General features: G+C 43.9%; 56 protein-coding genes (1 of these 56 running past the window's edge). 34 read left to right on the forward strand and 22 right to left on the reverse strand.

The window, feature by feature from the left end; genetic code table 11:
* Positions 1-183: 183 nt before the first annotated feature.
* The 7 genes from VGB26_13085 to VGB26_13115 all read right to left on the reverse strand — a co-directional run bounded on the left by VGB26_13085 (position 184) and on the right by VGB26_13115 (position 9586).
* A complete protein-coding gene (locus VGB26_13085; GenBank protein ID HEX9758710.1) occupies positions 184-1755 on the reverse strand; it encodes a hypothetical protein in 1572 nt (523 codons plus the stop codon).
* Between the two features lie 115 nt (positions 1756-1870).
* Positions 1871-2419 (reverse strand): class I SAM-dependent methyltransferase, encoded by a 549-nt coding sequence (locus tag VGB26_13090; GenBank protein ID HEX9758711.1) that lies wholly within the window; start codon positions 2417-2419, stop codon positions 1871-1873.
* A 50-nt stretch (positions 2420-2469) separates the two neighbouring features.
* A complete protein-coding gene (locus VGB26_13095; GenBank protein HEX9758712.1) occupies positions 2470-3672 on the reverse strand; it encodes a glycosyltransferase in 1203 nt (400 codons plus the stop codon).
* A 99-nt stretch (positions 3673-3771) separates the two neighbouring features.
* On the reverse strand, positions 3772-5364 hold the full coding sequence (locus VGB26_13100; protein ID HEX9758713.1) for a phospholipid carrier-dependent glycosyltransferase: 1593 nt from the start codon (positions 5362-5364) through the stop codon (positions 3772-3774).
* Between the two features lie 395 nt (positions 5365-5759).
* A complete protein-coding gene (locus VGB26_13105; GenBank protein ID HEX9758714.1) occupies positions 5760-5930 on the reverse strand; it encodes a hypothetical protein in 171 nt (56 codons plus the stop codon).
* Positions 5931-6224: 294 nt separating this feature from the next.
* Positions 6225-7586, reverse strand: a complete 1362-nt coding sequence (locus tag VGB26_13110) for a sigma-54 dependent transcriptional regulator (GenBank protein HEX9758715.1) — start codon at positions 7584-7586, stop codon at positions 6225-6227.
* Complete coding sequence (locus VGB26_13115) at positions 7583-9586, reverse strand: ATP-binding protein (GenBank protein HEX9758716.1); 2004 nt, start codon at positions 9584-9586, stop codon at positions 7583-7585. The genes VGB26_13110 and VGB26_13115 overlap by 4 nt, the downstream gene beginning before the upstream one ends.
* A 334-nt stretch (positions 9587-9920) precedes the next feature.
* Between VGB26_13115 and VGB26_13120 the strand changes: the two genes are divergently transcribed.
* The 3 genes from VGB26_13120 to VGB26_13130 are packed head-to-tail and all read left to right on the forward strand — an operon-like array spanning position 9921 to position 12933.
* On the forward strand, positions 9921-11090 hold the full coding sequence (locus VGB26_13120; GenBank protein ID HEX9758717.1) for a VCBS repeat-containing protein: 1170 nt from the start codon (positions 9921-9923) through the stop codon (positions 11088-11090).
* 35 nt (positions 11091-11125) lie between these two features.
* Positions 11126-12316 carry a tRNA-dihydrouridine synthase gene (locus VGB26_13125; GenBank protein ID HEX9758718.1) on the forward strand — a complete coding sequence of 397 codons (1191 nt, stop codon included), beginning with the start codon at positions 11126-11128 and terminating at the stop codon, positions 12314-12316.
* The gene (locus VGB26_13130; GenBank protein ID HEX9758719.1) at positions 12307-12933 is read left to right on the forward strand and encodes a Maf family protein; all 627 of its coding nucleotides are present in this window, start codon (positions 12307-12309) and stop codon (positions 12931-12933) included. Before VGB26_13125 ends, VGB26_13130 begins: the two co-directional genes overlap by 10 nt.
* A 634-nt stretch (positions 12934-13567) precedes the next feature.
* Here the strand turns inward: VGB26_13130 and VGB26_13135 are convergent.
* From VGB26_13135 to trxB, 3 genes are all read right to left on the reverse strand, one after another.
* Positions 13568-13993 carry a GNAT family N-acetyltransferase gene (locus tag VGB26_13135; protein ID HEX9758720.1) on the reverse strand — a complete coding sequence of 142 codons (426 nt, stop codon included), beginning with the start codon at positions 13991-13993 and terminating at the stop codon, positions 13568-13570.
* Between the two features lie 81 nt (positions 13994-14074).
* Positions 14075-14488 carry an HIT family protein gene (locus tag VGB26_13140; protein HEX9758721.1) on the reverse strand — a complete coding sequence of 138 codons (414 nt, stop codon included), beginning with the start codon at positions 14486-14488 and terminating at the stop codon, positions 14075-14077.
* A gap of 26 nt (positions 14489-14514) precedes the next feature.
* The gene (gene trxB, locus VGB26_13145) at positions 14515-15435 is read right to left on the reverse strand and encodes a thioredoxin-disulfide reductase (protein ID HEX9758722.1); all 921 of its coding nucleotides are present in this window, start codon (positions 15433-15435) and stop codon (positions 14515-14517) included.
* 539 nt (positions 15436-15974) lie between these two features.
* Between trxB and rimO the strand changes: the two genes are divergently transcribed.
* From rimO to VGB26_13190, 9 genes are all read left to right on the forward strand, one after another.
* Entirely contained in the window at positions 15975-17366 is a 1392-nt protein-coding gene (gene rimO, locus VGB26_13150) for a 30S ribosomal protein S12 methylthiotransferase RimO (GenBank protein ID HEX9758723.1), read from the forward strand.
* Positions 17367-17604: 238 nt separating this feature from the next.
* On the forward strand, positions 17605-18567 hold the full coding sequence (locus VGB26_13155; GenBank protein ID HEX9758724.1) for a glycosyltransferase family 2 protein: 963 nt from the start codon (positions 17605-17607) through the stop codon (positions 18565-18567).
* Between the two features lie 492 nt (positions 18568-19059).
* Positions 19060-20424 (forward strand): oligosaccharide flippase family protein, encoded by a 1365-nt coding sequence (locus VGB26_13160; GenBank protein HEX9758725.1) that lies wholly within the window; start codon positions 19060-19062, stop codon positions 20422-20424.
* A 392-nt stretch (positions 20425-20816) separates the two neighbouring features.
* Positions 20817-21989 (forward strand): radical SAM protein, encoded by a 1173-nt coding sequence (locus VGB26_13165; protein HEX9758726.1) that lies wholly within the window; start codon positions 20817-20819, stop codon positions 21987-21989.
* Positions 21986-23149 (forward strand): polysaccharide pyruvyl transferase family protein, encoded by a 1164-nt coding sequence (locus VGB26_13170; GenBank protein HEX9758727.1) that lies wholly within the window; start codon positions 21986-21988, stop codon positions 23147-23149. The genes VGB26_13165 and VGB26_13170 overlap by 4 nt, the downstream gene beginning before the upstream one ends.
* A 105-nt stretch (positions 23150-23254) precedes the next feature.
* A complete protein-coding gene (locus VGB26_13175; GenBank protein ID HEX9758728.1) occupies positions 23255-24502 on the forward strand; it encodes a glycosyltransferase family 4 protein in 1248 nt (415 codons plus the stop codon).
* Positions 24503-24520: 18 nt separating this feature from the next.
* Positions 24521-25405 (forward strand): sulfotransferase family 2 domain-containing protein, encoded by an 885-nt coding sequence (locus VGB26_13180; protein ID HEX9758729.1) that lies wholly within the window; start codon positions 24521-24523, stop codon positions 25403-25405.
* 30 nt (positions 25406-25435) lie between these two features.
* Positions 25436-26230 (forward strand): glycosyltransferase family 2 protein, encoded by a 795-nt coding sequence (locus VGB26_13185; protein ID HEX9758730.1) that lies wholly within the window; start codon positions 25436-25438, stop codon positions 26228-26230.
* Positions 26231-26306: 76 nt separating this feature from the next.
* On the forward strand, positions 26307-27491 hold the full coding sequence (locus VGB26_13190; GenBank protein HEX9758731.1) for a glycosyltransferase family 4 protein: 1185 nt from the start codon (positions 26307-26309) through the stop codon (positions 27489-27491).
* Positions 27492-27521: 30 nt separating this feature from the next.
* Here VGB26_13190 and cysC read toward each other — a convergent pair whose 3' ends face one another.
* Positions 27522-28139: an adenylyl-sulfate kinase gene (gene cysC / locus VGB26_13195; GenBank protein HEX9758732.1), complete on the reverse strand. Its 618-nt coding sequence runs from the start codon at positions 28137-28139 to the stop codon at positions 27522-27524.
* Between the two features lie 425 nt (positions 28140-28564).
* Here cysC and VGB26_13200 point away from each other — a divergent pair, with 425 nt between their 5' ends.
* Together VGB26_13200 and VGB26_13205 are read left to right on the forward strand one after the other, a co-directional pair.
* On the forward strand, positions 28565-30703 hold the full coding sequence (locus tag VGB26_13200; GenBank protein HEX9758733.1) for a hypothetical protein: 2139 nt from the start codon (positions 28565-28567) through the stop codon (positions 30701-30703).
* Between the two features lie 3 nt (positions 30704-30706).
* On the forward strand, positions 30707-31234 hold the full coding sequence (locus tag VGB26_13205; GenBank protein ID HEX9758734.1) for a hypothetical protein: 528 nt from the start codon (positions 30707-30709) through the stop codon (positions 31232-31234).
* Here VGB26_13205 and VGB26_13210 read toward each other — a convergent pair.
* From VGB26_13210 to speD, 3 genes are read right to left on the reverse strand one after another with little or no spacing between them, the layout of a single operon-like run.
* Positions 31221-32699: an aminotransferase class I/II-fold pyridoxal phosphate-dependent enzyme gene (locus VGB26_13210; protein ID HEX9758735.1), complete on the reverse strand. Its 1479-nt coding sequence runs from the start codon at positions 32697-32699 to the stop codon at positions 31221-31223. The genes VGB26_13205 and VGB26_13210 overlap by 14 nt on opposite strands.
* Positions 32700-32745: 46 nt before the next feature.
* On the reverse strand, positions 32746-33666 hold the full coding sequence (speE, locus tag VGB26_13215; GenBank protein HEX9758736.1) for a polyamine aminopropyltransferase: 921 nt from the start codon (positions 33664-33666) through the stop codon (positions 32746-32748).
* On the reverse strand, positions 33632-34066 hold the full coding sequence (gene speD / locus VGB26_13220; protein ID HEX9758737.1) for an adenosylmethionine decarboxylase: 435 nt from the start codon (positions 34064-34066) through the stop codon (positions 33632-33634). The genes speE and speD overlap by 35 nt, the downstream gene beginning before the upstream one ends.
* A 536-nt stretch (positions 34067-34602) precedes the next feature.
* Here speD and cysK point away from each other — a divergent pair.
* The 9 genes from cysK to VGB26_13265 all read left to right on the forward strand — a co-directional run bounded on the left by cysK (position 34603) and on the right by VGB26_13265 (position 40712).
* Positions 34603-35724: a cysteine synthase A gene (cysK, locus tag VGB26_13225; protein ID HEX9758738.1), complete on the forward strand. Its 1122-nt coding sequence runs from the start codon at positions 34603-34605 to the stop codon at positions 35722-35724.
* A 23-nt stretch (positions 35725-35747) separates the two neighbouring features.
* The gene (gene moeB, locus VGB26_13230) at positions 35748-36548 is read left to right on the forward strand and encodes a molybdopterin-synthase adenylyltransferase MoeB (protein ID HEX9758739.1); all 801 of its coding nucleotides are present in this window, start codon (positions 35748-35750) and stop codon (positions 36546-36548) included.
* Positions 36549-36613: 65 nt separating this feature from the next.
* On the forward strand, positions 36614-37861 hold the full coding sequence (thrC, locus tag VGB26_13235) for a threonine synthase (GenBank protein ID HEX9758740.1): 1248 nt from the start codon (positions 36614-36616) through the stop codon (positions 37859-37861).
* The gene (locus VGB26_13240) at positions 37862-38137 is read left to right on the forward strand and encodes a ubiquitin-like small modifier protein 1 (protein ID HEX9758741.1); all 276 of its coding nucleotides are present in this window, start codon (positions 37862-37864) and stop codon (positions 38135-38137) included.
* Positions 38138-38159: 22 nt separating this feature from the next.
* Positions 38160-38399 (forward strand): NIL domain-containing protein, encoded by a 240-nt coding sequence (locus VGB26_13245; GenBank protein ID HEX9758742.1) that lies wholly within the window; start codon positions 38160-38162, stop codon positions 38397-38399.
* Between the two features lie 11 nt (positions 38400-38410).
* A complete protein-coding gene (gene moeB / locus VGB26_13250; protein HEX9758743.1) occupies positions 38411-39220 on the forward strand; it encodes a molybdopterin-synthase adenylyltransferase MoeB in 810 nt (269 codons plus the stop codon).
* A 70-nt stretch (positions 39221-39290) separates the two neighbouring features.
* Positions 39291-39737: a M67 family metallopeptidase gene (locus tag VGB26_13255; protein ID HEX9758744.1), complete on the forward strand. Its 447-nt coding sequence runs from the start codon at positions 39291-39293 to the stop codon at positions 39735-39737.
* A gap of 308 nt (positions 39738-40045) precedes the next feature.
* Positions 40046-40480, forward strand: coding sequence for a 3D domain-containing protein (locus VGB26_13260; GenBank protein HEX9758745.1), 435 nt, complete (start codon positions 40046-40048; stop codon positions 40478-40480).
* 34 nt (positions 40481-40514) lie between these two features.
* Positions 40515-40712: a hypothetical protein gene (locus tag VGB26_13265; GenBank protein HEX9758746.1), complete on the forward strand. Its 198-nt coding sequence runs from the start codon at positions 40515-40517 to the stop codon at positions 40710-40712.
* Between the two features lie 299 nt (positions 40713-41011).
* Here VGB26_13265 and tatC read toward each other — a convergent pair whose 3' ends face one another.
* Genes tatC through radA form a run of 7 tightly spaced genes read right to left on the reverse strand, consistent with a single transcriptional unit; the run spans position 41012 to position 45686 of the window.
* Positions 41012-41740, reverse strand: coding sequence for a twin-arginine translocase subunit TatC (gene tatC, locus VGB26_13270; protein HEX9758747.1), 729 nt, complete (start codon positions 41738-41740; stop codon positions 41012-41014).
* On the reverse strand, positions 41733-42008 hold the full coding sequence (locus VGB26_13275) for a twin-arginine translocase TatA/TatE family subunit (protein HEX9758748.1): 276 nt from the start codon (positions 42006-42008) through the stop codon (positions 41733-41735). Before VGB26_13275 ends, tatC begins: the two co-directional genes overlap by 8 nt.
* Before the next feature lie 6 nt (positions 42009-42014).
* Entirely contained in the window at positions 42015-42281 is a 267-nt protein-coding gene (locus VGB26_13280) for a hypothetical protein (GenBank protein ID HEX9758749.1), read from the reverse strand.
* Between the two features lie 19 nt (positions 42282-42300).
* Complete coding sequence (gene rimI, locus VGB26_13285; protein HEX9758750.1) at positions 42301-42789, reverse strand: ribosomal protein S18-alanine N-acetyltransferase; 489 nt, start codon at positions 42787-42789, stop codon at positions 42301-42303.
* The gene (gene tsaB, locus VGB26_13290; protein ID HEX9758751.1) at positions 42786-43508 is read right to left on the reverse strand and encodes a tRNA (adenosine(37)-N6)-threonylcarbamoyltransferase complex dimerization subunit type 1 TsaB; all 723 of its coding nucleotides are present in this window, start codon (positions 43506-43508) and stop codon (positions 42786-42788) included. Before tsaB ends, rimI begins: the two co-directional genes overlap by 4 nt.
* Complete coding sequence (locus tag VGB26_13295; GenBank protein ID HEX9758752.1) at positions 43505-44347, reverse strand: DUF4292 domain-containing protein; 843 nt, start codon at positions 44345-44347, stop codon at positions 43505-43507. The genes tsaB and VGB26_13295 overlap by 4 nt, the downstream gene beginning before the upstream one ends.
* The gene (gene radA / locus VGB26_13300; protein ID HEX9758753.1) at positions 44328-45686 is read right to left on the reverse strand and encodes a DNA repair protein RadA; all 1359 of its coding nucleotides are present in this window, start codon (positions 45684-45686) and stop codon (positions 44328-44330) included. Before radA ends, VGB26_13295 begins: the two co-directional genes overlap by 20 nt.
* 241 nt (positions 45687-45927) lie before the next feature.
* Between radA and VGB26_13305 the strand changes: the two genes are divergently transcribed.
* From VGB26_13305 to VGB26_13355, 11 genes are all read left to right on the forward strand, one after another.
* Entirely contained in the window at positions 45928-47103 is a 1176-nt protein-coding gene (locus VGB26_13305) for an NAD(P)/FAD-dependent oxidoreductase (GenBank protein ID HEX9758754.1), read from the forward strand.
* A gap of 190 nt (positions 47104-47293) precedes the next feature.
* Positions 47294-47611 (forward strand): ATP-dependent Clp protease adaptor ClpS, encoded by a 318-nt coding sequence (locus tag VGB26_13310; GenBank protein ID HEX9758755.1) that lies wholly within the window; start codon positions 47294-47296, stop codon positions 47609-47611.
* A gap of 53 nt (positions 47612-47664) precedes the next feature.
* Positions 47665-48072, forward strand: a complete 408-nt coding sequence (locus tag VGB26_13315) for a hypothetical protein (protein ID HEX9758756.1) — start codon at positions 47665-47667, stop codon at positions 48070-48072.
* A 356-nt stretch (positions 48073-48428) separates the two neighbouring features.
* Complete coding sequence (rpsB, locus tag VGB26_13320; protein ID HEX9758757.1) at positions 48429-49223, forward strand: 30S ribosomal protein S2; 795 nt, start codon at positions 48429-48431, stop codon at positions 49221-49223.
* 31 nt (positions 49224-49254) lie between these two features.
* Positions 49255-49857, forward strand: a complete 603-nt coding sequence (tsf, locus tag VGB26_13325; GenBank protein HEX9758758.1) for a translation elongation factor Ts — start codon at positions 49255-49257, stop codon at positions 49855-49857.
* A 55-nt stretch (positions 49858-49912) separates the two neighbouring features.
* Entirely contained in the window at positions 49913-50632 is a 720-nt protein-coding gene (pyrH, locus tag VGB26_13330) for a UMP kinase (GenBank protein HEX9758759.1), read from the forward strand.
* A gap of 103 nt (positions 50633-50735) precedes the next feature.
* Complete coding sequence (frr, locus tag VGB26_13335; protein ID HEX9758760.1) at positions 50736-51305, forward strand: ribosome recycling factor; 570 nt, start codon at positions 50736-50738, stop codon at positions 51303-51305.
* A 301-nt stretch (positions 51306-51606) separates the two neighbouring features.
* A complete protein-coding gene (gene alr, locus VGB26_13340) occupies positions 51607-52740 on the forward strand; it encodes an alanine racemase (GenBank protein HEX9758761.1) in 1134 nt (377 codons plus the stop codon).
* A gap of 36 nt (positions 52741-52776) precedes the next feature.
* Positions 52777-55605, forward strand: a complete 2829-nt coding sequence (locus VGB26_13345) for an AMP-binding protein (GenBank protein ID HEX9758762.1) — start codon at positions 52777-52779, stop codon at positions 55603-55605.
* A gap of 66 nt (positions 55606-55671) precedes the next feature.
* Positions 55672-56157 (forward strand): adenosine-specific kinase, encoded by a 486-nt coding sequence (locus VGB26_13350; GenBank protein HEX9758763.1) that lies wholly within the window; start codon positions 55672-55674, stop codon positions 56155-56157.
* Between the two features lie 102 nt (positions 56158-56259).
* Positions 56260-56685: a CBS domain-containing protein gene (locus tag VGB26_13355; protein HEX9758764.1), complete on the forward strand. Its 426-nt coding sequence runs from the start codon at positions 56260-56262 to the stop codon at positions 56683-56685.
* Positions 56686-56734: 49 nt separating this feature from the next.
* Here the strand turns inward: VGB26_13355 and VGB26_13360 are convergent, their stop codons facing one another.
* A protein-coding gene (locus tag VGB26_13360) for a hypothetical protein (GenBank protein HEX9758765.1) crosses the window boundary here: on the reverse strand, positions 56735-57671 show its 3' portion. 74 nt of this gene lie beyond the right edge of the window; only the last 937 of its 1011 coding nucleotides appear in the window; its start codon lies beyond the right edge, outside the window; its stop codon occupies positions 56735-56737.

Raw genomic sequence — 57671 nt, forward strand, 5'->3', positions numbered from 1 at the left:
GAATGACGAACTGGATTTTGCAGGAACCTCTAATACTTCAAAGGCTTCAACCACAGAATGACTTTGACTTGACCCTTGCCCTGTATGGACCTTAAACACTTTTTAACAATTTTTACCCACTCGATTACACGAAGACCCTTAATTCCTAATTGCAAGACCTGATTACCACTTCGATCTCTCCTATTACTCGCTTTTTGAGGATGAAAGAAAGGATTTAAAATTTATATTTGAAAGAACCAATGCGGTGAAGATGAGGACCAATGGGTATGCCGGGGCAAGGTAAAGTGTGTTGAGGGCGGGGAATGAGGTTACTTCGATGACAGAGAGAATGCCAAGCCTTGTTGCAACCGCAATCAGAAAAGCTGTTTTAATGATCCACGGGATTAGCACCCCACCTCCTTGTAAGATATGAAAGGTGGTAGTGGTAAAAGTAACAAGTGCTAAAATAAATAAAATAGGGGTACCCCATTGATAGACAAGGCCGATTAGGGTTAGGAAAAATAACCCTAAATCATCCGTTTTGGTTTTAGATGAAGGGTCGGTTTTAGGGGAAAGCTTTTCTTTTGTGTAGAGGTGAATGATTTTTAATGTTTTTTCTGTTCCAATACTTGGTTTCGAATAGGGTTTGGCATTTTCAAACGAGACCAAAAAGGTAAGTCCATGAAAAAATGTTTTAATCACTGCCCAGTTGTAGGCACTATGCCAGACTGGCATCATGGTTGCCCGTTCTTTTTCGCAAATTAGTTGGCCTTTTGCACAGGCCGAATTAATTTCCCTTGCGAGACGTTTATAGTAATCGGCCGCTGCTTTCCCCGATGCATGATTTCCAGCAATTGTGGCAGCATCGCGAAATGCCCACATAAACCAACCCCCACCAATGTCGTTGCACACAGAAATTGATTGGCAACTAATGGCTGCCCATCCTTTTCCGAACCCCCCTTCCAATAAAGGCTTAAGTTGAGCAAACGCTGGGCTTATCATGTAGAGTTGAACCCGTACTTCCCTGGGAACTGGTATTCGGGGATGCCAATTGGAGTGTTTCACGCGTGAAAGGGAGCCATAAGCGGCTAAAAATTCTTTTGATTTAAATTCTGAAATTTTTGAGATTCCATAATATAATTGATTAACTCCACTGATCGTGGCAATAGTGATCATCCAAATTCCAAAAGGTAAAATAAAGAGGGCAAGCCGTTGAATTCGGTCAGGGGATTCTTCTTTCCAAATTTTAAAGAAAGCAAAACCGAGTATAAACAGAAGAGATGGAATGATCCATACCCCCTCCTCCCGAGTGAGCCAGAAGACCGATAAGCTTACACCAAGTCCCATGAACCAAATGGAGAGAATTTTCAAGGAACGATCGTGCCTTAACAGGACCCCAATGCAGAAAGCAAACACCATTAACGTGAGGGCAGGATAAATCCCTTCTCGAATCACTCGAGTCATGACTTCATCTGTGTAACTGATTGGGTTAAATATTAAAAGGAAAAAAATGAGACATAAAGCCTTGGGGTTTGGAACCACAGGCCTTATTGCCAGGATGAAAAGGGCACATGCCCCAATATAGAGGAGATGCTGGCCTAAGAGAAGGGGAATACCCAGGAGGTGTGTTGCAGCAATCCAGGCTGGGTAGAAGGGGCCTTTTGCCAATGTGTAGGTGGTGTAGGGGCCTAACCAGTCCCCTTCAGACAAGGAATTTGCCAGATATATAAACAACAGGTCATCGATCCGCGCATAACCGTTTGCGGATAAAGTCAAACCGCTGACAAGTGGTAGCTTGATTAGGGAAATAGCAATGAACGAAATCCATATCCACAAAGGAAATGGGTGGAGAGGGGTTTCTTTTAAGGGGTAAGATGGTGGTTTTTGTGCTTCAGCCATTTTTTAATATAGCGATAAAGTGGAGGCATCGATCGAAAAAAAGATTGGCTGGAAAGGGATATAGGGCAATTTTTGAATCCCAAGAAACCACTTGCAGGTTTAATTTTGAAAAAACCTTTTGCCATTGAGATTCTGTCCAATAATTATAGGGTAAAGAAACACCATGGTGAGCATTTCCCATCCAGTCCATAAACCGCAGAGTTGACGCAGCGAGTATTCCCTTTTTAGTATGATCCTTCAGCACAATAATTCCTTTTGATACCCTCTTGGTTTCTGCCAGCAGTTGTTCGGGATGGTCCGTGTGGTGGAGAACATCAATCAATACAACGGCATCAAAGGTTTTATCATCATGGGGAATTTGGATTCCGTTGAATGGCTTGACGGGGATAAAGGTTTCCTTTCGAGGGAGAACCTCAATTCCCGAAATTGAAACATCTGGTCGTTGTTTCATAAACAGCGCACCAATGAGTCCATCCCCACAACCCACATCAAGAACACGGGCATTCTTTGGGAGTAACTCAGAGATCCTCGAGGCGAGCACCTTGACCCTCCTGCTGTGAACAAGACCATCATGTAATTTTTCAATCACCTTCATTTTCGGATTAATCCGAGCACGCTTAAAAAGAAGCTAAAAAGGATGATTTGAATCCCTGCCACCAAAGCGGTTAAAGCAGGGATGGTAATCCGCATCATTGAAAAGGGAACCAATGGACCAAAAGAGGTTTTGCCCCATACAATGACTGCGTAGATAGACCCCGCAATTCCAGTGAGCGTGAGAATTCCACCAAGGACAATGCCCCGTTCCAGGGTAATCCTATTCAAAAGGGAGGTTATTCGGTCGTCTTCTGGGATAAGGCGTGTTCCCCATGCAAAAACCTTTGAGAAAAGAGCAAAGGCCACGGCTTGTAAACCCAAAATAATAAAAGCTGAAGCAAACAGCATCGTATGAATGTCGAAGGTCACTCCTCCAATGGTTCTGGGTTCGGGCCAAAGCCAAAGCATGACCGAAGTTCCCAATAAGATCATAAAAATTCCAGGGTAGAAAAAAAGCCAACGGGGACTGTATATCAATAAAAAACGGAGGGTCCGCCACCCGTCCCTCCAGGTTCGAAGATGAGAGGGCCGGCTCCGGCCATCTCTAGATAAAATGATGGGAATTTCGGTAATTTTTAGGTGATGAAGGGTGGATTTGACCACCATTTCATGTGCATATTCCATCCCCTTCACTTGCAAATCCAGTTTTTGAACCGCTTCTTTTTTAAATCCCCGAAGACCACAATAAAAATCCCCGGCTGGACTTTTAAAAAACAGCCGTCCTAAACTGGAGAGCACCGGGTTCCCCAAATATTTGTGGAGAAATGGCATGGCCCCGGGTTGAATGCCCCCCTTGAATCGGTTCCCCATGACCAGTTCGTATCCTTCTCGAAGTTTTTGAACGAAGGGAAACAGCGCGGAAAAGTCATAACTGTCGTCCGCATCTCCCATGATGACATACTTTCCTTGTGCCGCATTGATGCCTTCCTTTAAAGCGGCTCCATAACCCCGGGCTTGAACATGAATCAACTTGGCACCTTCTTCTTGGGCGATGGTTTGGGACCCATCCGTACTGCCGTTATCCGCAACAATGATTTCCCCCTTGATCTGGTTTTTCTCTAAAAACTCCCGGGCTTTTTTGACACAGGTGCCTACGGTTTCCGCCTCGTTTAAACAGGGCATTACAACAGACAGTTCGAGGTGGTTTTCGGAACCTATTTTAAAGGGGGTTTCCGGTCCTTGTTGAATTGGGTTGACCATTTTGAACACCGTTTCTTTTTTATTATACACAAATTGATGTGCCCTTCGCGAATTGCAAACCCATTGTCATTAAATAAGCGGCAAAAAACTTCTTTTTTTTTAATTTTTTCCCTCTAAAAAAGGAAAGCCCAAATCTCGAGCCTGTCCCATTGGCATGAACAGAATCCGATTGCTCCCCTTCCAGGTGGGGTAGTAGTTAAAATTGACCTCGTAAGGTCCAAACCATGTGGTGGTTAAATGACGTCGATTGGCCGGAATATTGGGTTCTCCCAGGTGTCGAAACATTTCCGATGCAAGAAAAATGGCGACATCAGCTTTTTCAGATGGATGGTTGTTAATATTCTTCGGGGTCTTTTTTTTCAATACGGCTAAGGCTTGACTCACTTGTGGTGAAACCGAAAAATGGGTGTCAGGGCGTTTTGAGATATACGCATCTAGGTTTTGAATGAGTGTCAACGGCTCATTTTTTCGTATACTTTCCCCTGCATAGATGAGCCAAATTCCATTGATCGTCAATAAAAATAAAATAAAGGTGATCACTAGGGGTTTGATGATTTTAAATTTGAACCGCTCATAAATAAAACAGGTTCCCCGGGCTGACAGGATCGCCAAAAAAGGACCCAGGACCAGGAGATTCCTGACCACCATCATGCCGTGAAAACTGAAATAAAGGAGGTAAAGAAGGGGGAAACTTAAAAATATTAAAGCAAGGGGAGGAGATTCTTTCACCAATGCGTAAAGACCGAGGATTGATAAAATAAAAAACGCCACTGCGATTGGAGAAAAATGGGAACCGAAGGAGAGGGCGAAATATTCCAGGTTTTTTAAAAAGTGTTCGGATCCGGGAGAAACCGCGTATCCCTGGAGTCCGCTGCTGTAGACCTGTTGCTGCATTTTGATGTACTTAAAAACCTGAGAGGAGTCCAGAAGGGTTGCGGGGGTGGTAATGAGATAGACCAGAAAGAAAACGAGACAAAGTTTAAATAAAAGAACCCATTGCCGGAAACCTTTCAATTTATTATGAGGGTTTAAATAAGCGACGATGAGAACGGGAACCAACAAAAGTCCTGCGGTCCATTTTGAACCAAACGCAAGTCCCGCTCCAATGGCCGAAAACCAAAGCCAGTTTTTCCTTTCAGGTTGAAAAAAACCTCCTATTACCCCCAAAAGAGTCATTGCCCCAAATTGCATCATGATACCATCGGGGGCAATCCATCGGATATGGTATGCCACCTCCCAAGAAAAGCCTAGAATTGAGGCTGCGAGGAAGGCTTCTAAAATTGACCCCCGCCATACCAAAACCGTTAGATATACAAAAACGACCGCGAGGGAACTGATCAGAAGAAAAAGAACCCTGGACCGTAACCGATAGGCTTTTCCTTCGATGGCGGAGAGTAGAGGTTCCAAGGTTTTTTCATCGGATACCCAGTGGTTAAGAATGTCCGGAACCGCACTGGTCAGACTTAACCAGTAGGAAACCCCCGGATATAAATAAATTCCTGGGAGGGGTATTCCACTGGAGATGGTATTTTTAACCCCAAGGGCATGGGTCCGCTCGTCCCAATGAAATCCAAAATCAATTCCACGCAGGCCAGTGAAAATGAGAAGGAGAAGCGGAATGAGAACGGGAACCAGCTGTTTGGTCCACCCAACCCCAAGAAATTTTTCGGTGGAAGAGGTTTTCTTATTCATTCTGTTGAAGTTTTTCCTTGGAATCTTTGGGGGGGTAGATTGTCAAAATACCCAAAGGGTAACTGCTCTAATGGGCGCTGTCAAGAATTGAGGTTAAAAAGGTCAAAGGGATAAAACCCAAGTGGAGGGTCGTATTTGAAAAATCCCAGGTCTGTTTGTTTTTTTTGAACACGAACGCTTCAGGCGGGTTGGAGGGTTCCCAAAAGGTAATAGTTAGGTTTTCCTCTGAAAAGGCCAATCAGTCCTTGGGGTAAATTAGGGGATTAACCAGGGAGGGCAGGGTGCTGGTTAATTCCAATTTACCCCAAAGCTGAAGGTGGTGTCATTGTCGATTGATTCCACACCACTGGTTTGCCCTGGGAAAAAACCAAGGGCAAAAAAAGAGTTGAAATTTTTTAGGCCGCCTTTTTTAAAGGAATTGGCATTGCCTCTTCGGGCACTTCCTGTTCCATTTCTTGGGCCGGTGGGTTTGTCGAAAACAGAGAATACCCAAAAATAAAAGCCCAGGCAAGCATACCAAGCCCCGCGGCAACGGCGTATAAAATATCCCCAGGTAAACTAAACATGGTGTCTCCTCTCTTTTGGTTTAATCCTTCTTTCTTTATTTCTTCAAATTTGGCCCCCAAAATCTGGGGACGTCTCATCGTTTATACAGTTATAAGAGCAAGAGATGTGCCAGTCAAATAAAGTCAATAAAAATCTTAAGTTTTTCAATAGGTTAAAGCTATTTTGAAAAAAATCTAAGGAGAAGGTGATTGGTGGTTTTAAACCGCCTTTTTGGGCTAATTTGAGTGAAATAGCTTAAAAATTAAAGGGTTATGGTATGGCTGAAAACAGCCAAGGATGGTTGAAAACAACCGTTACTCTTGAATTTGGAACTTTTGAATTCGGTAACGAAGGGTGCTTCGTGTGATACCCAACAATTTTGAGGCATCCGATATGTTTCCCAGGGTTTTCGAAAGAGCCTCTTGAATAACCCTTTTTTCAATATCATCCAAGGAAAGGCCCAAGGAAAGGAGGGGTGGGACCTCCTTTTGAAGAGGTAAATTTTCTTCCAGCCGAATGGGGAAATCCTCTGGTTCCACTGTTTCTTTTTTGCAGGTAATCAGGACCCGTTCCACAATGTTCTGAAGCTCTCGGACATTACCCCGCCAGGAATAGCCTTCTAATTTTTTTAAAGAGCCTTCAGAGAATCCTTTAAAGCGTTTTCCCATGGCTCGATTAAAACCCTCAACGAAATAGGCCGTCAGTAAACGGATGTCTCCTTTTCTATCTCGGAGAGATGCCAGGGAGATAGGAAAAACATTGAGGCGGTAAAAAAGGTCTTCCCGGAAAGTGCCTTGTTGAATCATCTGAAGCAGATCTTTGTTGGTTGCCGCAACAACCCTGATATCAAGGGAGGTGGTTTGTGTGCTCCCCAGAGGTTCGATTTCTTTTTCTTGTAAGACCCTCAAAAGTTTTACTTGGGTCCCCAGGCTCATTTCCGAGATTTCATCTAAAAAAATGGTTCCCCGATTTGCCATGAGGAATTTGCCCGGTTTGGAGGTTTTTGCATCTGTAAAAGCCCCCTTTTGATAGCCGAAAAGCTCGCTTTCCAGAAGTGTCTCCGGAATGGCGGCACAATTAATGGTGACCAACGGGGCCCGGGACCTTTTGCTTGCGTAATGGATGGCCCGGGCAAAGAGCTCTTTGCCCGTTCCGCTTTCCCCTGTGATGAGAACGGTGGAATCGGTTTGGGCAACTTCCTGGGCCAGTTTTTTAACCTGGATAATCGGTTCGGAGTCTCCAATGATCCGGTCAAAGCCAAATTTTTGTTTGAGCCCTTGGGAAAGGGTTTTGTTTTCCAGAGTGATTTTTTGTAAATCCAATGCCCTTCGAATGACCAGCTTCAGTTCCTCATTATCAATGGGTTTAGTGATATAATCCCATGCTCCCCTGTGCATAGCTTCCACCGCGGTTTTGACGGTCCCGTAGGCGGTGATAATCAGAACCGGAATATGAGGGTGTCTTTTTTTAACCTGTTCCAGTACCTGTATCCCATCGATTTTCTGCATTTGAAGATCGGTAAGAACCAGGTCACAATTTTTTTCTTCCAGAATTTGAAGTCCTTCTTCTCCTCCAGCCGCGGCATAAATCCGGTAGCCATCCTGGGATAAAATAATCTCCAAAACCCTTCTCATTTTAGCATCGTCCTCGATGACTAAAAGTGTTTGCGACGTCATTCCTGATCCTGTGATGAGCTTTGAACCACTGGAAAGTGAAGTGAGAATGTGGAACCCTGGCCCGTTTTGCTGTGGACCAGGACCTGGCCCCCGTTGTCTTCCGTCAGCCGCTTGACATTGGTTAGTCCCAAACCTATTCCGTATTGTTTTTGGGTAAAAAATGGATCAAAAATTTTATCCAGGTCTTCCGGGGAAATTCCCTCACCTGTGTCCTGAATGGAGGTTACCACCTTATCATTTCCGTTTCTTTCGGCTCGAAGGGTAATTGTCCCTCCCTGGGGCATGGCCTCACGGGCATTATTTAATAGATTGAACAAAATCTCATTAAGCTGTTCAGGATCGACGAACACCGAGGGAAGGGAGGGATCAATTTTTTTATGAACCGTGATTTTATTTAATATGCCCCCTTGCGACCCCCATTGTTTAAGGGTTTCTTCCACCACCTTTTGAATTTGGATTTCTCTTTGCTCGGGTAATCGGTGTCGGGCAAAGCGTAAAAAATCATTGATACGAAAAGTCAGGCGGTCCACCTCCTCAATAATGTAACGTCCCATTTCCTTTTTCACTTGTTCGGATTCTTCATTTCCCATCAAAATTTGGGCCGAGCTGCGGATGACCCCAAGGGGGTTTTTCAGGTCATGGGTCAGCCCCGCCAAAAGCTGTCCGACAGACGCCAGTTTTTCTTTCTGCGCCAGCTCCTTTTGCTGTTTTTTGATGGTTTGTAAGTTTTCTTCCAAAGCCAAGGACATTTGGTTGAAGGCTTGGGAAAGCTCTTCAATTTCATCCCCGGTTTGAATATTAATCCGTTCTTTGAGTTTAAGATTGCTATGGGTGGGGTTTTCCTGAGTGGCCAGTTCATAGCTGGCTTGTCCAATGGACTGGGCCCGTTTTTTCAGAAGCAGAATCGGTTTAACAATCCGTTGACCGGCCAGAAAACCTAGAAAGGAAATCACAAATACCAGGCCAAAGCCTTGAACTCCGACTTTAAAAAGAAGATTGTAAACGGGGGAATAGGTTTCGTCGGGGTGCTGACGGATGAAGGTGTACCATTGGGTCTGATTCAAACTACTGGATGTGAGAGGACGGGCGAATTGGATGGGCGCAAAACCCACAATGGACTGTTTACCGCCATGGGCATCATCTTTGGCAACAGCCCATGCCGCGTGGGGTTGTGAAATTTGCGCCATCAGGGGTTTATTGATGATATGGTCCCCAGGGGGAAGAATCGGGCAGATCATGGGATTGCCCAGGGAGCTGACCAGCATGGCATGGCCGGTTTTTCCGATTTTGACTTCGATGATGGCCTTTAGCAGTTTATCTCTCCGGATTCCTAACTTTAAAACCCCCAAAACCTCTTGAAATTTTGGTTCACGAATCGGAACAGCAACGTCATAGTAGTAATCTTTTTTTTCTTCATTAAAATAAATATTACTCAGATAATATCCCCCTTTTCCATTTTGGAAGCTGCTTTTAAACCACTGACGATCTGCCAAGGAAGGGGAATTTATGTCATAACTGGAAGCAATCAAAAACCCCCATTGATCGGTGATGACCACATCGCTGTATTCAACTCTTGGGCGGCGTTGGTCTTCCCAATCACGAAAGTACTGAGAAATGGAATGGGTTGAAAAATCCAGAGGCCCCGTAGTGGTTTTTGAATTTTCCCCCAGAGCCTGGGGTTTTTCCACCCCATGTTTTAAAGCTTCCGGTGTTGTGCGGGCGGAATGAGACTCCTTGGCCATTTGGACTGCTCTTCGAATTTCAGGAGAAAGGGCTAAAGCTTCTGCATCTTCGAAGTCATGAAGGATGATGATTTCTACTTCTTTTGCCACTGCGAAGGCGATTTCTTGAAAATTTGTTCCGATGGAGTGGGTTAAGACTTTTTTACTGGAAAGGTAGGTGGCAAAGAGGGCCACAATTCCGGGAAGAAAGCCTGCAATTAATAAGGCCATGACAAACTTTTTTTGAAGGCCTTTTTTCTTGTATGAAGGCTGTTCCATGGGCTTGGTCTGCCTGGTATAACGATTAACAGGTCTGGGTGATCAAATGGATACGAGGCTCCGGAAAAAAAGATTGGCCTTTACTAAAGCAAATACAAGGTAGGGGACCGCCGCATCTGTTCCGTTTGGGGATGAGCCGAAAGTCATTTTATATTCAAGATTTGTGTCCTAAGGCTTCAGGGTTGATGAACCATTAAGGGCTCCATGCTCCTTAAAATCTAGCAAGGCAGAGCCATTTGTCAAGGAACCCCTGTTTTAAGGATGTTGACACCTTTCAAGAGACTTGGTTATAGTACTCCGCTATAATGAAGGTTTGGCGAAAAGCGAGGGTGATGTGTTTAAAAAGGATAATCCAAGGTGGTTGGTTTTTCTAATTCTGTGCTCGTTGGGAGTAATACTGGGTTTCTCTTGGGGTTGCACCCGGGGTGGTCAGGAAAAAGAAAAAATTCCTGAGCTTTTTTCTTCCTTTGCGAGCTTTCCGGTTGGTTCGAATCCTACTTTTGTGGCTGTGGGAGATTTTAACGAGGACCAAATTCCGGATCTTTCCATTGCAAATATCAACAGCAATGATGTGTCCATCTTAATCGGGAAAGGGGATGGAGGCTTTAACGCGCAGACCCGTTATCTGGTAGGCCTTCAACCCAGGACGATAACTCTGGCTGACTTCAACAATGATGGGCATTTGGATATAGCCGTCAATAATAACTTGGGAGACAGTATTTCCGTTCTGTTAGGAAAAGGAGAAGGGCATTTTCAAGACCCAACGACTTTCCCAGCCACGGCCCGTTCTCCTTTAAGTATTACCAGTGCTGACTTTAACCAGGATGGAATAATAGATTTGGCGGTTTGTTTCCGCTTTGATCACGTGACCATTTTTTTAGGGCGGGGAGACGGTGGTTTCCAAACTGGGCCTACGTTTGATCCAGGGGACACGCCCGCTTCTCTAGTGGCAGCTGATTTTAATGGGGATGGGATGCCCGATTTGGCGGTTGCCAATAGTGGTCCCATGGGAGGAAATGTTTCGGTTTTCCTGGGGGATGGGACCGCCCGCTTTAAAGAGTCCGGTCGGTATGGAAAGGGCATTCGACCTATTTTTCTCACCCATGGAGATTTTGATGGGGATGGGACCCAAGACCTGGTAGCGGCGGATGGGCCTAAGAATAATCTGGTGATTTTTCTGGGGGTTGGCAATGGAACATTTGGCAAACCCTATTCCTTTAGTGCCGAAAACGGACCGTCTTTTCTCCTACCCGGGGATTTTAACCGGGATCACCGAATGGATATAGCCGTGACCAATAATCAAAGCAGTAATCTTTCAATTGTGATTGGAAATGGAGACGGAACCTTCCGATATCCTCCCTGGAATTTTAGAACTCAAAGTGGTCCCATCTCTGTGGCAGAGGGCGATTTCAACAGGGACGGTTTTTTGGATTTGGTGGTGGTGAATTTCCGAAGTAACACCGCCAGCGTTCTATTGACGAAACCACCGGATGAGGTATCATAGGTGGCTGCTACAACCGCTTTCAAACCGAGAAAACCATGAGTTTTTGGAAAACCTTAGATACACCGATTATCGCGCTTTCCCCCATGGATGGGGTCACCGATGCTGCTTTTCGATTCATTACCGCGAAGGTGGGACACCCTGATCTCCTCATGACGGAATTTACCAATGTGGAGGGAATCTGCCGGTCTCCCAAGGGCCTCCTTGAAGATTTTATCTATGATGAAATGGAACGTCCTATAGTTGCCCAGGTCTATGGATATTCCCCCGAGACGTTCTATAAAGTGGCGCACATCGTTTGTGAGTTGGGGTTTGATGGTTTAGATATTAATATGGGATGTCCCGCAAAAAATGTTGCCTCAAAGGGGTGCGGGGCGGGGTTGATTCGAGATCCATCCAGGGCCAGAGGGATCCTTCAAGCCACACAACAGGGTATTGCGGATTGGGTTTCAGGTCAGTCCGTGGCGTCTCTCAACCTTCCGTCTTTTTTAATCCAACGGGTGGCCGATATGAATGTCCAGCGTCAGGGGTTCGAACATCCTTTATCCCGGAGGAGTATTCCCGTTTCGGTAAAAACCAGAATCGGCTATGATGAGGTGGTGGTCAACCAATGGATTAGCCATTTATTAGAGGAGAAACCCGTCGCCATTTCCATTCATGGCCGAACGTTAAAGCAAATGTATCGGGGTATGGCGGATTGGGGGGCGATTTCTTCTGCGGTTAAACTGGCCCGGGGAACGGGTACCCTTATTTTAGGAAACGGTGACCTGGGATCCATGGAGGACGTTTATAAGCGTGTAAAGGAAACGGGAGTGGATGGGGTTTTAATCGGACGGAGCGCTCTGGGCAATCCATGGATTTTTAGGAATAAGAAAGAGGTCAAACAGGCCATCCGGTTGGATTGTCCCAACCTGATTCAACCGGTTTCCATCGAACTTCATGAACGGTTTCGAATATTAAAAGAACATGTCCACCTTTACGAAAAGTTAAAGCGGCCTTGGCGTTTTGTTGGGATGAGAAAACACATGGGATGGTACAGCAAAGGGTTTTATAAGGCTTCCGATTTACGAGTCCAATTACTTCAAACACACCATGCCCAGGAAGTCGAAGAGGTGTTGGAACGTTTTATAACAGATGTCTTGGGTAAAAATTATATCAAGGGTTCCCCTCCTGTCCCCAGTGAGACCTCTGGGGGTATTAAGCAAAGTCTTTCCTTTCAATGCGGCTGATTTTAGCCTCTACCTCAGAACGCCGAAGAAATATTATCTCCCTATTGGGTTTGCCCTTTGAGGTCTTTCCTCCGTTTTTGGATGAACAACCCCAGGCTTTCCGGCCCTTAGAGGAGGATGTTCGGGCTTTTGCCTTTGGAAAAGCAAAATCCATTGCACATCTTTTTCCGGACAGCATCATCATTGGCAGTGATACGATGATTCTCCTGGGGAGTGTAAAAATTGGAAAGCCCTCTGACCTTTCCCATGCCAAACAGATTTTGCAACACCTATCCGGAAAAACCCATCATATTTTGACGGGCCTAGCCATGCTGAATACCAAAACGGGAGAAGATGATCAGCACTTGGAAAAGGTTGACGTTACGATGAAACCCTTTTCCGAGGAGGAAATCATCCGGTATCTTTCGATTGGGGAATCGCTGGATAAAGCGGGGGCTTATTCTTTACAAGGAGAGGGGCGCTCCCTGATCCGTTCTCTTACCGGTGATTATCTTGCCGCGGTGGGTTTACCTTTAAAGCCGATTGCCCAAACGCTCAGGAAGGCGGGCTGGGTGTTTCCCCTGAATGTGGATCGCCTATACTCTGAAAAGGCCTTTATGAATTGGTCTTCCTTTTAAGGAAAGAGGCTCATCACGGAATTGGGTGGGTAAAATTCGTCATTCCCGTGGAAACGGGAATCCAGGAGCCCACCTTGAACCCTTCGGGAACATCCTATCCAAATTATTCCCTCCCACAAATTTCTCCAGCCCGGATTCTGCTTCTCGACCCGTTCCATTTTTTAATTTGTTTTTCCCTGTTTGTTTCTGATTCAATATTCTCATGCTTGCCAGGATGTAGACGGCGGGTTTTTTATACAGCCTAAACCACTGGATTCCCGCTCCCCGCTTAAACCATACGGGGACAAGCTTCGCGGGAATGACGGGGGAGCCTCACCCCCAACGAGGGCGATTCCAGCCTGAGAACATTCACTTACCATTTGTTGTTATGAGCCCAAGTATCTTCCCATCTCATATTTATAAATCATATCCCTTCCCTTAATTTCTTTAGCTTGCTATTCCTCGTAGCAAGCTACGGGGTAACCGCTTAGGTATCCCCTTTGTAAAAGGGGGTAGGGGGATTTAAGGATTCAGGTTTTCCTCTGAATACCCCGCGGCCTTGCTGCGGGGATCTTTATAATCCTTTCATTGTGCGCACTTTAAACACTTTTTGATATTTTTTACCCACTCCATTGCACGAAGACCTGGAAAAGTTTTAGCAGTAATGGGAAGGGGCAGGCCGGATGTAAAGCATGCCGGAAAGTCCATGGTTGGAGGCAGCCTGAAATCCTAACTTTTCGTAAAAATCAATTTTATCCCGTGTGAACAGTGAAAGGACTTGGATAGGGGTCAACTTGGGGTGATGAATGATTTTTTCCAACAAGAGCCGACCAAGACCTGCTCTCTGGTGATTCGGGTGAATCACCACGTCGTATATCATCGCTCGAAAGGTAAAGTCCGTTAGGACCCGTGCAAACCCGACCAGCTTTTCATCGGCCCAAACAGAAAAGACCATGTGGGTATGCTGAAGCATTTGGACAATTTCCTCGGGGGTTCGATCTTTGGCCCAAGGGGCATGTTTGAATAAAGATTGAAGTTTGACAGGATTTAAATTTTTCTCTTCCTTGATGTGGTAGGTCATCGTTCGAGGTTTTTAATCCTTTTGGGGTTCCTCCACTTTCTTTTTAAACCTTTGGCTTGAGAATATATTTTTATCATCCACCTAAAAGTTTTCTTGAATTTTGCGGATGAGTTTTTTGTATTCATCTTCAGGTAAAACCAGGGATTCATGCGGCATGGCCCAGATCGAGTCCGGCCAGGCAGGGTCATTTTTCCATCGGGGGACCAAATGCCAATGCATGTGGGGGACCTGGTTTCCAAGAAAGGCATAATTGATTTTATCGGGTTTGAAGGTTTTAAAAAGAAGCTGGGCAGCCAGGTTTATTTCTTCAATGAGGGTGCTCCTGTTTTCAAAATCCAGGTCAAACAGTTCACAGATGTGACGCTTGCTTTCGAGTACACAATAACCCGGGAAGAATTGATCTTGTTGAAGAAAAAGGGTGGAGAGCGGAAATTCCTTAATTCTTAAAGGGGATTCAGAAAATAAATGATCACAGATTGAACAGTCTTCCGACATTAGTTTTTCCTGGTTTACACGGGGGCTTAGCCCGCATGTTCCTCTAAAAATTTTTCAGCATCCATCGCTGCCATGCAGCCCGTTCCGGCGGCAGTCACCGCTTGCCGGTAACGATGGTCTTGAACATCCCCTGAGGCAAATACCCCTGGGATGCTGGTGGCCGTTCCGTCATGGGTGATAATGTATCCATTGGAATCCAATGACAATTGGCCTTGAAACAATTGAGTGTTGGGTTTGTGCCCAATGGCAATGAAAACCCCCTCCAATGTCTTTTCGGTGATCTTTCCTGTTTTTGCGTTTTTCATTCGGACTCCGTGAACCGTTTCTTCTCCTAGGATCTCTTCAATGACGGTGTCCCAAATAAATTCGATTTTAGTATTTTTCTTTGCCTTATCCTGCATGATTTTAGAGGCTCGGAGAGAGTCCCGACGATGGATAACGGATACCTTTTTTGCAAATTTTGTTAAAAAGGTGGCTTCCTCCATTGCGGTGTCTCCCCCTCCGACAACGGCAATCTCCTTCTCTTTGAAAAAAAACCCATCGCAGGTGGCGCAGGCGGAGACCCCATGGCCCATTAAGCGCTTTTCGGATTCAAGATTTAACAATTGGGCAGAGGCACCCGATGCGATAATAAGGGCCTTGGTTTGAAAAGTGGTTTCATCCTCTACCGTGATGGTAAAAGGATGTTTGGACAGGTTCACGGAAATGACATCTCCCCGTATCAATTCGGTTCCAAATCGCTCTGCCTGTTTCCTCATCTCCACCATTAATTGAGGACCCATAATGCCGTCTGGGAACCCGGGGTAATTTTCCACATCGGTGGTAATGGTGAGTTGCCCCCCCGCTTGTGTCCCTTCGATGAGAAGGGGATTGAGATTTGCCCGGGCCGCATAAATTGCCGCAGTGAGTCCCGCTGGCCCAGATCCAATAATTAAGACATTTCGCATTTAAGATCTCCCTATAAAAAAAAACATACTAACATCGTCATAGGGTGAAATCAACGCGTGAGTTGCCCATTTATACAAATGCGAGGTAGTTTAAACATGTTTCTTCGGGCTTTCCTCCTGTGATATAATGGTTTTTCCTTATGAACTTACCATTCTCGGTAACAGGCTACGGGGCAACGGTTGGATCTCCCTTAGAAAAAGGGGGATCAAGGGGGATTTGGAGATAAAAAATCTCCCCTGGCCCCTCTTTTCCAAAGAGGGGAAGTATAGCGGTTTTCCCCTCAAAAAAGTGGGGTCTCCCAATTCTTTCCCCCTTAGAAAAAGGGGGATCAAGGGGGATTTGGAGATAAAAAATCTCCCCTGGCCCCTCTTTTCCAAAGAGGGGAAGTATAGCGGTTTTCCCCTCAAAAAAGTGGGGTCTCCCAACTCTCTCCCCCTTAGAAAAAGGGGGAGAGAGGGGGATTTGGAGATAAAAAATCTCCCCTGGCCCCTCTTTTCCAAAGAGGGGAAGTAAGGCTGGAATTTTTATGTGAGGGTTATTGCCCTCAAAGGAGGATAGGTTGAAGGTTGGATTGGCCAATTTAGGGTGCTCCAAAAACCAAGTCGATGCGGAAGTCATGCTGGGGTTTTTGGCAAAAGAGGGTTTTACCTTTACCCCGGATCAACGTGAGGCGGAAGTGATCATCGTCAACACATGTGGGTTTATTGAAGCTTCACGGGAGGAGTCAATTGACACCCTTTTGGAATTGGCACAAATGAAAGAGGAGGGCCACTGCCGCCTTCTCATTGCGGCGGGCTGTTTAACCCAGCGATATGGCAAGGAAATGGTCCGGGAAATGCCAGAAATAGATGCAGTGGTGGGTACCGGAGACCTTCCCAGAATTGGGGAGATCTGCCTGGATTTAATCCAAAAAAAGGGGGTAGCGAAAAGAGAATGGCTTTCCCCGCCACAGTATCTCTATGACGAATTAACCCCCAGAATCCGGTTTGGACAAAAGCATTGGGCCTATGTCAAGGTTTCCGAGGGGTGCAACAAGCAATGTTCATTTTGCAGTATTCCCATTATGCGCGGCCGCTTAAAAAGCCGATCATTGGATTCAATTGTTCAGGAGGTCCAGCAGTTAGCGGGAGCGGGGGTTCGTGAAATCAACCTCATCGCTCAGGATATGACCAGCTATGGTGAGGATCTCCGAGAACGGGGCGCTTTAGCAAAATTATTGAGGGTTTTGGGAAAAATGGAGGGAATAGAATGGTTCCGCCTGTTTTATACATACCCCACCACTCTGACCGATGAGATTTTGGAAATTTTGGCTTCGGAGCCAAAGTTTTGTAACTACGTAGACCTTCCTTTACAGCATATCGATGACGATATTTTAAAAAAGATGAACCGGTATGGAGATGGCGCATTAATCCGAAAGTTGATCGAGCGAATCCGGTTCATTATTCCCAATGTGGTGCTGCGGAGTACCTTCGTGGTTGGATTTCCCGGTGAAACAGAAGAACAGTTTCAGCGTTTGGTTGATTTTGTGGAAGAGACCCAATTTGACCGGTTAGGGGTATTTTCCTTTTCCAAAGAGGAAGGAACCCCCTCTTTTTCCCTTCCCAATCAACTTCCGGAATCGGTAAAAAAGAGACGTCAAAGCAAGCTGCTTCGCCTTCAATCCAAAATCAGTCATCAAAAAAATAAGAGGCTCATTGGAACCCGTCACCGGGTAATGGTGGATGGCCTTTCGCCCGAAACGGATTTATTACTGCAGGCCCGCCTTGAGGGGCAAGCCCCGGAAATTGATGGGGTGGTCTATATTAATGATGGAATTGCCTCAGCCGGGGAGTTTGCAGAAGTAGAAATCACGGAAGCTCACCCCTATGATTTGGTTGGGCGAGTCGTTTCACCCTTATCTTTCCATTCCCATTTCGGCCCCCCCCAATAACGCTCCTGCATAAGTGGGGCTTACTTCTTTAGTATTGTAGGGTTTGGAAAGAACACCCAAATACCATAGCTACCTATAATTTATTTATAAACAATAAGTTATGTTAGATTCAAGGTGGATTTTATTGACACGTCCGAGAAAGAAAGCTATTCTGAAAGTACACTTATGTTTTGTTTTTTAAGGGTCATAGAAAACATGGTGCAATAGAGGATAATCCACAAAAATAAGCTGCCCTTTCATGGATGCTACCAAAGGATCAAAAACACGTCTCTCCATTATCATTCCGATCTTGAATGAGGAAACCCTCCTCCCGGAGCTTTATTCCCGTTTAAAGCAGGTTTTAAATTCCCTTTCCATTGCTCATGAGATTATTTTTGTGGATGACGGAAGTGAGGATTCATCCTATCCCTTTTTGCAGTCCCTGGCTGAAAAGGACTCAGATGTTAAGGTACTGCGTTTATCGCGGAATTTCGGACATCAGGTGGCTATAACCGCGGGAATGGATTATTCCCAAGGGGAAGCCGTTGTGATTATGGATGGCGACCTCCAAGATCCCCCTGAATTGATTCCGACACTCCTGGAAAAATGGAACGAAGGGTTTGAGGTTGTTTATGCGATTAGAAAAAAAAGAAAAGGAGAGAAGTTATTCAAACTTTTTACCGCCTATTTTTTCTATCGAATAATTCGAAAAATCACCAAAATTCAAATTCCCTCGGATACCGGGGATTTCCGGCTCATGAGCCGAAAAGCCATGAACGAACTTCTTAAAATGAGGGAGCGTCATCGGCTCATCCGAGGTATGGTGAGCTGGGTTGGGTACAAGCAGACCGGTGTGGAATATGAACGGGATGAGCGGTTTGCTGGGAAAACAAAGTTTAGCTGGTTTAAAATGGCCCAGTTTGCATTGGATGGGATTACCTCTTTCTCAAACGTTCCCTTGAAGATGGCCACCTATTTGGGTTTTTTGGTTTCATTTTTAAGCTTGATTAAGATAATCGAATTGTCTGTTAATTATTTCTATAAATCCTATGTCCCAGGGTGGGCTTCCATCATGGTGGCGGTTTTATTTTTAGGGGGAGTTCAGTTAATTACCATCGGAATCATTGGAGAATATATTGGTCGGATTCATGAGGAAGTGAAAAATAGGCCACTATATTTGGTGGATGAGGAAATAAATTTTAAAAAAAATTTGGTACCATAATTTATTACCTTATCGAAAAAAACACAAAGTGGCTTATTTACACTACCCCAATTCTTAAACCTCGAAAATCAGTCAGTCCTAACAAGGGATTTTTTCCTTTTTTTAATAATTTTAGCTATTTTAATGAGGAGATATAATTGATTTAGAAAATGCTGTTTCCATCGATTTCAAAAGAATATTTTTTTATTTGGATTTTCATAATTTTTTGAAGGCCTTGGTGGCCCTGGTGTTGCACCGTTAAACCCTAAAAATTTTTAAAATAAAGGCTTTTTTTTTAAAAAAGTAATAAGTTTTGGATATTGCGTGAAATAGACTTTTTAATTCTTAATTAAAAAAAATCTAATCTATTGGCATATTAAAATTTGTCACTGGTTACCAGAGCCCCTTAATTAGCGCAAGCTCGTGTAGAGAAAGAGTAAAAGTTTAATAGGGGAAATGTAATAAAAAAAGCACTTTTTTGTTGATACCCTTAAGGGGTATTTTGAAGAACTAATGGTTATTTCCAACCTATTCCATAGATATTTTCCTCTTCCAAAAAATGTGATCAAACGTTTTTTTTACGGAGGTTCATGGGTTCTTGGGGGACAGGTTTTAGGTTCACTTTCAGGAGTGGTTTTAAATGGTTTAATTGCGAGGCTTTTGGTCCCTGAGGAGGTTGGTGCATACTTTCTAACTTTTAGCTTGGTTTCGGTAGCTGCTCTTTTAGTTCAGTTAGGTTTAAACCAAACTATTGTCCGTTTGATTGCCGAATCGATGGGAACTGGTGATCCTAATCGTGCTAAGTCTGTTGTGGTGAAATCATTTTTTTTGTGTGCCTTGGCCTCATTATTAATGTTCTTTGGGTTTGTAATTGGTGGTGGAGAATGGATAGCAAGAAATGTATTTAATTCCTCAATCATGGAAAGAATCATATGGTTAGGAGGGCTATGGGTAGCAGTGATAGCATTTCAGAATTTGTTTGCGGAATCTTTTCGTGGGTTTCACGATATTCGTTTGGCTTCTATTTTTGGGGGACTGCTGACCAGTATTATTTCTTCTCTTCTTTTTGCTTTAATTTGGATTTTTCAGGGTCATTCCAATTTAACCCAAATAGTAATTTTTTCAATTTCAGCAGGAATTATGAGTACAATAGTATCTGGTTTTTTATTGCAAAAAAAATTAAGCGGGTTTGAAAACGGGAAAAATCTTCGTTTTTCTGAAATTTTTAACATCGCCGGGTCTCTTCTTGTTGCAAATTTGGCCGCTTTCATTCTAACCCAGGCTGATATTTGGATTTTAGGCTCCTTTCGCTCCCAAGAAGAGGTGGCCATATATGGGGCCGCGTCTCGCCTAGTTATTTTTGTAACAATGCCTTTAATGGTTATTAATTCTGTTATTTCTCCAATAATTTCGGAAATGTTTTCCCAAGAAAAAAAAATTGAATTAGAGGTTTTGCTTCGAACAACAGCAACAATTGCGGGTATACCTGCATTGGGAGGTTTTCTAATTTGTCTTTTCTTTGGGGCTTCCGTTTTAGAGTTTGTATATGGGCCATTTTACCGAGAAGGGACTATCATTCTAATTTTGTTGGCATTGGGGCGTTTGGGAAATGTTTTGGTTGGATCATGTGGATTGACCCTTATTATGACAGGCCACCAGGCGACCTTAATGGGAATAACATTGGTCTCGGGAGCTATTGCGGTAGGGGGAGCGTTTCTATTGGTTGGGCCTTATGGAGCTGTAGGAGTTTCGGGAATTGTTTCCCTTACGATGTTATTGAGAAATATTTTTATGTTGTATTTTGCCAGGAAAAAAAGTGGTGTGTGGACCCATGTCCGATTTTCTATTTTTCGGTTTAATCAAATTTTTTCGCGGTAGAGCTTTATTAAAAACCTACCGTGGTTTTTAAAAAAAATTGTAAACCGTAAGGAATTAAAAGTTTAATAAACTAACACATTTTTATCCAGATGGCCTCAGGCGAAATTCTTTTTAATTCTTGGAGAAAGGGCAAATGTTTTTTTGAAAATATTGCAGATTACACAAGGAATTAATTACAAATAGCTATACATATTTTAATCCTTTTCTATACAAATTAATCAGGAAATAGTAAGATTAACCAGTATTTAGACGGAAGTTTAAACCGTGTGGGGAGAGCGACAATGTGAAGGGAGAAGGAGGTTTTGAGTTGGGTTTTATACCTAAAAAACCTAATAGAATTTATAAAATAAGATAAATTTAATTTTTGTAAACGGAAACCAAGAAAAGTTTATATGAAGAGAATGCTTAAAAAATTAAGAACAAAAGGGTCTTTTTCTAAAAACAAATTGTATCCTGTTTTAAGCACTTTATGGTTTCTTTCCACCCTTAAGTTAATTCCCATTAAAGGAGGTGAGAAAAAGTATCCCAAAGTGATCCAACTTCCTATAACCTATTTTTGTAACGCACGGTGTGTAATGTGTGATGTTTGGAACATGGATTATTCCGGGGAATTAACGGCTAAAGAATTGAAAGCAGTTTTGACGGACCCAGTATTTAAAAAAGTGGAGGGCGTAGGAATTAATGGGGGTGAGCCTTCACTAATTAAAAATTTAGATGAGTATGCTGAGGTTATTATTAATCAATTACCCAATTTAAGGTCGTTAAATATTATATCTCACGGTTTTCATACCTCGCGTCTTTTGGCCCTTTTAAAGTCAATTTATTTTTTATGTAATAAAAAGGGAATTTCTTTTCATGTTTCAGTGTCGCTTGATGGATATGGTGAGATTCATGACAAGGTTCGTGGAATTCCTAAGGTTTTTAAAAAAACATTCGAAACAATAAAAGAAATTAAAGCAAATAGGAGCCTCTATTGCGACTCTTTTGATGTGGGGTGTACAGTTATAAGTCAAAATGTAAATTATTTAGAACAACTTAATGCTTTTGCAAAAAAAATTGAAATACAAATTAAATTCCGGATGGGGATTGAGAATAAACGAATTGAAAGCGAAAAACTTTTTCCTTCTTTTAGTGGATTTAATGGAAAAGGGTTATTTTCATCAAAAACTTTTTTTTATTCTCAATATAAAAACAGCAAAACCATTTCTGATAAATTTAAATATTTTAGCATTTTTAACTCAATTAATAACGGTAGATCAAAAAGGTTGATGGGCTGTAATTGGAAAAATCAGGGAATAACATTAGATTCAAGAGGAAATATTTATTATTGCGCGGTTGAAAGTGAGTGCATTGGAAATTTGAAAAACACTCCTGGGGAAAAAATATTTTTTGATGAGGCCCATCTAAAATATCGGGAATCAATTGTCCAAAATAAATGTGATTCTTGTGTACATGATTACTATGGAAATCCAGAAATTAAAAATTTTTTAATTTTTGTTTTTCAGGTTCTCCACGAGAGATTTTGGGCTAAAATATATGCCTTTAAATTAAGGTTTATGATTTGAAAATAACCATTTTGGGTTGGTATGGAACGGAAACAATTGGAGACCGAGGTACATTTGCTGGAACTTTAAGTATTCTTTTTAAAAATTTAAAAATTGATCAAATTTTTTTAGGTAGTCTTTTCCCTTTCTTTACAGAAAAAACCATCTTTGAAGACCATCCTTTTTGGGCCAACTTAATAGGCTCCGAACCAAATATAAAAATTTTTAACTCTAAAAAATCAAAAGAATTGGAAAGTCATATTACCCAATCCGATATGGTTGTTATTGGAGGGGGGCCCCTCATGCATATTGAATCAATGTATATGTTGGCTTATGCTTTCAAATTTGCGAAGCGGAAAGGTATAAAGAACATTATTTTTGGATCAGGGGTCGGTCCATTTTTCACAAAAAGACATAAGGAGTTACTTACAGTACTTTTTCAATTCTCAGACAGGATTATTTTAAGGGATAGTACATCTCTTATTAATGCAAAAGATATTTTTAGAGAAATGGGAAAGGTTTTTGAAGAAGACAAAATTCTGGTTTCCTTAGATCCTGCAATTGGACCTTGTCTTCATTTTAAAAAAAAGAAGAGTGAAGAATTACCGAAACTTCATTCTAACGAGATAACGGCCTCTATTTCCCTTCGAAATTTCCCAAAGGAATATCTTAAAGAAAATTCAGATCTTGATAAAATAAAAAATCGATTAGAAGAGTTTTACAAAAAATTAAATCTTTCATTTGGTAGAGTTCGTTTTATTCCTATGCATTACTTTACAATTGGTGGAGATGATCGAAAGTATTTAAATAAACTTTATTTTGAATACCCTAGTGAAAACAGTTACGTCCAAAATGTTCCCCTTTCATTGGAAGAAACAATGGATGAATTTTATTCTGCGGATATATGTTTTGGAATGAGATACCATTCTATTATTTTTCAAACCATCCTAAATGGAAAAAATTTTGTTATCGATTATACTGAGCCTAAAAAAGGAAAAACTTCAAATTTTGTCAAAGATATTGAATTTCCAAAAGAACGGTATGTGAATATACAAGAAGAGGATATTCCTAATTCTTTTTTAAATTTAGAGCAAAAACCATTTGTCCCTGATCAACAAATGATTGAGGAAAAACTTAAAATTTATGATAAAACCATTTTTGATCTTTATAAGGGAAATTAATATCCTTGTTTTTATTTGCAGTATTTTTTATGGTCAATATGCAATTTGAGAATTTTAAGGTTTAGATTGGTTTAAAAAATTTAATTGTTTAAAAAGGTAAACTCTTTGAGAGTCCTTCTTGTAAACACATTTGATATTGAGGGAGGTGCAGCCCGGGCGATGTATCGTCTTCATGTTGGGCTTCAGGATTTGGGCCTCGATTCTAAAATCCTGGCTCAAATCAAATCCACGGGGGATGCCAATGTGGTTGGCCCCGAATCCTACATAAAGAGAGGATGGGCACTGGTTCGGTTTGTGGCCGATGGATTTCCGGTTTTGTTGTATCCCAAAAGGGAGCGGACCAATTTTTATACAGCATACCTACCGGATGGACTGAAACAGAAATGTCGGTCCATCAACCCGGATGTGATACATTTTCATTGGCTTGGGGGGGGAGGGTTGCGGATCGAAACGCTTCCCAAGTTAAAGAAACCCCTGGTCTGGACCCTCCATGATATGTGGCCCTTTACTGGGGGTTGCGCATATGATGGGGAATGTGGGCGATATCGGGGGTCTTGTGGATGCTGCCCCAAATTAAACAGTTCTAGGCAAAAGGATCTGTCTTCTTGGATTTGGAACCGTAAAAAGAAGGCCTGGAGAAATTTAAACCTTACCCTTGTCACCCCGAGCAAGTGGTTAGCAGGCTGTGCTCGTTCTAGTTCCCTTTTTAACAATTATTCAATCCGAGTCATTCCTAACGGAATTGATATAAACCGTTATAAACCGATCGAAAAAGGGGTTGCAAGGAATATCATCGGTTTACCTCAAAATAAAAAATTAATTATGATTGGGACCCTTCAAGCTTTAGATGAAAAACGGGCTGGTTTTTCATACATGCAGTCTGCACTGGTAAGGTTGGCTAAAAATGGGTTGAGTGATCAAACTGAAGTCGTTATGGTGGGATGTTCAAAACCACAACCTGCTCCTAATTTTGGTTTAAAAACCTACTTTGTAGGCCGTTTAAACGATGATATCAGTATGGCGTTGTTCTATTCTGCCGCGGATGTTTTCATAACCTCTTCTCTTCAAGAAAACCTTCCAAATATGGTTGTGGAATCAATTTCTTGTGGTACCCCATGTGTCGGGTTTGGGGTGGGGGGTGTTTCAGAGATCATTGAGCACCGCACAACGGGGTATGTGGCTCAAGCGGGGGACTGGGAAGATTTGGCCTTTGGAATTCAATGGGTATTAGAGGACCCCTTGCGTTTGAACCAATTAGGCGACAATGCCCGAAAAAAAGCCAAACATACCTATTCTATTGACCATCGGGCAAGAGATTATATGTCTCTTTATGAAGAGATTCTTTTAAAGTAAAGCAGAATAGGTGAAAGATTGTCTGAGAAGGATTTTCAAACATTAATTTTTCTTCATATTCCTAAGGCGGCAGGAACCACCCTTCATCAGGTTTTAGAGCGGCAATTCCACCGAAAGGAGGTTTTTACCGTAGATGGCGCCCATGTGCCTGAATCCATTGAAGAATTTAAAAATCTGTCCGAAGAGAAGAAAGCCAAAATCAAATGCTTAAAGGGCCATCTCCCATTTGGTTTACATGAGAATTTACCGGGCAAATCAAAGTACATAACAGTTTTAAGAAATCCGGTTGATCGGGTCATTTCCCATTATTACTTTGTTTTACAAACCCCAAAACATTACTTGTACCGGCAAGTTGCCTCAAAAAACCTAACTCTTGAGCAATATGTAAAAGGTAACCTTTCTTCGGAAATTAATAATGGTCAAACCCGTTTAATTTGTGGAGACCCAAGGGTGGATACTGTTTCTGGGAACGGACCGGTGTCACAGGCCACTTTGGAAGCTGCGAAGCGAAACCTTCAGGAGCATTTTATTGGGGTTGGGATCTCTGAGCGATTTGATGAAACGGTTTTGATGTTCCGAAATTTGTTGGGTTGGGAAAATGCTTATTACGCAAAAGAAAATGTGACCCGCAACCGGTCGGCCAAACCGGATGTTGCCCATGATGTTATAAAAGCTATAGAAGAAACCAATGCCCTCGATATTGAGCTTTACGCTTTTGGCAAGGAATTATTTTTTGATCTATTAAAAAAGCACGGTGCGGACCAAGAGGAAGTTAAGGCCTTCAAAAAATGGAATCGGTACTTCGGAATGGCGTATAATTTATCCATGGTTGGAATTCCCAAAAAGGTGGTTAGACGTTTCATTAAAATTTACAAGGAAAATACCGTGTGGCGTAAAAGTTGATTGCATGACTTGAGGGGTTAATTTATTAATTTGGAAAAGGAGCGTCTGTTTTCTGTAATCACGGTTTGTAAAGATGATTTAAAGAATCTAAAACGTACCTATCATGATCTCCAGGCCCAAACTTTTCCTGATCTTGAATGGATTGTGATTGATGGGGAGTCAAAAGACGGTACTGTTGCCTTTTTGGAGGATTTAAACCTATCAAATGCTATTTGGGAAAGTTCTCCCGATCTGGGCTTGTATGATGCAATGAACAAAGGGATCTCTAAAGCCCAGGGAGAATTTTTAATTTTTTTAAATGCGGGGGATTGTTTTGCCTCGGAGGAGACGCTTATAAGATTAAAAGAAAGGGTAAGAAACGCTTCCGATTTTGATTTAATTTATGGAGATGCAATTATTGTTTTTGAGAATGGGGAGGAACTTTTTGAAAAGGCGCGGGGTCCATCCTACTTCAGGTATGGGCAGCCTATCTACCATCAGGCGATTTTATACCGGCGGGAATCCATAGGGTCGATCCGTTTTCAATTCGAAAAGTTTAAAATAGCAGCTGATTATGCTTTTGCTTTAGAACTGATTGCTCAGGGAAGAGAGGCCCTCCACATTCCGGTTCCAGTTTGCAGGTTTTTTTTAGGGGGAATTTCATCCAAAAATACGTTTCAGATATTAAAAGAAGTTTGGATCGCTCAGAGGGATATATTGCATGTTTCTTTGGGAACCCGTTTGATGAGTTATATGATTCATCTAGGTTCCATGATCAGCAAAGAGCGAGTTCCATGGTTATTTCGCGGCCTTCATCGCTTATACCAGAAATGTAACCCCGTTTAAATCAGCCCTGATATGGAAAAAAACGGCTGTTCTTTATAGGCTCCTTAAACCAATGGATTCCCACGAACCCCAAAAAATGTCATTAAAAATTGCTATGGTGGTGGCCTGCCCTTTTCCGGCCAATCACGGGACTCCGGGAGGAATTCGGGAGTTGGCTCAGGCGGTTTCCGATAAGGGTCATAAGGTTCATATTGTTACCTACCATTATGGGGAGGGATTAAATCCGCGTGGTGTTAAGTTGCACCGAATTTGGGACTGGGGGTTTAAAAAGAAAATGGTGGTGGGGCCCACAAAAGAAAAACCGGTATTGGATTTACTCATGGTGGTTAAACTGTGTGGCGTGATTTTCCGTGAAAAGATTGACCTGATTCATGGGCATAACTATGAAGGTGCTCTGATCGGTTTTTTTGCAAGCGTTTTAACCCGAAGACCCTTGGTATACCATGCCATCAATACCATGATTGATGAGTTACCCTCTTATAACTTCTTTAAACCCAAAATTCTTGCGGTCTGGATTGCCCGCTTTTTAGATTTTGTGGTCCCCCGATTGGGAGATGAAATCATTGCCATATCGGAGGATTTGGTCCGGTTTTTAAAAAGCCGGAATATAAGCCAGGGAAGGGTTCACTTAATTCCCCTTGGGGTAGACACCCAACGGTTTGAGGGTTTAGACCCATTGGCCATGAGGAAAAAATATGGGTGGGGGGATCGTCTTTTGGTTGTTTATACGGGAACGGTGGATCGGTTTCAAAGGATTGATTACCTATTAAATGCCATGCAGATCGTTTGTCAAAATATACCCAAGGCAACGCTTTTTTTGGTTTGTAATGTTCCATCCGAAAAAGACCTAAAAGAATGTCACCGTATGGTGGAAGCGTGCAACCTCACGGACCATGTAGAAATTAATCATAAAGCCTCTATGGAGGAGGTTCCTTTTTTTCTTTCGGGGGCCGATGTTGCGGTGGTGAGTCGCCCGGATTGTCCGGGGTTTCCCATTAAACTTTTAAATTATATGGCTGCGGCCAAGGCGATTGTTCTCTTTGAGGGAACCTCCAAGGGCCTTGAGCACCTAAAGAATGCTTTTATTGTGAAGGACCATGATTATCAAGCTATGGCTCAGGGAATTATTACCATTCTCTCGGATTTTCAATTGCGGGAAAAACTGGGAAGGAATGCTAAAGAGTGGGTGGATGAGAAATTTGCATGGCCTACACTGGTTCAACAGATTGAACAGGTTTATTTTAAATTAGTTAATAAATAGAAAGGTGAAGGGCTCCTTAATCAAAGTTTTCTATAGTCCCAGAGAATACAGATAGTTGAGGATTTGTCTGGCGCTTTCTTCGGGAGTTTCCTTGTTGGAATGGATAATGATTTCGGGAGTGGTGGGTTCCTCATACGGATCTGAGATCCCGGTAAAACCTGTTAATTTGCCCGACCGGGCTTTTTTGTATAACCCCTTTGGGTCTCTTTCTTCCAATACATCTAAGGGACAAGTGATAAAGACCTCGACAAATTTGGCCCCATCCCTCACCACATTCTCACGAACATCCTGCCGAATGGCCCGATAGGGGGAGATGGCAGCTACTAAAACCCAAACGCCATTTCGCGCCAGAAGGTTGGAAACAAAACCAATTCTTCGAATATTGGTATTTCGATCGTCTCTGGAAAAACCGAGCCCCTTGCTTAAATTGGTTCGTATCACATCCCCATCCAAAACCTCAATCTTACATCCCCTTTCTCTAAGAGCGGGACCGACCATTTGGCTTAAGGTGCTTTTCCCTGCCCCGGAAAGGCCTGTCAACCAGATGACACCTCCTTGAATGGGTATTTTCTTGGGTTTGCTGGTTCGGGTCCGCGTTCTCTTTGTTGGGTTAGTTTTCTTTCCTTTTGTGTTGGTGGTTTTTTTCAAAGGATCCGTTTATCCTAAAAAATGATTTTTGATTCATAAAAGCAAAAGCCCTATATACAAAAATAACGTTCTTTTCTTTCCCTGTCAATAGGAGGGCCTTTAAAAGAAGGGGTAAAAGGGTTTGGTTCAGGTGGGGTTTTCCAAAAATGGCAAGGAACCCATTGGTTTTTTTTCAAAGGATGACTTTTCCCTGTTTCTTTGACGGTATTTTTTAAAATGATTATTGTTAATTGAAATAATCAATTGTTTTTTTAATAAATTCCGGGTGAAACAGTTTATTTGAATAACCAAGGAAAAAATTGATGATAGAGGTATTTGGTTTTTTCTTTATTAATTTTTTTATTTTTTCTTCGTGGATTCTTTTTTTATGGGCATTCCAAAAAACTTCTTTCCGGGATTCATTGGTTTATGGGGGGATGATTGGAATGATCCAAATTGCCTTTGTCCCTTTATTGTACGGAATACTCAACCGGCTTACTTTTTCTTGGGTTGTAGGGTCCCATTTAACCCTATCCTTAATCCTGGTGGGTTGGGTCATGGTGGGCCGTAGGGCCCGGTTGGGTCCTGGCCTTAGAGATTTTTTTTCTACTCTTAAAATTTGGCTAAGGAAGGTGTTTGGATGGGAAAACTATCTTCTCCTTATTCTAGGGTTTTTTGTTTGGGTGTGGGTTTTAATCGCGGCAATTTTTTTACCCCCCAGGGGCATTGATGATCTGGTTTACCACCTTCCCTCTCTATATCATTTCGTTCAAAACCAGGGAATTGAACTCCTTCCCTTAGATCTTCGGCGTGGGTTTGCCATGCCTTTGAATGGAGATCTGCTTTTTTTGTGGCCTTTACTTTTTTTCGGAAATGATTATTTGATCGATATGGTGGTTTTTTGGGTCGTGCTGTACGGTGTAGGGGTCCTGTATTCCCTTGGGCGACAACTGGATATTGCTCCCAGGCATTCTTTTTTCGTGGCCCAATTATTTATTTTTTTACCCGTCGTTTTAGGGCAAATCGGAAGTAATTATAATGATGTGATCACGGCGGTTTGTTTCCTTTCTCTGCTGAATGCGGTTTTCAATTTTTACCGTACGGGAGAAAAACACCATTTAATAATCGCCGGAATTATTACCGGGTACGGTTTAGGGGTGAAATATAGCATGTTTATTTTCTCGTTGGCGGTTCAACCGATTTTATGGTTGAGATTTTGGGAAGAAAAAAGTTTTAAGAGAGCGCTGGTGCGATACAGTACTTATATCCTCCTGACCATTCCCATTAGTCTTTATTGGTATGTGAGAAATTATCTGGAAACAGGGCATCCCTTTTATCCTCGGATTTTTGGCGGGGGTGATCAAACGGGGATGGTTAGCGGAATGGTACAAGGGGTTGCCCCAAAATTAAAGACAGATTTCGCCTTGGGTGCATTTTTAGAAGATCCCATCAACTTTCTGATGTATCCATTTTTTGATTTGGGTTTGGGAAGTCTACACGGAGGGTTTGGGGTAATATTTTGGGGTCTAGGATTTCCATGCGTAGCCTATTTTCTTTTTCAAGGCGTTAGGAAGGCTTTTAGAAAAGATTGCTTCCCCTTGTTTTTTTGGGGACAAATCCTGGTAGGGTTTTACAGTGTTTTCTTAACCATCAACAAAGATTTTGAGTTTAATCAACGATACGTTTTATTTGTGGTTGGGTTTGGGTTGCTGGCTGTTGGAAATTTGTTTCAAAACCTTAGGGGAAATCTTCCTTTTACCGTTCCGATCCTTAAATTATTTTGTGTGGGGTCCTCTTTTTTGGCGGTCATGCATCTTGCAAGTTATGGCTGGCCCTCGTACCAGATTAAACCGGCGGTGGAGGATTGGTTGGCTAACCAGCAGACCTCTGAATATAAATATTATCGCCAGTCTCCCTGGGACCTTCCCAGTTTGAGTATGGCCTGGGAACCCCTGGATTATTTAACCCGGGAGGGGGATGGATGGAATGTCTACATGGCTGCCACCCATGGGGTTTTCTGGGTGACGCCCACTTACGGAAGTCACCTTCAAAATAAAATTTGGAACTTTGAGGAAAATCCCCAACAGGACCCGGATGCCTATATTTTTCATTATGACTCTCGATCTATGGAGCTGTTTTACCTTGGAAAAAAAATTACACCCGCTGAGGTTCTAAATGATAAACGTTATGAATTAGTGACACAAACCCCCTTCACCACATTTTGGGTAAAACGACAACTATTAGATCACCCGTCCATGGCCGCCCGGTTAGCCGACTATTATGAAAAAACATTTCCTCCCGCCATTCAAACGGCAACTGCCCTGAAACACCTGGTAATGGACGATGGGGTAATCGTGACTTCTTCCCCACTGGGCTATGGGTTCAAATATCTGTTTCTGACCGGAAAAATTAGGTCCCCTGTTTATTTGGTTCCCAGAAATCAGGAAGAGGAATTTGTGAAAAGAGCCGACTTTCAAACCGTTTATACTGTTGGAAACCCTTTAGGGGGATTTCATCCTCGAGATATTGCAGAATTAATGGGTCCTCAAGGCCGGATTTATTTTTACGAAAATATAAAAAAATAGAAAGTGAATAAGGTTGTGATGGATTCCAATGTTTTAAAAAAGGGTTTAATCGCATGGGTCACTTTGGGGTTATCTTTAACCTATTTTGTTTGGGTTGAACGATTCGATTCCCAAACTTTTCAAACCGTCGAGACCGGAGTAAGGATTTATGGAGACACCCTCTTTCCCTGTTTTGTAGGGGCTGCAGTTATTTTGGGAATTCTGTTGATTTTAAAAATGAAGTGGGCGTCCATCGGTTGGATCTGCTATATATCTCTTCTGTTTTATTTTGGTTTTTTAAAATCTTTAAACGGGGGTTGGGTGTCTTTCATTTTAGTGGTGGGATTTGCGGGTTTAATTTATGTGGTATTAAGAAAAAAAAACCATTTTGAGGTTCACTCCTCTTTGGTTCTGATCCATGTCATGGGAACCATGAGCGGGCTTTATATGTCTTTTCATATAAAGGATTTCTTAAATGGATGGATTCCTTTTCAGGAGGTGATTCAAGGCCTATGGCTGTTGGTGACACAGGGAGTGTTTAAGATGTGGTGACCACACCCACCAGGGTATTGCTTTCATTCAACCCATCGATGGTTGCCCCGAGATCAGCCATGATTTTGATATAGTCAATGACTTCTTGGGTGATCACCTCTCCTGGAATTAAAACAGGAATACCCGGTGGGTAAACCGTGACAATTTCCGAGCTGACTCTTCCTATGGATTCAGGGAGGTTTAAATATTCATGTTTTGAAAAAAAAGCTTTGTGAGATGAGGTCTGCACCTTATTCTGAAAAAGTGGAAGATCGACTTTTTCTAATGGCGAGCGTTCCGCTTTAGGGGGGTTGTTTTTGGAAATCTCTTTGAGGGCGTCGACCAACCGGTTCAGGTCATCCCTTCGGTCCCCAATCGACACAATGACCAGGATGTGAAAAGGGTCTGCCATTTCAACCTGGATGTTATAGGTGGAATTTAAAATCTGTGAAACCCGATACCCGGAGAGGCCCAGCTCTTTAACGGTAACAGTCAGCTTGGTCACATCTAAATCACCCATCTTTGAGAAAATCGTCCCCGTTACATTGGTTTTGCCGAAACAACTTACCCCCGGAATTCGGTTAATTCTCAACCGGGCTTCTTCGGCCAGTTTAATGGTTTTTTCCAAAAGCTTGGCCCCTTCGGTGGCCATTTGCATTCTGGCAAGGTCCAGAGAGGCCATCAAAATATAAGAAGGGCTGGTGGTTTGAACCACTTTTAGTGCATTGGTGAGCGCTCTAAAATTAATTTGATTCCCTTGGGCGTGAAGCATAGAAGCCTGAGTCATTCCCCCGATGATTTTATGGGTGCTCTGCACAGCAATGTCTGCCCCCGCTTCTAAGGCAGATATGGGAAGGGAAGGGTGAAATCTAAGATGGGGACCATGGGCTTCGTCTACCAACACAATGATTCCCCGCTCATGGGCATAGGGAATGATCCGTTCAATATCTGCGGTAATCCCGTAATAGTTAGGCGTGGTCAAAAAGAGGGCTTTTGCTTCCGGGTTCTGATCAATGGCGTTTTTGGTTTCTTCAAAGGTGACATTCATTAACACATTTAAATCTGTGTCATAGGCAGGAGAAAAGAAAATAGGGTTTGCGCCACAGAGAATGATTCCCGCCAAGACTGATTTGTGTGCGTTTCGGGCAACCAAAATTTTATCCCCTGGTTTACAGGTGGATAAAACCATGGCATGATTTCCCCCAGTGGTCCCATTGACAAGGAAAAAAGAACGTTCCGCGCCGTAGGCCCGGGAGGCGAGTTCCTGGGCTTCTTTGATGACTCCCCGAGGTTTTTGAAGTGAGTCCACCTCGTCCAGAGTGGTGAGGTCGATGGAGAAAATTTTAGGGCCCACAAATTTACGAAAACGTGTTGAGATTCCCTTTCCGCTTTTGTGACCAGGGGTATGGAAGGAGACCTTCCGACTCTCCGCCAAATTCACCATTGCGTCAAACAGGGGGGTTCGTAACTGTTCTTCATTTTCCATTGTATGTTTACTAGGCGGTGTGGGGTTCCGGGGCCCACGCGGAAGGTTAACTATAAATAAAGAGGGGTTGATTGTCTTCTATTAAGCGTTCTTCTTTTTCAATGGCTCGGCGAACGTGTTTGGGTAAGAGAAACTGACCTTGGTGGACAGCCGAATCGTAATAACGAAGTTCGCCAGTAACTCGATCCTTAATTCTTCGGTCAACTTCTTCAGGAGAAAGGTCCTGAGGACGAAGTTTCTTGGAAGCCAGTTCGAATCCCCACGGCAGACCAAACGAGGGGATCCACGCCTCATAGGGGGACACCACTGGGAAGACAGATTTCAGGGTTTGATAAACTGCGCTAAAATTTAATAAAGAAGTCAATGCCGTGGTCCCGGCTTGTAGTGAAATGATTCCTTCTTTGGTTAAGCGCTTCATTAGGATGTTATAGAACTCCCGTGTGTATAGAAGATAGGCCGGTCCTTCCTCGACAGGCTCGGATATATCAATAATAATGATATCGTATACTTCTTGGGTCTCTTCCAGATATTTCCGGGCATCTAAAAATTGAAGCTCTACTCTGGGATCATCAAATGCACCCTGGTGCCATTCGGGAAGAAATTTTTTGGCGCTTTCCACGACTTCCTGGTCGATATCCACCATCAACACATGTTCAACGCTTTTATGTCGGAGAATTTCCCGGAGGGTGGCTCCTTCGCCTCCCCCTACGACAAAGACCCGTTTGGGGGAAGGGTGGGTGAGCAAGGCGGGATGCACCAAGGCTTCATGATAAATAAACTCATCACGTTCGCTGGATTGCATTTTCCCATCTAGAATCAGGCAACGACCATAATTGGAAATTTCCATAATTTCCATTTGCTGGAATTTGGTCTGCTTGGTGTGAAGAATGGTTTTCACCCCTAGCATATGACCTTCATCCGGACTTAGGAAATCAAGGAACCATTTGTAGTTCTTTGATTCGGTCATTTTCGGTTGCCTCTCCCTTACCGACTTTATGGGGAAGTTTTACGTCTCCCTTGGAAAGAAGGCCCCTTTTTATCTCGACCATGGAGGGGTTTTTGCTTTGAAATTTTTCAATGAGATAAGATGCGGCGACTTCGGGCTTCAAAAGGTCCCCGCATGTAAAAATGTCCACAGCGGCAAAACCATATTCGGGCCAGGTATGAATCGTAAGGTGAGATTCTGCTATCACAACAACCCCGCTGATACCAAAGGGACTGAATTTGTGAAACGAGATCTCAACAATCGTGGCTTTTGCCTGACGAGCTGCCGAGATCAGGATCTCCTGAACTTTTTTAATATCGTTCAGGATTTTGGAGTTGCTATCTTTCAACTCCACCAGCAAATGCGTCCCCAAAGCGTGCAATCTAATTTCCCCCTTTCATCTGATGGGTCAATTTTTTATTTGGGTTAGGCTAACACCTCCTTCAGATCATGAGATTCTGAAATCATTCGGTGTAACTATAACGAAAAATACGTTTTTGTCAAGGAAATTCGACGGGTTGTATCGGTTTAATTTTTCCTTATTTTCTCAACAACCCTTACCGATAAAATGTTTTTTCCGTTTGGGGTCCCATCACACCCGATCACAGGCCTTCCACGAATAGTAGGGCACGAAAAAACATTTTGCGGTTGATGCACTATACACATTTTAGAGAAGATTGCAAGAAGAAAATGACTAAAAAGGGATTTTTAAAACAGGTAAACCAAACTCATTGATGGGGTCAGAAAGATAAAACTTATTTTAAAAATTGTTACACAGGTCATCAAAGTAAAAAATTCGATTTAATTGTGACGGGATTTGGGCGATAAGGGGTTGTATTTTTGGAGAAATCTCCTTGACAACAGATTGAAATTCTGATACTTTTGGGACATTGTGGTTTTTTTTATTGCGGAGCTAGAATGCGAATTAAAATAAACGGAAAAGAAGAGGAAGTCCAAGAAAAAACAGTATTGGCCCTTTTAAAAACAAAGGAGATCGAACCTCAAATGGTCTCCGTGGAATTCAATTCAAAAATTCTCAACCGGGAGGATTTTTCTCAGACTAATCTTAAAGAGGGAGATAGAATTGAGTTTCTTTTCTTTATGGGAGGAGGAGAACCCGGTGTTCCTCAAGACGTGGTGGAACTCATTGGGAACACGCCTATGGTTCCTCTGCGACGGGTTGGAGAAGGAAAAAGAGCCGATCTTTTTGCAAAGATTGAATTTTTTAACCCGGGCGGAAGTGTGAAGGACCGGATTTGCCTGAGCATGATCGATGAAGCTGAGAAACAAGGAAAAATCCGCCCAGGATCCACTATTATTGAACCGACCAGTGGAAACACAGGGATCGGGCTTGCGCTGGTTTCAGCGGTTCGAGGGTATAAACTTATTTTGGTAATGCCCGAGAGTATGAGTATGGAGCGAGCCAGTCTTCTTTCTTCCTATGGATCCCAATTGGTTCTAACCCCAGGCTGGGAAGGCATGAGAGGTGCAATTAAGGAAGCCCAAAGCATTTTGGAGCAGAATCCAAGCTATTTTATGCCCAATCAATTTGAAAATCCTGCAAACCCAGCTATTCATCGTGCCACTACCGCTCTCGAAATTTGGGATGATATGGATGGAAAGGTGGATGCTTTCGTGGTGGGGGTGGGAACGGGGGGAACCATCACAGGTGTTGGGGAGGTTTTGAAAGAGAGAAACCCAAGGGTCAAAATTATTGCTGTTGAACCAACCACCTCTCCTGTTCTCTCGGGAGGAGATCCTGGTCCTCATAAAATTCAGGGCATTGGGGCGGGGTTTATTCCAAAAATTTTGAACCGCCAGGTTTTGGATCAAATTATTACCGTGGAAGATGATGAAGCTTATCGAATGGCAAAGCTCTTGGCTAAAAAAGAAGGGTTGCTGGTTGGCATTTCTTCGGGAGCCAACGTACATGCTGCCCTTCAGGTGGCGCAGGAGTTGGGCCCTGGAAAGCGGGTGGTTACCTTGTTGCCGGATACAGGGGAACGTTACATTAGCATTGAAAAATATTTTAATATTTAGGGAGTGGTTTGTAAAAGGAACCCATGGGTTTTTCAGAAGAACAGATTGAACGGTATAGTCGCCATATTTTATTACCCGAAGTAGGTGGCAAGGGTCAAAAGAAAATTGGGGAAGCCAAAGTTTTCATTGTTGGGGCAGGGGGGTTAGGCTCTCCGGTTGCCCTTTATTTGGCGGCCGCGGGAATCGGGACTTTGGGGATGGTCGATGGGGATGTGGTCGACGTGTCTAACCTGCAAAGACAAGTCATTCATCATACCCAGGATGTGGGTGTTTTGAAGGTTCGTTCTGCCAAAAAAAAGATTGAAGAAATGAATCCCGATGTGAAGGTTGTAGTCTTTGAAGAACATCTCCACTCAAAGAATATTCTTTCTTTGATCCGAGATTATGATATTTTAATCGATGGGACTGACAACTTTCCGGCAAAATTCTTAATCAATGATGCTGCTGTTTTAAGCCAAAAACCTTTGATTCATGGAGGTATTCTGCGTTTTGAGGGTCAGGCCATGACCATTATTCCTAATCAAACTGCTTGTTATCGATGCATATTTAAAGGGCCTCCTCCTTCTGGCCTGGTTCCTAGTTGTCAGGAGGCAGGTGTGCTGGGGGTTTTGGCCGGCTTAATCGGGACCATTCAGGCGACGGAGGTGTTAAAATTAATTCTGAATATTGGGAACCCTCTTTTTAATAGGATTTTAGTCTATGATGCTCTGAAGGTCCGTTTTAGAGAAGTTCCCGTCAAGCGGAACCCTGCCTGCCCGGTTTGTGGAGAAAAACCGACCATTACCGAGTTGGTAGACTATGAACAAGAGGTCTGCAGGATTTAATGATCGTTTTACGTTTTGTTATTCCAGGTTAACCCCTTCCGATGGGAAGGGTCAAATGAGAAGAAATGGCTAAAATGAAAGGGTTAAAATGTCGTGAGTGTGGAAAGGGCTATCCCCTTGATCCCATCCATGTTTGCGAGTTTTGTTTTGGTCCTTTGGAAGTGGTTTACAATTATTCAGAAATTGCGAATCAATTTTCCCGAAAGGATATTCTGAGTGGCCCCAATAGCCTTTGGCGTTATCATGCGCTTCTCCCTGTGGAAGGTCCACCCACGGTTGGGCTTCACGGGGGGTTTACTCCGATGCTGCATGCCAAGAATCTCGGGAAATACTTGGGATTAGATGAGCTTTACCTGAAAAATGACACGGTTAATCATCCCACCCTTTCTTTTAAAGACCGGGTGGTTGCCGTTGCTTTGACCCGGGCAAAGGAATTCGGGTTTTCTACCGTTGCCTGTGCTTCTACGGGGAATCTTGCCAATTCGGTGTCTGCTCATGCCGCTGAAGCCCAATTGAGGTGTTTTGTCTTTATTCCAAGCGATTTGGAGATGGGGAAGATTCTCGGTAATTTAATTTTTAAACCCACGGTGGTGGCCGTTGAAGGCACCTATGACGATGTGAATCGGTTGTGCAGCGAAATCGCGGGGGAGTACCCTTGGGCTTTTGTGAACATTAATGTCAGGCCTTATTATTCGGAAGGGTCAAAAACCTTGGCGTTCGAAACCGCTGAGCAACTGGGGTGGAATGCACCGCAACACGTGGTGGTTCCCATTGCTTCAGGCTCACTTTTGACTAAAATTTGGAAGGGACTCAAGGAGTTTGAAACGTTAAAGTTCATTGATCCCATTCAAACCCGAGTTCATGGAGCTCAGGCGGAGGGATGTTCACCCGTGGCCAGCGCCTTTCAGGAAGGACGGGATTTTATCAAACCGGTGAAACCCAAAACCGTTGCAAAATCCTTGGCCATTGGCAATCCAGCTGATGGATTTTATGCTATCAAAACCGCCCGTGAGAGCAATGGGGTAATTGAAATGGTGAATGATCCCGAAATTGTAGAGGGAATTCAGCTGTTGGCTCAGACCGAAGGGGTGTTTGCGGAAACCGCGGGAGGGGTGACCATTGCCGTCCTCCGGAAATTGGTAAAACAAGGGGTGATTCAAAAGGGAGAGGTAACCGTTGCCTATATTACCGGGAATGGTTTGAAAACACAGGAGGCAGTTCGACATGTGGTAGATGAACCCACCCGGATTCGACCCAGCCTTTCTGATTTTGAGAACACCTTTGGTTTGGACCAAGAAAAGGAAAAAAAATAAATGGCTGTTAAAGTTAGAATTCCAACCCCTCTTCGAAAGTTAACATCGGGATTGGGGGAAATCAAAATCGAAGGAACCACTGTTCAGGAAATTATCGATAATTTGGAAAAAGAGTACCCTGGAATGAGAGAGAGACTTTGTGATGAAGGGGGAGAGCTTAGGCGTTTTGTTAATTTTTATTTGAACGAGCAGGATATACGTTTTATCAAAGGGAAGGAAACCCCCCTCCAGGAGGGGGATGAGATTTCGATCGTTCCTGCCATTGCGGGAGGTTGATGTTTAACACCGAGGAAACCACATGGCAAGTCTAAAAGTTCATATTACATTTCCTGAAGAGAAAATAAAAGAGCCAATCATTTATCTGGTGGGCCAGGAATACAAAGTCGTCACCAATATTCGAAAGGCCGACGTCACTGAAAAAACGGGGTGGGTGGATTTGGAGCTCGTTGGTGATCCTAAGGAAATTGAACGGGCGGTAGAGGGTATTAAGAAAAAGGGCGTTAAGGTTGATCCCATCGAACGAAATATTATTGAGTGAAGGGGAAAAAAATGGGGAGTAGTTTTTCTGATGAAGAAATACAACGGTACAGCCGGCACATCATCCTCCCCGAAGTAGGGGGAAAGGGCCAAAAGAAAATCAAGGAATCAAAGGTTTTTTGTGTGGGGGCGGGAGGTCTTGGTTCCCCGGCGGCGCTTTATCTGGCCGCTGCGGGGGTGGGAACATTGGGGATTATTGATGCCGACCATGTTGACCTCTCTAACCTGCAACGGCAGATTCTTCATTCGACAAAAAACGTTAATCAACTCAAGGTGGAATCCGCCAAAGAAACCCTTAATGGAATTAATCCTCACACGGAAGTGAAAATGTATCCCACCAAACTGTCTTCCGATAATATTCTTGATCTGATACGGGATTACGATGTGGTGATGGATGGTTCGGATAATTTCCCCACCCGTTTTCTCGTGAATGATGCCTGTTTTTTTATGAAGAAACCCCTGGTTTCCGGAAGTATATTCCGTTTTGAAGGGCAAGTAACCAGCCTCAAGGCTTTTGTCGATGGTAATCCCTGTTACCGGTGCCTCTACCCCGAACCTCCTCCTTCGGGTTTAGTTCCCAGTTGCCAGGAAGCGGGAATTTTGGGTGTTTTGGCCGGGACCATTGGCGTCATTCAGGCGACGGAAGTTTTGAAGGAGATTTTGGGAATTGGTGAAACACTCTATCATCGATTAATGCTTTATGATGCCCTAGAAATGAAATTCAGAGAAGTTAAAACGCTGAAAGACCCTCAGTGTATTCTCTGCGGACCAAACCCCAAAATTACCAAATTGATCGATTACGAAATTTCTTGTACGATTTAAATTTTTGTGATATGGAGGGCAGGGTCGATCTGATGCCCTATGGCGGTTCCTTCAAAATTACCATAAACGAATGTTAACCATTTCCCGTTCCCTTTACGATACCATCATTTCCCATGCCCAGGCTGAAGCCCCTAACGAGTGTTGCGGCCTATTGGTGGGTCGAGAGGGACAAATCAGCCATATCTATCGGATTCGAAATCTGGAAGATTCGGATCGAATCCGGGAATTGAAAATTCCTTCTGACCGGGCCGTCCGTTACTTTATGGATGAACGCCAAATGATGGATGCCATGACCAATATGCGGGATAACCGTTTAGACCTTCTTGCTATTTATCATTCCCATCCCCGGACCGAGGCCTACCCCTCCGCAACGGATATCCGTTTGGCGTATTACCCGGATTCGTTTTATTTGATTGTCTCCCTGGAGAACCCAAAACAGCCTGATGCCAATCTATTTCGCATTGTCGATGGAAAGGTAACCCCTCAGACCCTAAAGATATTAGAAAACGGTGCATAAACCGGCTCGCTTTATCTCCATCCTTGGTATCCCCCTTTTGTGAAAGTCCTTTGGCCAATGAGGGAAAAGGTTTTCACTTAAATTCCGATTCTATGTAGCGTTCCCGAATTTGGCCGTCCCCCCTTTTAAGGAACCCATAGGATTAAATATTCTATATTTTTCAATTGGTTATATTTATTTTTTAGCCTCATGGCCCTCACTTGGTTTGAAAGTTGCAACTATAAGCTTCAAAAACTATCCTCGGAAGGCTTTTTAAGCGGGTGGTTTTAACCTAATTTTTTATCGCCTCACGGGCGAGGGGATTTAGCATGATTCGGATGAGCGCCATATTTTTAGTGACCATTTTTACCACCCTTTCTGCAACTGCTGAGGGAGACTGGATTTCCAAACCTGAAGGGAAATGGCTCAAAGTCAGGGCCACAGCGTATGAGCCCTCCGAGCGCTCCTGCGGAGTATGGGCCGATGGCATTACGTCAACAGGGATTCCTGCCCGGGTGGGGACCATTGCAGTTGATCCAACGGTTATACCCCTTGGTAGTCGGTTATTTGTTCCGGAATACGGCTGGGGTGTTGCTGAAGATGTGGGAGGTGCCATTAAAGGGAAACGGATTGATGTGTTTTTCTGGACCGTTGAAGAAGCGTTGGATTGGGGGATTCAGGATCTGGATGTGTTCGTGATGCCTGGGGACGCCCCCTCTTTTACGGAGAACGATACTCCCATGGGGGGACACAGGATTATTTGAACCTGTGGGTTGAGAAATCAATGAGGAGAATCTCATGCCTCTTCGTATCTTGAGTAAAGAAAAAACTTTAAAGAAGCTGAACGAACGCTCATGCTTAAAATGTAATGGGCCGCTGATTCCAGAATCGGTGAATACCGAAGAGGGATCTTCCCGGACTTTAAGGTGTATCGTGTGTGGAGAAGTGGTTGATCCGGTGATCCTTGCCAACCGTTGGAAACGGGATGCCGCTTAGCCCTTCGGCCCGGTGCATGCCCTTTTCGTCAGGAACATAAAGCGGAGAGGATGGTCAATTTGAGAGGTTTTGTTCATTTCTTATGGGTTTTCTATTTTTTTTTGATTCATTTAGACAGAAAGAAGTTTTAAGTTTGAAACAGCTCATCTTCCACAAACAGTACTATTTCTTTTTTTTGAAATAGTACCCCGTCCTCAAACTCCTGCCTCTCTCTCTGAAAGGGACCCGAAAGGGTCCCTTTCGTTTTGAAGGCCTTGATCAAAGGCAAATCGTTAGATGGTTTTCCGAGCCCCTTCAATTTAGACCTTTGTTTTAGATTCTTTTCTTGAGAAAAGACGGGCGCTGAGGATTCCGAGTTCAAACAACACAATGATGGGCCCTGCCATTAAGACCTGGTTAAAAATATCCGGGGTGGGGGTCAAAATGGCTGCAAAAATAAAAGCGAATAGAATGGCATAACGCCGGTGATGGGAAAGGGTCTGAGGGGCGACGACTCCCATCATGGAAAGAAGGGTGATGACCAAGGGGAGTTGAAAAATCACAGCAAAAGCCAGAAGGAATTTGATGACAAAATCAATGTATAACCCAACGGATAAGGTCGGTTGTATTCCCGCTTTTTCTCCAAAGCTGATTAGAAAATTGAGCCCAAACGGAAGAACGATCCCCCAACAAAAAAGCAACCCTAGAATAAAAAAGATTACCGAGAAAAAGAGAAAAAAGAGACCGTACTTTTTTTCTTTTTTAAATAGCCCAGGGGCAATAAAAGCCCATGCCTGATAAAGTAGAAAAGGAAATGAAATGAAAAGGCCTCCCAATAGGGCTACCTTTAAATTGGCCCAAAAAGCCTCGGCCGGTGAGAGGAAAACCAAATCCGTTTTTAAGGGACGTTTGATCCAGGAAAGCAAATAGTCCGACACAAAAAAGGCAGCTGTAAAACAGATTAAAAGAGCGCCTAAGCTTTTGATTAATCGGTTTCTAAGTTCTTCAAGGTGGCCAACCAGCGGCAATTTTTTTTCGGTGTTACTCACTGGTTTTTTCCTTTGGGTCGGGAGGTTTGGGCTCGGTGGGTTCCGGAGGATGGATTTCGGTTCCCCCAATGGATCTGGGTTTTTCCTTTTCCCTGTCTTCGGAATAAAGGTCTTTTTCGATGGACCCTTTAAGGTCTTCGCTCATCCGGCGGAGTTCAGCGATTCCTCTTCCGATGGATTTGGCCAGTTCCGGAATTTGCCGGGGTCCTAAAATAATGAGGGCCAGGACCAAAATCAAAATCAGTTCTGGGAGCCCTATTCCAAACACGCTTTCCTAGTTCCTTTTAAGTTTAGCCCGTAGATACGGATCATTTAGACCCGAAGACCGGTGTTGCCGAAGGAGAAGTGCCATCTGGTCTTTGGTGAGTAATTTTTCTTTTTGAAGTTTCTTTTTTTCCAATTCTTCTTGTGGTGTGAGGGTTTTTCGCTTGTTGAGTTTACCTAATCTTTTTTCCAGGTGTTTATGCGTGTCTTGAAGGGTCTGGATCTGTTGATTGACCGCCCCCGGGTTTATAAAGGGTTTTTGATCAATTGAAGACATCTTCCACCTCCTATGTGGTTTAAAAAAAGATGGGATCATAAGAATACTTCAAAATCAATGCGTCCTCTTGGGGATTGCTGTAATAATTTTTCCGTTGGGTCAGTTGTTGAAAGCCATTTTTTTCATAAAGCCGGATAGCCCCTTGGTTTGAGACCCGAACTTCCAAAAACGCGTTTAAGGCCTTCTGCTTTTTCCCTCCGGCCAAAATCCATTGCAATAACCTTGTGCCGAATCCTCTACCCTGCCAGGCGGGATCAATGGTCAAATTCAAAAGATGAAGCTCCGATTCTAAAATCCAGAAACAGCTATAGCCTAAAGGATCCGAAGATGGGGATAATCTTAACACAACACTGTGCGAAAACCATTTCTCAAACAACTCATCGAGAAACATTTCCCGGATCCAGGGTTCAGTATAAGAGCGCTGCTCAATGTCCAAAATCTGATCCAGGTCCTCTGGTTTCATAGGTTTTACCTGAAGGGAGGTTTTGTTTTCTTGAGGAACCCTCATTGTGAGATGTCTCCAGAGGTTTTTTTTTGCTGTTGCAATTCCCATTTTACTTCTGCTTCAGAACGGCGTACATAATTGGGTTTCACCGCATCGGAGGGGACCCGGGTTCCTTCCCGCCACATTTGCCTTGCAAGCTCAGCAATGGAAAGGGCGGAGGGGGCCCAGAGGCGCTTAGGGGAGAAAATGGCCTTATCCCCGAGGGCTTCCTTCAGCTGTTTACCGTATATCTGTAGACCATTTCCAAGCAATAGGGTGGGTTGAGTGATTTTCCGGGATAATTCCGAAGGCGACATTACCTGATCTTCCCATAATCGTTCCATTTGGTTTGTCCCATTGAAATGAAACAATGCCGTATAGACCTCCCCCTTTTTTGCATCCAATATGGGGCAGATGGGATGGGTAGAAAAAGGCAGAGAAAAGGAAAGACCCTCTAAGGTAGAAATGGGAAGAACCGGCCGGGTGGTGATCATGGAAAACCCTTTAACGGTACTGACGCCAATTCGAAGACCGGTAAAAGATCCCGGTCCGATGGAGACCGCGAAGGCATCCATTTCCATCAGTGAGGTTTGGCTTGATTTTAAAACCCGGTCAATGATGGTCATTAACTGCTCCGAATGCGTGGTTCGTACACTCACCCGAACTTCACCGATGATTCCCTCATCAGAGGTAATAGCCACCCCTCCCATCAATGTGGCGGTTTCGATAGCCAGAATTTTCACGGAAATCCCCGTCCCTCCAATTGAGAGAGTTGAAAATCTTTTGGAATAAATTTTGGATTGGGTTGAATCTCTTTGAAAGTGAGGCTCGCCTGATGGCCTTGGTTTTTTGCGATTACCTGAAAGGGAAGACGGTGGCCGTTAATTTTTTTGTAATTCAAATAATCCATGGTGATTTCAAGACGTCCTTCTTGATTGAATAGTTCTTGCTGGGTCATATCAAGGGTTTCCCCCTGGAAAAAAACCTTTCGGTTAAGCACGCCGTGGTTCTTCTCTAGTCTTAGCAGGTGGAGAATAGAGAAATTCGGACCTTTCTCCAGCATGGGAGTTTCGACGGGCTCCAAAGTAAGGGGCCCTATGGAGTTGACCATGGTGAAAAGATGGTGCGGAAATCCAAGAGAAGAGGCAGGCCATAAGGTTTCAATTTGGTCCAGGGTCCCTGAACGATATTGATCCTGAGAAGGCAAGAAGATCTGGAAACCTTCTTTGGTGACCAATAGGTCCACCACGGTTCTTCCCAGAAGGTCAAACCCTTTAAAGCGCCATGCCCCACCACTTTCAAAAAAGAGTGCTCCTTTTAACGATTCAATGTGTTTTTCTTGATCCTTCCAAAGGCTGAAATTTAGCTCGACCAAAGCTTTAAACCCTTTTAACTCCCGCTCCCTTTCACGAATAATTTTCAAAAGCTGGGCCAGGGACAGCTCTGGGGTCTTCCCTTGAGGAGTCGATTCCTTGATGATGAGCGGGTTTCCAAGAGAGCATGAAATGCAGAATAGAATGGGTATCAGGATAAGGGTTTGGAAGAACTGCCGGTTTAGGGCTTTAGGTAAAAAGAATTTCAAAAACCTCACCAATATCCTGTACGCCATGAAGCTCCATGGAAGCGCTTGTTTTGATGCCGTTGCAGTTTCGTTGAGGAAGCAGACATCGGGTAAACCCCATTTTTTCTGCCTCCCGAAGCCGTTTCTCCGCATGGGTCACAGCCCTGATTTCCCCTCCCAACCCAATTTCACCAAATAAAACCGTATGGGCCTCCAAAGGATACTCTTTATGACTTGAAATCACCGCGGAGGCGATTCCAAGATCGATAGCAGGCTCCTCGATCCACATTCCCCCTGCCACGTTAACAAACACATCGTAGGTTTGCAGGTGAATTCCCAACCTTTTTTCCACCACCGCCATCAACAAAGAAACCCGATGATGATCAACCCCGATGGAGGTTCTTCTGGCCAATCCCCCGGTGGCGGAGGAAACCAGTGCTTGTAGTTCCACCAAAATAGGCCGTGTTCCTTCTATGGTAGGAATGACCACGGAGCCGGTTGCTTTTTGTGGGCGTTCGGCTAAAAAAAGGTTTGACGGATTTTCAACTTCTTCCAACCCTTTTTCTTTCATTTCAAAAACGGCAATTTCATTGGTTGAACCAAAACGGTTTTTGACTGCTCTGAGAATACGGTAAGAGTGGCCTTTTTCTCCTTCAAAATATAATACCGTATCAACGATGTGCTCCAGAACCCGGGGGCCTGCAATGGATCCGTCCTTGGTCACATGTCCAATAATAAAAATAGCGGTATGGGTCTCTTTGGCGAGAAACATCAACCGTGTGGCCAATTCCCGTACCTGGCTGACGCTTCCGGGGGCGGACGGAATGTGTGTGGTAAAAAGGGTTTGAATGGAATCGGCCACAACCACAGCGGGGTTGATTTCCTGGATTGCCTTAAGTATGTCTTCCAGGTTGGTGGCCGAAATTAAAAAAACCTGATCCGATGTGGACCCGATTCGGTCTCCCCGCATTTTGATCTGGCGAGTTGATTCCTCTCCGGAAACATATAGGCTCCGTTTTCCCCTGAGTCCTAAATTCTCAAGAAGCTGAAGAAGGAGGGTCGATTTCCCGATGCCTGGGTCACCACCCACCAAAACCAGTGACCCCGCAACCACCCCGCCTCCGAGAACACGGTCCATCTCATTGATTCCAGTACAGAAACGGTCTTCATGATCGGTAATCACATCTTTGATGGGGGTGGGTTTTTCCCTCTCTTTTTTTGCCAGATAAGAATGGGATGTGGATACAGCGGGTTCTATAGGCTCCTCTACCAGTGAGTTCCAGCTTTTACATTCGGGACAGCGTCCCAGCCACTTAGGCGATTGATAACCGCATTCTTGGCAGATAAAAATGGTTTTCATTTTAAGCATGGAGGGGAAAAGGTGATGAAATTCAAAAGCTTAACAATTTCCCACATAATACATGAACCAGGCTTTAAAAAGCAAATGATCCTTGTGGAAATAACCTGCCTAAATTAGGCGAACTTGGCGTTCTTTGATAACCATTAAAAGATTTTTTCAAATGAGGAATCAAGTATTACTTTGAACAGAAAAAAGGGAGGTTTATTTGACCCATGACCCCCCTTTTGGCATATATTAACGCATGGAGCAATTTGATGTGATTATTATTGGAGCGGGTGCGGCAGGGCTAATGTGTGCCTTAACGGCTGGCCAAAGAGGCCGCAAAGTTCTGCTTTTGGATCATGCAAATAGGGTGGGAAAAAAAATTCTAATTTCTGGTGGAGGACGCTGCAATTTCACCAATTTACAGGTGGAACCTTTTCACTTTTTGTCGAATAATCCCCACTTCTGCAAGTCCGCGTTAAGTCGCTTTACCCAGAACGATTTTATTGCGTTGGTTAAAAAGCACGGCGTGCAATATTATGAGAAAAAGTTGGGGCAGCTTTTTTGTAATGGGAAATCCGACGAGATCGTATCGCTTTTAATAAAAGAGTGCCGATTGGGGAAGGTTCAAGTCAGGACGAATTGTTCCGTTGAAAGTATAAAAAAAGAAAAACGATTTACCCTCAGCACAAATTTAGGGAGCTATGAAGCCAACGCTCTGGTCATTGCCAGCGGTGGATTATCAGTACCCCAAATGGGGGCTTCGGGGTTTGGATATGCTGTTGCCAAACAGTTTGGAATAAGAGTTCTTCCTTGCCGCCCGGGCCTTGTCTCTCTTCATTTAAGCGGGTCTCTTTTGAAGGACCTTGCCGGGTTTTCGGGGGTCTCGGTGAATGCTTTGGTTTCCTGTAATGGAAAATCTTTTCGGGAGGCGATTCTTTTTACCCATCAGGGGTTAAGCGGGCCTGCGATATTACAGATTTCCAACTATTGGAAACCGGGGGATGAAATTGGTGTAAATCTGCTTCCAGATTTTAATTTAAACGAAGAAATCCGTTCCTGGCAGAAGGAACGGCCGAGGGCGGAGCTAAAAAACCTTTTGGGCCACCTATTGCCTAAACGCTTAGCTCAACGATGGGTAGAATTAAGACATCAAAATAAACCTGTTAACCAATACAAAAAAAAAGAAAGCAATGAAATCTCGGAGGATTTTCACCATTGGCCTATTGTTCCTGTTGGTAATGGAGGATTTCGCACAGCAGAGGTTACCCTAGGGGGAGTCGATACGGATGAACTGTCTTCCAAAACCTTCGAAGCCAAAAGCGTGGAAGGCCTATATTTTATCGGGGAGGTAGTCGATGTCACTGGGTGGCTTGGGGGTTATAATTTTCAATGGGCTTGGGCATCCGGGTACTGTGCGGGACAAACTGTTTGAATCTTTTATCCATTGAGCATAAAAAGCAGCTTTTGTTTTTTTAGAAAAGGTTTTTTTAAAGAGGGGGGAAACCCAACTTTTCCCTTTTGCTTGTGTTTTGAAAAAAATATCAAAACGGTTTTCTGAATATCATTTTGGGTTCGCAATTGTTAAAAAATGTGCTATTTTAGAAAATTTAGGGTGAATAACAATGCCAGGGACTGTTCTTCCAGAAACCACACCCGAAGTGGAAATAGGGGATGATTCTCGAATTGAAAAGATTCCCCCCTATAAAGTCATTTTTTTAAATGACGATATTACCACTATGGAATTTGTTGTTTATGTTTTGATTACCGTTTTTAGAAAAGATCACCAGGCTGCTTTTCTGTTGATGTTGGAAACCCACCATCAGGGTTCCGCGGTGGTTGCTGTTCTTCCCTTTGAAGAAGCAGAGCTTCGGCAAAGCCAGGTTCACTCCATGGCCAGTAAAGAAGGATTCCCTCTGCGATGTATCATTGAACCTGCCTAGGTTTTTGTTGTTTTAATTTACATTGATAAAACCAGGAAATAGGAGCGGAATTAATGGAACAAAAATTAGTGGTTCATTTTCAAGATGGAAAAATACTCAAAGGAGTCTCTCATGATTTTTTCCCAAATAAAAACTGTTTTCATCTTGGTATTAACCATCAGGTTTCGGGGGTAAAACCTTTAGCAGTCTATATGTCAGAATTAAAAGCGGTTTTTTTTGTAAAGGATTTTGTGGGGGACAAAGAATTTAATGAATTAAAAGATTTTTCAGCTTCACAAGATTCGACTTATGGAAAAAAAATAATGGTCCATTTAAAAGACGGGGAGTCCCTTTGCGGTTTTACACAGGGGTATTCTCCCAATCGCCAGGGGTTTTTCCTTTTTCCCCTCGACTCTCAATCCAATAATCTAAAGGCTTTTATATTACAGTCGTTTATAAAAAAAGTAGACCTTCCCGATTAACCGTACTTTTTAGAAATTGAAGTCCCGTGTTTTTGAAGAAAATCTAATTCCTTATAAACAAAGGGTAATTAGGTCTAAAGGATTAAAAAAGTAAAGGAAGGTTAATTTCCCTTCCTTATTTGGAACAAAGGCTCCCTCCAAAAAGAGCTACCCCCCCCTTTTTAGTCAAAAGGTCATCAACCTACGGCTTCCCCAGGGAAATTTAGCCACTTTTCCCTTGCATAGGAATTACTATTGTGCTATTTTCCAAAGACTTGATCCTAGAATCCTTCCATTTAAGAGCCTAAAAATGGATTGTTTTTTATGCACTTATAGAAACGTGGGTTAATTTTAGAACTAAGGGGGTTTAAAAAGGTATGTCTGAAATATCGATAAAAGAACTTTTAGAGGCTGGGGTTCACTTTGGTCACCAAACCAAGCGGTGGAACCCAAAAATGAAAAAATTTATTTTTGGGGAGAAAAATAGCATTTATATTATTGATCTCCAGAAAACCTTAAAAAGGTTTAAACAAGCCCGTGATTTTATTTGGAAGACGGCTTCAGAAGGGAGATCGGTGCTTTTTGTTGCAACCAAACGGCAAGCCCAGGAGATCATTGAAGAGGAAGCCAAACGTTGTGGAATGTTTTATGTCACTCAGCGATGGTTGGGGGGAATGCTGACCAATTTTGAAACCATACGAAAAAGCGTGGACAAATTAAAGAAATTAGAAAAAAAACAGGCCGATGGTACCTACGAACGACTACCCAAAAAAGAAGTGGCCTCTCTTGAGAAAAAGCGGATGCAATTGGAGAGAAATCTAGGGGGAATTAAACAGATGAATGCTCTTCCTGGAGCCCTTTTCGTGGTGGATATTAAAATGGAGCATATTGCTGTTCTTGAAGCCAATCGCCTTGGAATTCCCGTTGTGGGGGTTGTCGATACCAATTCCGATCCGGATGATGTGCAGTACCCTGTTCCTGGGAACGATGATGCCATTCGGTCCATTCGTTTGATTACCTCCCGAATGGTGGATGCCATTTTAGATGGACGGCAGAAGGGAGCTTTTGGGGCCCCTGTTGAAGAAAAACCGTTGGCAGCAACTCCTCCTCCCTCCGAGGAGAATCCGGTTTCGGAGGTTACCGATTTTGTAAAAGAGGGTATTGAAAAATAATTTGATCCTAAAAGTTTTGGAGAGATATTGAATGGCTGTTGAAGCAACACAGGTTAAAGAATTGAGGGAAAAAACAGGGGCAGGAATTATGGATTGCAAAAAAGCCCTTTCCCAATCCGGAGGGGATCTCCAAAAGGCCATCGATTTTCTTAGGCAAAAAGGCCTTTCGGTAGCGGCCCAGAAGGGGGGACGTTCAACGGATGAAGGCATTGTGGGATCCTACGTTCACATGGGGGGAAAAATCGGAGTCCTCATCGAGGTGAATTGTGAGACCGATTTTGTGGCGAAAACACCTGAATTTCAGGCTTTTGGAAAGGACCTTGCCATGCAAGTAGCCGCGCCTCCGGTTGCTCTATTTGTGACAAGAGAGGATGTGCCCAAGGAGCTGTTGGACAAAGAACGTGAGATTTATGCCCATCAGGCTCGGGAGACAAAAAAACCAGAGAAGGTGATTGAGAAAATTGTGGCAGGAAAAATTGAGCGGTATTATCAGGAAGTTTGCCTTCTGGATCAAACCTTTATTAAGGATGAGGCTTTAACGATTAAGGATTTGCTTGCCCAAAAAATTTCAGCTTTTGGCGAGAACATTACCATTAAGCGGTTTGTCCGATTTCAGGTCGGTGAAAAAACCTGACCAACTTTAAAATCTCCCTTTTTCTTCAATCATACCCCGGCTCAACATGAGCGACATGACACGCTCCGCTTATCAACGCGTTCTTCTAAAAATCAGCGGTGAAGTATTGGCAGGTGATCAAGGCTATGGGATTGATCCTCAAGTCCTGGATTCCCTTGCCGAGGAAATCGGAGAGCTTCATAAACTCGAGGTTGAATTGGCCATTGTGATTGGCGGGGGGAATATTTTTCGTGGGATTGCGGCCAGTTCAAAAGGAATGGAGCGGGCATCTGCTGATTACATGGGAATGTTGGCCACGCTCATCAATGCCCTGGCCCTTCAAAATGCTCTTGAGAAAAAAAATATTTACACCCGGGTTCAGTCCGCCATTGAAATGCGCCAACTGGCTGAGAGTTATATCCGAAGAAGAGCCATCCGGCACCTTGAAAAGAAGCGTGTGGTGATATTTGCCGCTGGAACTGGAAACCCTTATTTTTCCACCGATACGGCTGCCGCACTTCGGGCGATGGAGATCGGGGCACAGGTGATTTTAAAAGGGACCAAGGTTGATGGGGTATTCGATAAGGATCCTCTGAAATATCCCGCCGCGAAAAAATTCGAACAACTTACCTTTTTTGAGGTGATTGAAAAGGGTTTAAAGGTCATGGATGCAACGGCGGTAACTCTTTGTATGGACCATGACCTTCCCATTATGGTTTTCAATATTAAGGAAAAAGGAAACATTAAAAGAATTTTATGTGGAGAACATATCGGAACGGCGGTGAAAAACAAATAAATGGAACCGGAAGGAGGTTATTTTGATCTGATGGGTTCTCCTTTTTCCAAGTGGAAAGAAAAAAGGGTCACCTGCTTTTTTAATAAAGGGGGGGTGGAATTTTATGAGCGAACCTGATGTCAGCAGAATCAAAAAGCAAACCGATGAAAAAATGGAAGCTGCCCTGGATCACCTTCGAAAGGAGCTTTCAACCATTCGAACTGGACGGGCCTCCTTATCCATTCTGGATGGCATCAAGATTGATTATTATGGGTCTCAAATGCCCCTCAATCAGGTGGCGACCTTATCCATTCCAGAAAGCCGGATGATTACCATTCAACCCTGGGAAACTCAAATGGTGGGAGAGATTGAAAAGGCCATTCTTGCATCGGGAATTGGCATTACACCCAGCAATGACGGAAAAATTATCCGTTTAAATATTCCTCCCTTAACGGAGGAAAGACGGAAAACCTTGGTTAAGACCGCGAAAAAGACTGGAGAGGAAGCAAAAGTTTCCATTCGTAACATCCGAAGGGATGCCAATGACGAATTGAAAAAACTTCAAAAGGATGCTTCTCTGGCCGAGGATCAGCTTCGGAAAAATCAAGAGGAGGTCCAAAAGAGTACGGACCAGTTTATTAAAAAGGTGGACGATATCCTTTCCAAGAAGGAAGAGGAGATTCTGGAGGTCTAATGGACTTTAACCCCACCGTTCATTTTGTAAGATCTTAAATTGATTTCAAAACCTTATTTTTTGTCACCATTCCTCAAAACAAAACATTTTCTGAAACCCTGGTTTATACCGGTTAAGAAAGGTCTATCTAGGGGTTAATTCTGACCCTGTCTATTAATTCCTCTCTCCATTTCTGTTAAGTTTGTTTTTTATATCATTCTTTATTATCCTAAAAGAATAGCAAAAAGGACCTTGTGGTACGTGAAATGCTTTACCTTGGTTTAAGATACAAAGTTTTCTCATTGATCTGTCTAAGGGCTAGATGACTCTTAATGATTCCCACGGCCGGCCCACCTGGGCTGAAATTAATCTGAAAGCACTGTCTAACAATATCGGGGTGGTCCGGGGGAAAGTTGGGGAGGAACGGAAAATCTTGGCGGTGGTCAAAGCCGATGCCTATGGACATGGGTTGGTTCCTGTTTCAAAAGCCCTTCTTTCAGAAAACATTCAGATGTTTGGGGTAGCCCAGTTGGACGAAGGAATTGAGCTTCGCCAAGCAGGGATTCAAATTCCCATTCTTCTCATGACAGGATTTTTGGAAAGTCAGCTAAAAGACATATTCCATTACCGGTTGACTCCGGTGGTCCACCATTTTGATTTGCTTTCTCCTCTTCAGCGGTTTGGCAAAAAGGCTCAGAAACCTTTTCGATTTCATCTTAAAATCGACACCGGGATGGGACGCCTGGGGATGACCCTTTCCGAATTGAAAAGGGTTGCCCAAATGCTAAAGGCTTCTCCGGAAATTTTTTTGGAAGGAATCATGACCCATTTTGCAGAGTCCGAAGGAGAGGGGGGAGGGTTTCTCAAAGAGCAAACCCATCGTTTCCTTGAGTCGGTCAACCTGGTTTTAAAAAGCGACTATCCTCATCTGATTTGCCATGCCGCCAACAGCGCAGCAATTGTTAACAGCCCCTCTTCCTATTTTCAGATGGTTCGCCCGGGAATCATGTTGTATGGATATTTGCCCCCTCCCTTAAAAGGCCTCAACCACGGGTTAATGCCGGTCATGAGTTTAAAAACAAAAATTATTCACTTAAAAAAGGTCCCGCCCCGCACACCTATCGGGTATGGGAGGACTTGGAAAACAAAAAGGGAGAGTCTGATTGCCACCCTGCCTATTGGGTATGCGGATGGATATCCCCGGCTGCTTTCCAATCGAGGTTCGGTTCTCATGAGAGGGAAAAAATATCCCATCGTTGGCCGAATTTGTATGGATCTGCTGATGGTGGATGTGACCGGGATGGAACGCCCCGAAATTGGGGAGACCGTGGTATTGATCGGTGAGGAGGAAGGAAAAAAAATTACCGCAGATGAAATAGGGATGTGGGCAGAAACCATTTCCTATGAAATTCTGTGTGGCGTCAATCGCCGGATTCCTCGGGTATACCTATCCTGATGGAGGTTTTTTTTAAAAAAATAGGGAATAACAACCATGGACCCGCAAACCCAAGATACTGAGATTCAGGATGTCGAACAGCACCTCCTGGATTTAATCCTGGAACTGGTGGAAGAGCTGGGCATTCAACAGGCCGTCCGGTCTGTTTCCCTGGATGCTGCTTTGGATCGGGATTTGGGTTTGGGGAGCCTGGAGCGTGTTGAACTTTTTATTCGGGTGGAAACTGCTTTTTCCATTCGTATCCCCGATCGGGGCATGGCTGAGGTCAATACCCCCCGTGATTTGCTGCAAACCCTTCTAGAGGCAAAAACGTCCAATGAAAAATTCAAGGTGGGGCATCGGGCTTCTATTGGAAGGTCTGTCCTCTCCCCCGGCCAGGCGACTTCGCTAGATGAAGTGCTTCGTCGTTTTGCATTGGGAGAACCCCGCCGGCCTCATATTTTCCTCCAGAATGAAGAAGGGGGAGAGGAGGTCATTACTTACGGAAAACTTTTTGAAACCGCTTCGGAAGTTGCCAATGGACTTTTGGACCGTGGGTTAAAACGGGGAGAAACCGTGGCCATTATGCTTCCCACGGGGAAAGAATTTTTCTCATCTTTTTTTGGGGTTTTATTGGCCGGGGGGATCGTGGTCCCCATTTATCCGCCCTACAAGGCGGACCGAATCGAAGAGTATGCGAGCCGCCAGGCACGAATTCTAAAAAATGCGGACATACGGTTTTTGGTGACCTTTCAAAAAGTGGAGGCCCTGGGACATATTTTGCGTCCTTTTATCCCTTCCTTAAAGGAGGTCATGACCGTTGAAAAACTTTCAACTTCTAAAACCACTTTTTCCTTTTCTCCTAATCAGAGTTGGGAGGGTGCGCTGATTCAATATACATCCGGAAGTACCAGTGATCCGAAAGGGGTTCTTCTCGCCCATGAAAATGTTCTTTCCAATATCCAAGCCATCGGAAAAGCCGGGCAGATTTCCCCGATGGACATCGGAGTCAGTTGGCTTCCCCTCTATCACGATATGGGTTTGATTGGATCCTGGCTGTGTTGCCTTTATTATGGGATTCCCATCACGGTTCTTTCTCCATTTGCATTCTTAACCCGACCGGAGCGTTGGCTTTGGGCGATTCATTACCACCGCGCAACCCTGTCCGCTGCTCCCAATTTTGCCTATGAGCTGTGTGTCAGAAGAATAGAGGATAAAGACATTGAAGGACTCGATTTAAGTTCCTGGCGCCTTGCCTTTAATGGAGCAGAGGCCATCAGTCCGGATACCCTTTCCAAGTTTACGGATCGTTTTGGCCCTTATGGGTTCCGGCCAGAGACCTTTTTCCCGGTTTATGGTTTGGCAGAGGCCTCCGTGGCATTAACTTTTCCTCCAGTGGGCAGGCTTCCCAGGGTGGATTCGATTTCACGGGAGGGGTTTCAAACCCATCAGCGCGCAGAACCGGTTGGTTTATCGGAAAATACCCCTTTGAAATTTATTTCCTGCGGGGTTCCTCTTCCCGGACATGAAATCCGAATTGTTGATCTTCAGGGTAAAGAGTTGGGGGAGCGTCAAATTGGATCCCTTCATTTTAGGGGCCCTTCAGGCATGAAAGGATATTTTCAATCTCCAGAGGCAACCCAGTCTGTATTTCATGAGGGTTGGTGGGATACTGGAGATTTGGCCTACCGGGCCGATGGAGAGCTCTTCATCACCGGAAGGAAAAAAGATGTCATTATTAAAGCTGGACGGAACATTTATCCTCAGGAGATTGAAGAGATTGCCAGTGACGTTCCGGGAATCCGGCGGGGGTGTGTCGCAGCCTTTGGGGTGTCGGAGCAACGGCTTGGAACCGAACGGATCGTGGTGGTTGCGGAAACCCGGGAAACCGATCGAGAAAAACGGGAAACGATCTCTGCTCGGGTTGTGGAACTGGTTTCTGATAACATGGGTATTCCCCCCGATGTGGTTCTTTTGATCCTGCCCGGAGCCATCCCGAAAACCTCCAGTGGAAAACTGAGGCGGGCGTCTTGCCGGGAATTTTATATCCAGGGGAAATTGCTTCGCTCTCCCCATCCGGTTTGGTTCCAAATTGCTAAATTATGCCTTAACAGTCTCTTATCATGGGTGAAAAACGGTTTCGGGGCCATCGGTCGGTATGGGTATGCGGCTTATGTGGGGTTGGCCTTGTGTATCACTGTGCCCCCGGTTTGGTTCCTTATTTTTATTTTCCCGAGGAAGCAAGCGGCCTCTTGGTTGTCACACGTTTGGGCAAAAGGGTTTTTAAAAAGTATCGGGTGCCCCCTTTCGGTCAAAGGGAAAGAACATTTGGGCAAAGCCACTCCGATGGTTCTGGTTTCCAATCATGCCAGTTACCTGGACGCGGTTGTCCTCATGGCGATTTTACCACCTGGTTTTCTTTTTGTGGCTAAATATCAATTACTCCGTGCCCCGATTATCCGAACGGTGATTCAAAGAGTGGGGCACATTACAGTGGATCGTGAAGATCTATCCAAAAGTGTTTCGGATGCCAAAAAGATTGAAGATGCCCTTCGGGCAGGATCATCCGTCCTGATTTTCCCGGAAGCGACCTTTACGCCGGTTACCGGATTGAGACCCTTCAAGTTAGGGGCGTTTAAAGTAGCGGCTGAAACCTCCCGGCCGGTCTGTCCCATTTCGATCCATGGGACACGGTATATCCTCTGGGGGGACCAATGGGTGCCGAGGCGGGGGTCTATTTCAGTGGTGATTGGAGAACCGATTATTCCTCGGGAGAATAGCTGGCGGGAGATCACCCGGCTTCGGGATTTGGTGAAGTTCGAGATTGCCAAACACTGCGGGGAGAATCCGTTGAATTTGGTGGGGATGGGCCCCCCTACCTCTTAGTCTGCTCGTCATGAATGGAGGTTTAACCTTTCGGTTTAAACGTAATTTTTTCTTGGAGGCATCCGGATGGATCTCAAGATGGTCACAATTGAAAAACCTGAAGAAGTGAACCTGATTTTAGGGCAAAGCCATTTTATCAAGACGGTGGAGGATCTCCACGAGGCACTGGTGGGGACCGTTCCAGGAATAGGTTTTGGGTTGGCATTTTATGAATCCTCGGGGGATTGTTTGGTTCGTTGGTCCGGGACGGATGAGGCAATGATCACATTGGCCCAAAAAAATGCTTTGGCCCTTTCCGCGGGCCACACCTTTATCATTTTTTTAATTCCAGGGGTTTTCCCGCTTAACGTTCTCAATGCGCTAAAAAATGTTCCCGAAGTGTGTCATATTTTTTGTGCCACCTCCAATCCCGTTGAAGTGATGATTGTGGAGACGGAACAGGGGAGAGGAATTTTAGGGGTGGTGGACGGGTTGCGTCCCAAGGGTATTGAGGGAAAAGGGGGAATTCAGTGGCGAAAAGATTTTCTCCGAAAAATCGGGTATAAATTATGAACCTCCTTTAACGGTGGATTTTACCAGATGACCAAAAAAAAATATTCGAGTATCATTTGAGGAAAAAGCAACCCACAGGTTTTATCCGGGAAGGAGGTTTTTATGTTGGGGAAAGATTTTAAAAAAGGGGATAACACGTTTCAGGAATTAACGGCGGATGCGCTGATGCAAACTGATCCGGTGAATTATGACCAAAATGTGAGTTGTCAAGCCATTGCCTCCGCTTTGGTTCTAAAACGTTCGGGTGCCATTACCATTGTGGATGATGCAAGAAAACCGGTGGGAATCGTGACGGAATATGATTTATTAAGGGCGATTAAAGAAGGGAAAGATTTAAATGAAATTACCCCCCAGGCCATTATGACACAACCCATTGTCATTTCCGAAAAAAGCCTGGTCTCGGAAATCTTGGATACACTGGTCACCGGACATATTATCCATCTTCCCGTTGTGGATTTTCAGGAAAAATTAATTGGTTTAATTGAACGTCAGGATATCCTATCGGCTTATTTGAAGTATCAAAAATAAATGGTGTTTTCCTTTCAGCCATCCCTCCCTGTTCATCTTAGAGCATAAGTTAGTTTTTAAAAGCCAGATTGAGAATGCGCTGAATGAGCTCATCAAAGGATATCCCGGCTTTCTGAGCCGACATAGCAAATTCCTCCTGTGCGGCCAGGCCGGGGTTGGGATTTGCCTCCAGGATGACAACGCGACCCTCTGGGGTTAAACGAAGATCAATCCGTCCATACCCTTTGATTCGGAGGACCCGGTACACCTTCTTGCAAATTCGGGCAATTTTCTCCGGTAATCCGTTGGAGAGTGTCTTTGCAAAAATGTTTTGAATCCCCCACCTTTCCCTGTAGTCTTCATCCCATTTCGCTTTAAAAGTTGAAAACTGTGGGCGGTCATCGGGCATTTTCGAGAAGACAACTTCACGGAATGGGAAAACGGAGAGACGTTGGTTCCCTAAAATGCTTACATAGAGTTCCCTTCCATCGATAAATTCTTCGGCCATGGCTTCTTGATCCATTTTCTCATGAATGAACCTGATCCGATCTTCGAATGCCTGGTCATTTTCAACGAAGGAACCCTGGGAAATGCCGTAGGACCCTTCCTCCTGCAGGGGTTTAATGAAGAGGGGAAAGCCGAGGTTTTTGGAACGCTTGATGGCGGTCCCTCGTGGATAAATCATAAAATCAGGGAAGTCAATCCTGTGGTAGGCAAGAATTTCCTTGGACATTCCTTTATTTTTACAAAGGGTGAGGCCGGTGGGGCCACTTCCCGTATAGGGGATATCCAGCATTTGTAAAAGACTGGCCACGTTTCGTTCGTAGGCCGATTTGTTGTTAAACTGTTCCGGAAGATTGAATACCACATCGGGGGGGTGTGATTTGATTTCATCCACAATCAACCCGGGATCGTCAAAAACGCCCAGCACCCGGACCTCATGGCCCAGCCGGTTCAGGGCATCGATCACGTCATTTTCTGTAATGCGTTCATCGGAATCCAGTTCC

The organism is Nitrospiria bacterium (genome assembly GCA_036397255.1).
Classification (GTDB): domain Bacteria; phylum Nitrospirota; class Nitrospiria; order DASWJH01; family DASWJH01; genus DASWJH01.

What these genes read in the sequence shown, in the direction of transcription:
- VGB26_13095 (HEX9758712.1), bottom strand. Translation starts at nt 3,672, where the DNA reads ATGGTCAACCCAATTCAACAAGGACCGGAAACCCCCTTTAAAATAGGT.
- VGB26_13100 (HEX9758713.1), bottom strand. Translation starts at nt 5,364, where the DNA reads ATGAATAAGAAAACCTCTTCCACCGAAAAATTTCTTGGGGTTGGGTGG.
- VGB26_13105 (HEX9758714.1), bottom strand. Translation starts at nt 5,930, where the DNA reads ATGTTTAGTTTACCTGGGGATATTTTATACGCCGTTGCCGCGGGGCTT.
- VGB26_13110 (HEX9758715.1), bottom strand. Translation starts at nt 7,586, where the DNA reads ATGACGTCGCAAACACTTTTAGTCATCGAGGACGATGCTAAAATGAGA.
- VGB26_13115 (HEX9758716.1), bottom strand. Translation starts at nt 9,586, where the DNA reads ATGGAACAGCCTTCATACAAGAAAAAAGGCCTTCAAAAAAAGTTTGTC.
- VGB26_13125 (HEX9758718.1), top strand. Translation starts at nt 11,126, where the DNA reads ATGAGTTTTTGGAAAACCTTAGATACACCGATTATCGCGCTTTCCCCC.
- VGB26_13130 (HEX9758719.1), top strand. Translation starts at nt 12,307, where the DNA reads ATGCGGCTGATTTTAGCCTCTACCTCAGAACGCCGAAGAAATATTATC.
- VGB26_13135 (HEX9758720.1), bottom strand. Translation starts at nt 13,993, where the DNA reads ATGACCTACCACATCAAGGAAGAGAAAAATTTAAATCCTGTCAAACTT.
- VGB26_13140 (HEX9758721.1), bottom strand. Translation starts at nt 14,488, where the DNA reads ATGTCGGAAGACTGTTCAATCTGTGATCATTTATTTTCTGAATCCCCT.
- trxB (HEX9758722.1), bottom strand. Translation starts at nt 15,435, where the DNA reads ATGCGAAATGTCTTAATTATTGGATCTGGGCCAGCGGGACTCACTGCG.
- VGB26_13155 (HEX9758724.1), top strand. Translation starts at nt 17,605, where the DNA reads ATGGATGCTACCAAAGGATCAAAAACACGTCTCTCCATTATCATTCCG.
- VGB26_13160 (HEX9758725.1), top strand. Translation starts at nt 19,060, where the DNA reads ATGGTTATTTCCAACCTATTCCATAGATATTTTCCTCTTCCAAAAAAT.
- VGB26_13165 (HEX9758726.1), top strand. Translation starts at nt 20,817, where the DNA reads ATGAAGAGAATGCTTAAAAAATTAAGAACAAAAGGGTCTTTTTCTAAA.
- VGB26_13190 (HEX9758731.1), top strand. Translation starts at nt 26,307, where the DNA reads ATGTCATTAAAAATTGCTATGGTGGTGGCCTGCCCTTTTCCGGCCAAT.
- VGB26_13200 (HEX9758733.1), top strand. Translation starts at nt 28,565, where the DNA reads ATGATCCAAATTGCCTTTGTCCCTTTATTGTACGGAATACTCAACCGG.
- VGB26_13210 (HEX9758735.1), bottom strand. Translation starts at nt 32,699, where the DNA reads ATGGAAAATGAAGAACAGTTACGAACCCCCCTGTTTGACGCAATGGTG.
- speE (HEX9758736.1), bottom strand. Translation starts at nt 33,666, where the DNA reads ATGACCGAATCAAAGAACTACAAATGGTTCCTTGATTTCCTAAGTCCG.
- cysK (HEX9758738.1), top strand. Translation starts at nt 34,603, where the DNA reads ATGCGAATTAAAATAAACGGAAAAGAAGAGGAAGTCCAAGAAAAAACA.
- moeB (HEX9758739.1), top strand. Translation starts at nt 35,748, where the DNA reads ATGGGTTTTTCAGAAGAACAGATTGAACGGTATAGTCGCCATATTTTA.
- thrC (HEX9758740.1), top strand. Translation starts at nt 36,614, where the DNA reads ATGGCTAAAATGAAAGGGTTAAAATGTCGTGAGTGTGGAAAGGGCTAT.
- VGB26_13240 (HEX9758741.1), top strand. Translation starts at nt 37,862, where the DNA reads ATGGCTGTTAAAGTTAGAATTCCAACCCCTCTTCGAAAGTTAACATCG.
- VGB26_13245 (HEX9758742.1), top strand. Translation starts at nt 38,160, where the DNA reads ATGGCAAGTCTAAAAGTTCATATTACATTTCCTGAAGAGAAAATAAAA.
- moeB (HEX9758743.1), top strand. Translation starts at nt 38,411, where the DNA reads ATGGGGAGTAGTTTTTCTGATGAAGAAATACAACGGTACAGCCGGCAC.
- VGB26_13255 (HEX9758744.1), top strand. Translation starts at nt 39,291, where the DNA reads ATGTTAACCATTTCCCGTTCCCTTTACGATACCATCATTTCCCATGCC.
- VGB26_13260 (HEX9758745.1), top strand. Translation starts at nt 40,046, where the DNA reads ATGATTCGGATGAGCGCCATATTTTTAGTGACCATTTTTACCACCCTT.
- VGB26_13265 (HEX9758746.1), top strand. Translation starts at nt 40,515, where the DNA reads ATGCCTCTTCGTATCTTGAGTAAAGAAAAAACTTTAAAGAAGCTGAAC.
- VGB26_13280 (HEX9758749.1), bottom strand. Translation starts at nt 42,281, where the DNA reads ATGTCTTCAATTGATCAAAAACCCTTTATAAACCCGGGGGCGGTCAAT.
- rimI (HEX9758750.1), bottom strand. Translation starts at nt 42,789, where the DNA reads ATGAGGGTTCCTCAAGAAAACAAAACCTCCCTTCAGGTAAAACCTATG.
- radA (HEX9758753.1), bottom strand. Translation starts at nt 45,686, where the DNA reads ATGAAAACCATTTTTATCTGCCAAGAATGCGGTTATCAATCGCCTAAG.
- VGB26_13305 (HEX9758754.1), top strand. Translation starts at nt 45,928, where the DNA reads ATGGAGCAATTTGATGTGATTATTATTGGAGCGGGTGCGGCAGGGCTA.
- VGB26_13310 (HEX9758755.1), top strand. Translation starts at nt 47,294, where the DNA reads ATGCCAGGGACTGTTCTTCCAGAAACCACACCCGAAGTGGAAATAGGG.
- VGB26_13315 (HEX9758756.1), top strand. Translation starts at nt 47,665, where the DNA reads ATGGAACAAAAATTAGTGGTTCATTTTCAAGATGGAAAAATACTCAAA.
- rpsB (HEX9758757.1), top strand. Translation starts at nt 48,429, where the DNA reads ATGTCTGAAATATCGATAAAAGAACTTTTAGAGGCTGGGGTTCACTTT.
- tsf (HEX9758758.1), top strand. Translation starts at nt 49,255, where the DNA reads ATGGCTGTTGAAGCAACACAGGTTAAAGAATTGAGGGAAAAAACAGGG.
- pyrH (HEX9758759.1), top strand. Translation starts at nt 49,913, where the DNA reads ATGACACGCTCCGCTTATCAACGCGTTCTTCTAAAAATCAGCGGTGAA.
- frr (HEX9758760.1), top strand. Translation starts at nt 50,736, where the DNA reads ATGAGCGAACCTGATGTCAGCAGAATCAAAAAGCAAACCGATGAAAAA.
- alr (HEX9758761.1), top strand. Translation starts at nt 51,607, where the DNA reads ATGACTCTTAATGATTCCCACGGCCGGCCCACCTGGGCTGAAATTAAT.
- VGB26_13345 (HEX9758762.1), top strand. Translation starts at nt 52,777, where the DNA reads ATGGACCCGCAAACCCAAGATACTGAGATTCAGGATGTCGAACAGCAC.
- VGB26_13350 (HEX9758763.1), top strand. Translation starts at nt 55,672, where the DNA reads ATGGATCTCAAGATGGTCACAATTGAAAAACCTGAAGAAGTGAACCTG.
- VGB26_13355 (HEX9758764.1), top strand. Translation starts at nt 56,260, where the DNA reads ATGTTGGGGAAAGATTTTAAAAAAGGGGATAACACGTTTCAGGAATTA.